This window comes from Actinomadura sp. DC4 (genome assembly GCF_030406325.1).
Classification (GTDB): domain Bacteria; phylum Actinomycetota; class Actinomycetes; order Streptosporangiales; family Streptosporangiaceae; genus Actinoallomurus.
This window is the reverse complement of sequence record NZ_JAUEQY010000036.1, coordinates 57,672-100,560: the sequence shown is the minus strand read 5'-3', so window position 1 is coordinate 100,560 and position 42,889 is coordinate 57,672. Positions and strand designations below refer to the sequence as shown.

General features: G+C 67.7%; 41 protein-coding genes, 1 tRNA gene and 1 pseudogene (1 of these 43 running past the window's edge). 10 read left to right on the top strand and 33 right to left on the bottom strand.

Features of this window, described 5'->3' with window-relative positions; genetic code table 11:
• Positions 1 to 70: 70 nt before the first annotated feature.
• The 10 genes from QWU11_RS40555 to QWU11_RS40510 all read right to left on the bottom strand — a co-directional run bounded on the left by QWU11_RS40555 (position 71) and on the right by QWU11_RS40510 (position 7,874).
• Entirely contained in the window at positions 71 to 493 is a 423-nt protein-coding gene (locus tag QWU11_RS40555) for a hypothetical protein (protein ID WP_290119882.1), read from the bottom strand.
• Positions 493 to 690 carry a helix-turn-helix domain-containing protein gene (locus tag QWU11_RS40550; RefSeq protein WP_290119881.1) on the bottom strand — a complete coding sequence of 66 codons (198 nt, stop codon included), beginning with the start codon at positions 688 to 690 and terminating at the stop codon, positions 493 to 495. Before QWU11_RS40550 ends, QWU11_RS40555 begins: the two co-directional genes overlap by 1 nt.
• A 228-nt stretch (positions 691 to 918) precedes the next feature.
• Entirely contained in the window at positions 919 to 2,901 is a 1,983-nt protein-coding gene (locus QWU11_RS40545) for a DUF3987 domain-containing protein (RefSeq protein ID WP_290119880.1), read from the bottom strand.
• A gap of 70 nt (positions 2,902 to 2,971) precedes the next feature.
• Positions 2,972 to 3,238 (bottom strand): hypothetical protein, encoded by a 267-nt coding sequence (locus QWU11_RS40540; RefSeq protein WP_290119879.1) that lies wholly within the window; start codon positions 3,236 to 3,238, stop codon positions 2,972 to 2,974.
• Between the two features lie 101 nt (positions 3,239 to 3,339).
• A complete protein-coding gene (locus QWU11_RS40535; protein ID WP_290119878.1) occupies positions 3,340 to 3,621 on the bottom strand; it encodes a hypothetical protein in 282 nt (93 codons plus the stop codon).
• Positions 3,622 to 3,749: 128 nt separating this feature from the next.
• Positions 3,750 to 5,861, bottom strand: coding sequence for a hypothetical protein (locus QWU11_RS40530; RefSeq protein ID WP_290119877.1), 2,112 nt, complete (start codon positions 5,859 to 5,861; stop codon positions 3,750 to 3,752).
• On the bottom strand, positions 5,858 to 6,892 hold the full coding sequence (locus QWU11_RS40525) for a DUF2637 domain-containing protein (protein WP_290119876.1): 1,035 nt from the start codon (positions 6,890 to 6,892) through the stop codon (positions 5,858 to 5,860). Before QWU11_RS40525 ends, QWU11_RS40530 begins: the two co-directional genes overlap by 4 nt.
• The gene (locus QWU11_RS40520; protein ID WP_290119875.1) at positions 6,885 to 7,301 is read right to left on the bottom strand and encodes a hypothetical protein; all 417 of its coding nucleotides are present in this window, start codon (positions 7,299 to 7,301) and stop codon (positions 6,885 to 6,887) included. Before QWU11_RS40520 ends, QWU11_RS40525 begins: the two co-directional genes overlap by 8 nt.
• Before the next feature lie 2 nt (positions 7,302 to 7,303).
• Entirely contained in the window at positions 7,304 to 7,624 is a 321-nt protein-coding gene (locus QWU11_RS40515; RefSeq protein ID WP_290119874.1) for a WhiB family transcriptional regulator, read from the bottom strand.
• 79 nt (positions 7,625 to 7,703) lie between these two features.
• Entirely contained in the window at positions 7,704 to 7,874 is a 171-nt protein-coding gene (locus tag QWU11_RS40510) for a hypothetical protein (protein WP_290119873.1), read from the bottom strand.
• A 260-nt stretch (positions 7,875 to 8,134) separates the two neighbouring features.
• Between QWU11_RS40510 and QWU11_RS40505 the strand changes: the two genes are divergently transcribed.
• A complete protein-coding gene (locus tag QWU11_RS40505; RefSeq protein WP_290119872.1) occupies positions 8,135 to 9,259 on the top strand; it encodes an XRE family transcriptional regulator in 1,125 nt (374 codons plus the stop codon).
• A 382-nt stretch (positions 9,260 to 9,641) separates the two neighbouring features.
• Here QWU11_RS40505 and QWU11_RS40500 read toward each other — a convergent pair whose 3' ends face one another.
• The 7 genes and pseudogenes from QWU11_RS40500 to QWU11_RS40470 form a co-directional block, all read right to left on the bottom strand.
• Positions 9,642 to 10,466, bottom strand: a complete 825-nt coding sequence (locus QWU11_RS40500) for a hypothetical protein (RefSeq protein ID WP_290119871.1) — start codon at positions 10,464 to 10,466, stop codon at positions 9,642 to 9,644.
• A gap of 227 nt (positions 10,467 to 10,693) precedes the next feature.
• Positions 10,694 to 11,932, bottom strand: a complete 1,239-nt coding sequence (locus tag QWU11_RS40495) for an AAA family ATPase (RefSeq protein WP_290119870.1) — start codon at positions 11,930 to 11,932, stop codon at positions 10,694 to 10,696.
• Positions 11,856 to 12,629, bottom strand: a pseudogene (locus tag QWU11_RS40490) (DUF6414 family protein). Before QWU11_RS40490 ends, QWU11_RS40495 begins: the two are co-directional and overlap by 77 nt.
• A gap of 575 nt (positions 12,630 to 13,204) precedes the next feature.
• Complete coding sequence (locus tag QWU11_RS40485; protein ID WP_290119869.1) at positions 13,205 to 13,396, bottom strand: hypothetical protein; 192 nt, start codon at positions 13,394 to 13,396, stop codon at positions 13,205 to 13,207.
• 592 nt (positions 13,397 to 13,988) lie between these two features.
• Positions 13,989 to 14,732 carry a GntR family transcriptional regulator gene (locus QWU11_RS40480; protein WP_290119868.1) on the bottom strand — a complete coding sequence of 248 codons (744 nt, stop codon included), beginning with the start codon at positions 14,730 to 14,732 and terminating at the stop codon, positions 13,989 to 13,991.
• A gap of 240 nt (positions 14,733 to 14,972) precedes the next feature.
• On the bottom strand, positions 14,973 to 15,236 hold the full coding sequence (locus tag QWU11_RS40475) for a hypothetical protein (protein WP_290119867.1): 264 nt from the start codon (positions 15,234 to 15,236) through the stop codon (positions 14,973 to 14,975).
• The gene (locus tag QWU11_RS40470; protein WP_290119866.1) at positions 15,233 to 15,577 is read right to left on the bottom strand and encodes a hypothetical protein; all 345 of its coding nucleotides are present in this window, start codon (positions 15,575 to 15,577) and stop codon (positions 15,233 to 15,235) included. The genes QWU11_RS40475 and QWU11_RS40470 overlap by 4 nt, the downstream gene beginning before the upstream one ends.
• Before the next feature lie 194 nt (positions 15,578 to 15,771).
• Between QWU11_RS40470 and QWU11_RS40465 the strand changes: the two genes are divergently transcribed.
• On the top strand, positions 15,772 to 16,887 hold the full coding sequence (locus QWU11_RS40465; protein ID WP_290119865.1) for an XRE family transcriptional regulator: 1,116 nt from the start codon (positions 15,772 to 15,774) through the stop codon (positions 16,885 to 16,887).
• Here QWU11_RS40465 and QWU11_RS40460 read toward each other — a convergent pair.
• Positions 16,884 to 17,453, bottom strand: coding sequence for an NUDIX hydrolase (locus QWU11_RS40460; protein ID WP_290119864.1), 570 nt, complete (start codon positions 17,451 to 17,453; stop codon positions 16,884 to 16,886). The two genes, QWU11_RS40465 and QWU11_RS40460, sit on opposite strands and share 4 nt — an antisense overlap.
• A gap of 101 nt (positions 17,454 to 17,554) precedes the next feature.
• On the opposite strand from QWU11_RS40460, the gene QWU11_RS40455 reads away from it, so the two are divergent.
• On the top strand, positions 17,555 to 17,734 hold the full coding sequence (locus QWU11_RS40455) for a hypothetical protein (protein ID WP_290119863.1): 180 nt from the start codon (positions 17,555 to 17,557) through the stop codon (positions 17,732 to 17,734).
• A 5-nt stretch (positions 17,735 to 17,739) separates the two neighbouring features.
• Here QWU11_RS40455 and QWU11_RS47545 read toward each other — a convergent pair whose 3' ends face one another.
• The 4 genes from QWU11_RS47545 to QWU11_RS40435 form a co-directional block, all read right to left on the bottom strand.
• Positions 17,740 to 18,099, bottom strand: a complete 360-nt coding sequence (locus QWU11_RS47545) for a helix-turn-helix domain-containing protein (protein WP_354670941.1) — start codon at positions 18,097 to 18,099, stop codon at positions 17,740 to 17,742.
• An 81-nt stretch (positions 18,100 to 18,180) separates the two neighbouring features.
• Positions 18,181 to 18,741, bottom strand: a complete 561-nt coding sequence (locus QWU11_RS40445) for an ATP-binding protein (protein WP_290119862.1) — start codon at positions 18,739 to 18,741, stop codon at positions 18,181 to 18,183.
• A gap of 700 nt (positions 18,742 to 19,441) precedes the next feature.
• A complete protein-coding gene (locus QWU11_RS40440) occupies positions 19,442 to 22,273 on the bottom strand; it encodes a TrlF family AAA-like ATPase (RefSeq protein ID WP_354670940.1) in 2,832 nt (943 codons plus the stop codon).
• Positions 22,274 to 22,744: 471 nt separating this feature from the next.
• A tRNA-Gln gene (locus tag QWU11_RS40435) sits at positions 22,745 to 22,816 on the bottom strand.
• A 171-nt stretch (positions 22,817 to 22,987) separates the two neighbouring features.
• Between QWU11_RS40435 and QWU11_RS40430 the strand changes: the two genes are divergently transcribed.
• Positions 22,988 to 24,088, top strand: coding sequence for an MFS transporter (locus QWU11_RS40430; protein WP_290119860.1), 1,101 nt, complete (start codon positions 22,988 to 22,990; stop codon positions 24,086 to 24,088).
• A 10-nt stretch (positions 24,089 to 24,098) separates the two neighbouring features.
• Positions 24,099 to 25,016: a hypothetical protein gene (locus tag QWU11_RS40425; protein WP_290119859.1), complete on the top strand. Its 918-nt coding sequence runs from the start codon at positions 24,099 to 24,101 to the stop codon at positions 25,014 to 25,016.
• Here the strand turns inward: QWU11_RS40425 and QWU11_RS40420 are convergent.
• From QWU11_RS40420 to QWU11_RS40390, 7 genes are all read right to left on the bottom strand, one after another.
• Positions 25,006 to 25,806, bottom strand: coding sequence for a sugar phosphate isomerase/epimerase (locus tag QWU11_RS40420; RefSeq protein ID WP_290119858.1), 801 nt, complete (start codon positions 25,804 to 25,806; stop codon positions 25,006 to 25,008). The two genes, QWU11_RS40425 and QWU11_RS40420, sit on opposite strands and share 11 nt — an antisense overlap.
• Positions 25,803 to 26,981, bottom strand: coding sequence for a DUF993 family protein (locus QWU11_RS40415; protein ID WP_290119857.1), 1,179 nt, complete (start codon positions 26,979 to 26,981; stop codon positions 25,803 to 25,805). Before QWU11_RS40415 ends, QWU11_RS40420 begins: the two co-directional genes overlap by 4 nt.
• A complete protein-coding gene (locus tag QWU11_RS40410; RefSeq protein ID WP_290119856.1) occupies positions 26,968 to 28,125 on the bottom strand; it encodes a Gfo/Idh/MocA family oxidoreductase in 1,158 nt (385 codons plus the stop codon). Before QWU11_RS40410 ends, QWU11_RS40415 begins: the two co-directional genes overlap by 14 nt.
• Before the next feature lie 97 nt (positions 28,126 to 28,222).
• Entirely contained in the window at positions 28,223 to 29,626 is a 1,404-nt protein-coding gene (gltX, locus tag QWU11_RS40405) for a glutamate--tRNA ligase (protein ID WP_290119855.1), read from the bottom strand.
• The gene (locus QWU11_RS40400; RefSeq protein WP_290119854.1) at positions 29,619 to 30,383 is read right to left on the bottom strand and encodes a fumarylacetoacetate hydrolase family protein; all 765 of its coding nucleotides are present in this window, start codon (positions 30,381 to 30,383) and stop codon (positions 29,619 to 29,621) included. The genes gltX and QWU11_RS40400 overlap by 8 nt, the downstream gene beginning before the upstream one ends.
• A 64-nt stretch (positions 30,384 to 30,447) precedes the next feature.
• Positions 30,448 to 31,605 carry a cellulose binding domain-containing protein gene (locus QWU11_RS40395; RefSeq protein ID WP_290119853.1) on the bottom strand — a complete coding sequence of 386 codons (1,158 nt, stop codon included), beginning with the start codon at positions 31,603 to 31,605 and terminating at the stop codon, positions 30,448 to 30,450.
• A gap of 1,413 nt (positions 31,606 to 33,018) precedes the next feature.
• Complete coding sequence (locus tag QWU11_RS40390) at positions 33,019 to 33,216, bottom strand: hypothetical protein (protein WP_290119852.1); 198 nt, start codon at positions 33,214 to 33,216, stop codon at positions 33,019 to 33,021.
• Between the two features lie 372 nt (positions 33,217 to 33,588).
• Between QWU11_RS40390 and QWU11_RS40385 the strand changes: the two genes are divergently transcribed.
• A complete protein-coding gene (locus QWU11_RS40385) occupies positions 33,589 to 33,930 on the top strand; it encodes an antibiotic biosynthesis monooxygenase (protein ID WP_290119851.1) in 342 nt (113 codons plus the stop codon).
• A gap of 7 nt (positions 33,931 to 33,937) precedes the next feature.
• Here QWU11_RS40385 and cimA read toward each other — a convergent pair whose 3' ends face one another.
• Positions 33,938 to 35,509: a citramalate synthase gene (cimA, locus tag QWU11_RS40380; protein WP_290119850.1), complete on the bottom strand. Its 1,572-nt coding sequence runs from the start codon at positions 35,507 to 35,509 to the stop codon at positions 33,938 to 33,940.
• A 328-nt stretch (positions 35,510 to 35,837) separates the two neighbouring features.
• Here cimA and QWU11_RS40375 point away from each other — a divergent pair, with 328 nt between their 5' ends.
• Both QWU11_RS40375 and QWU11_RS40370 read left to right on the top strand, forming a co-directional pair.
• A complete protein-coding gene (locus QWU11_RS40375; RefSeq protein ID WP_290119849.1) occupies positions 35,838 to 36,410 on the top strand; it encodes an RNA polymerase sigma factor in 573 nt (190 codons plus the stop codon).
• Complete coding sequence (locus QWU11_RS40370) at positions 36,403 to 37,284, top strand: CU044_5270 family protein (RefSeq protein ID WP_290119848.1); 882 nt, start codon at positions 36,403 to 36,405, stop codon at positions 37,282 to 37,284. Before QWU11_RS40375 ends, QWU11_RS40370 begins: the two co-directional genes overlap by 8 nt.
• A gap of 43 nt (positions 37,285 to 37,327) precedes the next feature.
• Here QWU11_RS40370 and QWU11_RS40365 read toward each other — a convergent pair whose 3' ends face one another.
• The 3 genes from QWU11_RS40365 to QWU11_RS40355 form a co-directional block, all read right to left on the bottom strand.
• A complete protein-coding gene (locus QWU11_RS40365; protein WP_290119847.1) occupies positions 37,328 to 38,425 on the bottom strand; it encodes a branched-chain amino acid aminotransferase in 1,098 nt (365 codons plus the stop codon).
• 151 nt (positions 38,426 to 38,576) lie between these two features.
• Positions 38,577 to 39,623, bottom strand: a complete 1,047-nt coding sequence (locus QWU11_RS40360) for a 3-isopropylmalate dehydrogenase (protein ID WP_290119846.1) — start codon at positions 39,621 to 39,623, stop codon at positions 38,577 to 38,579.
• A 61-nt stretch (positions 39,624 to 39,684) separates the two neighbouring features.
• A complete protein-coding gene (locus tag QWU11_RS40355; protein ID WP_290119845.1) occupies positions 39,685 to 40,827 on the bottom strand; it encodes an ROK family protein in 1,143 nt (380 codons plus the stop codon).
• A 206-nt stretch (positions 40,828 to 41,033) separates the two neighbouring features.
• Between QWU11_RS40355 and QWU11_RS40350 the strand changes: the two genes are divergently transcribed.
• A complete protein-coding gene (locus tag QWU11_RS40350; protein ID WP_290119844.1) occupies positions 41,034 to 41,939 on the top strand; it encodes an ROK family protein in 906 nt (301 codons plus the stop codon).
• Between the two features lie 121 nt (positions 41,940 to 42,060).
• Positions 42,061 to 42,889, top strand: partial view of an APC family permease gene (locus QWU11_RS40345; protein WP_290119843.1) — the 5' portion only. 569 nt of this gene lie beyond the right edge of the window; 829 of the gene's 1,398 nt are visible here — the first part of the coding sequence; it begins with the start codon at positions 42,061 to 42,063; its stop codon lies off the right edge, out of view.

Genomic DNA, 42,889 nt, shown 5'->3' with positions numbered 1-42,889 from the left:
CTCCACTCGTACTGCGGCGGAATTCCTCCCAAAGAGTTCGAGGAATCGTTCTATAAGTCACAGGAATCCACTAAGATAACTTCACGTATCCAAGCGATCTAGCCTCCAAGATCGCCGGGGCGGTCCAGCGCTTCGAGGAGAAGAGCACGGGCGTAGCCAGCATGAGTACTCGCGCGATGTCTGCACGGTGCTTCGCCGAGGCGTCTTTCCACTTCATATCTGCGTAGTTGCAGGCGAACTCGTACCAGCTCATGTGATTGATCGTCTGCTTCCATGTCACTGGCTGGCCGGTCTGTCTGCTGAATGCCTGGGCCTTGTTGACGGCGGCGACCAGCTCGGAACGGAAGCTGTCGGCCTGAGCCTTCTTCTTGTACGTCTCTCGGAAGAGGGTGCCCGCCACCCTCCAGAGCACCCGGTAGGTGATCACCTTCCCTGCCGCGTTCTTCCTTTTCTCGATTCCATAGATGCGGACGTCGTAGGTGATGTCTTGCATCAGACGGCGTCCTCTCGTTCGTCGAGCCAGCGGTCCAGTTCGGCTCGGCGGATGCGGAGGCTGCCGTTGGGCAGGGTGATGCAGCGTGGGGCGCGGCGCTTGGCGCGCCAGTCGTAGAAGGTTGAGCGAGAGATGCCGAGTTCGGTGCAGACTTCGGTGAGGGTGAGCTTGTCGTGGGTTCGTTCTGAGGTCTTCACGGAGCGGTCGCCTCCGAGCGTTGTGATCGGTCGGGTTGGCGTGGCCGGCGTGTGCTTGGTGGCTGTTCGCCGGTCACGGTGTGTGTCCTGATCTGGTGCTCGGGGGCGGGCGGGCATGGTGAAGCGGGTAAGCGGAAATCAGCAGAATTGCTTGTGCTGCTTTTCGCTTACGTGCTTCAGGTCCTGACCGCGGCCTGCAACCGTCGCGGCGCTGACGCTGTGTGGCGGTCATCGGCTGGTCTCCAGCGCGGCGGGGTGGACCTCGTACGTCGGCGCAGCCGGACGTCCGCGGCCGGTCCTGGGTGGCGGTGGCAGGCGGCGAATCCAGCCGTGGGTTTCCAGGACGCGTAGGGCGGGGTCGAGGTCAGTGACCTTCTTGAACCGGGCGCGTAGTGGCGGCTGGGCGTCCCGGGCGGCGAAGCGGACTCGTGCGGTGTTGCGCGTCCAATCGAGGAGGGCTTTGGCGTCGGCTATCGCTGGGTCAACGCCGATCGCGTCGTAGGCAGCCTTCGCGTGCGCGGTGAAGTATTCGCCGATGTCGCGGGCGTCGGCGAAGGTGTCGGCGGTGATGGGTCGGTTCCACCCGTCGCGGAGGTGCTTGGCCAGGTGGAGCAGCCCGGAGATCCGTACGGTTGCGCCGACGAGTTTGCCGCCCCAGTCGGTCATGTGGGCCAGGTCGCCGTCTGGGCGGAAGCGGGGTTCGGTGTCTGCGAGGAGCTGGGTGATGGCCTCGTGTGCCTCGTCGGTGAAGGTGAGGGTTGCCGGTTCGGTGAGGCGAGCCAGGGAGAGCACCAGGGCTTTCATCGTGGTCTGGTAGGTCGCCTCTTGGTCGGTGGGCATGGGGTCGGGTTTGTTCTTGCGGTGGCCGAGCAGGGAGTCCGGGACGGCGTAGAGGAGGCGGCCGAGGAGTCCTTGGTCTCGGAATTGGGGTGTGTCGCCGAGTTCGGTCAGGACGCCGGGTTGGGTGCAGATGCCGAGGGTGACGGTGGCGTTGTCGATGTGTTCGGAGTCGCGGCCCATGCGGTCGACGCGCATCTCTTCACCGGCGTGGCCTTTCTTTAGGACGGCGAAGTTCGGGGCGCCGGAATAGCGACCGGCGGCGATGGAGAAGATCTCGCCCTCGGGTGACAGCACGGCCATCCGCCCTCCCTGCTCGCACAGCAGGGAGGTGAGGACTTCCACCGTGGCGTCGTCGGAGAACAACCGCGGCCTCGCGGGGACCACGGCGGCGTCGAGCTCGAGTCGGGCTTCGGTGGCCTCAACGAGCGCCAGGGCGCGTTGGGTGGGGTCGAGAGCCGTGGCGTTCTCTGCGGTCTTGGCGCTCTGTTCGGCGCGGGCCTCGGCGATGCGCCGGGCGATGGCCGCTTCAGCGATCAAGGGTTCGGCTTCGGCGATGAGGGTCTGTTCGGCGGCCTTGATGGGCGCGCACATCGCCCGGTAGACCTCGGACTTGCGGTTGCCGGGTGGGAGCACGATGACGGTGAACAGGTTCGCCGGTTCGCGCCAGGCCGAGGCCTGGATCCATACCTTCCCGCCGGCCGCCACGGCGAGCACGGCCAGGGCGAGGCAACCGGCGAGGTCGGCCGGGGTTTGGGTGACCTCGGCGAGCGAGGCCGCGTACTCCCCCAGCCAGTCCGGGAACGTCCACAACGGGAAGCCCGGCAGACCGGTCGGGCTGGCGGTGAGCGGAGTCGGGTCGGCCCAGCCCCTGAGATCGCGTGAGGTGACGGTGGCGATCTCGGCGGCCACGGTGCTGCGGAGGTTCGCCGTGTCGTCTCCGGTGGCGGTCTGGCCGAGCTGGATCAATCGGGTGCCGGTGGTGATGACGGTTCGGGCGTAGGCGAGGTCGCGGATCATCGCGGCGTAGTAGCCGGCGTTGGTGGCGGCCGGGACCTGGGCGATGAGGTTGTGCAGGTAGAGAGCGCCTCCGGTGTTGGTGAGGTCGCGTCCGAGTTCGGCACCGACCGCGAGCGGATCGAACGGTGCGTCTCGGCCGGCGAGGGCGGTGATCGCTTCCCAGATTCGGGTGTGGGCGGGCCGGTAGAACTCGCCGCCATCGAGCAGCTCGCGGACCTCGCTCAGCGCTGCGGGCGAGAGCATCATCGCGCCGAGTACGACTTGTTCGGCGCCGATGTTGTGCGGTGGCGCGCTGCCGGGCTCGGCGTCCTGGTGGTCGCCGTCGATGAGGTGGAGCGCGTGTGGCTTGGTCACGGGGTGCCTGTCCCTTCCGGGGTTGGGCCGGTGTCCCGCCGCCCACAGGCGGCGGGACAGAAGCGAGTTCTTAGGCGGCTGAGTAGGTGATCTGGTCGGCAAGGGTTCGGGCGTTGGTGTGGGCCATGTGGAGGCGCTTGGCGATCAGGTTCGGGGTTCCGCCGGCGGCGAGGATGAGGCCCGCGGCGATGCGGCGTTCGGACTCGGTGAGGGCGACGGAGCGCTCGCCGGTCGCGGCCAGCTCGATGGCGATTGGGTCGATGACGCCGTCTTCGGGGAGCAGCCATACCGTGCGCTGGTGGTCGTTGTGGTGGCTGGCCTGGCTGGGGTGGGTCATGATGGAAGGGCCTCCTTCGGTTTTGTGATCGGTTGGGGCGGCGGTCCGGCGTCGTGCTTGGTGGCTGTGCGCCGGGCCGCACTGACGTTTCTGCGGGGCGGTCATCGTGGTTTGCGGGTGCCGTGGCCGCGGCCGTGGGTCCGCGTGAGGTGGTTGTAGATGCGGCGGCCGAGGCGGAGCTTGGCGCCGGTCCCGGAGCAGTGCGTGCAGAGCCGCCAGGCGCGGCCGGTCGGTGAGAGCATGCGGCCGGTGCCTTCGCAGCGGCGGCAGCCGCGGAACGGCCAGATGAGGCACGCGACGGCGTAGCCGATGGCGAGGACGAGGGCGAACACGAGCAGGGGTCCGGCGGATGAGCCGGTGTCGGTAGCGGCGAGCAGGGTCATGACGAACCTTTCTGGGCTGTTTTCGGGCATGCGAGGTGGGGACCGCTACCCGCGACCTGGGCTTATTGCCGCAGGTCGGGTGGGTAGCGGGCCGGGTAGCGTGCGCGCTACCGGTTGCGGGTGTGCCGCTACCGGTCGGTGGTCATGGCGCGGCGTTCGATGGCGGCGTTGATCGCGTCGGTACGGGCGCCTTTGAGGGTCAGGCCGTCGCGTTTCACGTCGACGGACGGGACACCGAACGCGCGCACCTGGGCGGAGATCGCATCGGGTGTGAGGTCGGCGTAGTGCTCGGGATAGGTGGCGGCGAGCCGGGTGGCGATCTGTTGCCAGTGCAGGCCGCGTTCGCCGGGGTTGTAGATCTGGCGGACGTCGGCGAGCACGTCCCGCGCCTCGCGGGTGACGTCCTCCCCCGCGGCCGTCCCGGTAAGGGTCCGGGCGCGTTGGCGGTAGGCGCGGGCAGCGGTCAGGATCTTCTCGGTGTCTTGGGCGTCGGCCAGATGGGTCCGTACGGTCGGCGTCGCATCCGAGGCACCGCGCAGGATCCCGACGCCCTTGTAGTCAGGCAACAAGGTCGAGGAGTCGAAGCCTTCGGAGTACGCACCCGAGCCCAGGACGAGTTCCGACACCTGCCAGGAACCCGTACGTAGCGAGAACCGGATCTGGTGGTTGTCGCGGAAGGCGTTGAACTGCTGCGCGACTTGTCCCGTACCGATGCCGCTCGGCTTCTGAGTCGCCCCCAGCACGATGACGCCGGCGGCCGGTGCGACCTTGACCAGGAACACCAGCAGCGCGGCGACCTCCTTGGTCGCGTCGGCGTCGGGCAGGTCGAAGTACTCCTGAAACTCATCGAGCACGACGAGGCGGACCGGCATCCGATAGCGCGGGTCACGAGCGATCTCGCGCGTCAGCTTCCCTTCGGGGCACACGTCGACCGGCAGCTCGGACAGCCGCTGGTAGCGGTCCTGCACGTCGGCCTTGATCGCGTGCAAGGAGTCGATGAACAGCTCAACGGGGTCACCGTCGCGGGTCATCGCCAGCCCGAACGCGCACCGGTCGGCGACGAGCCGGAACTTGCGCCAGTCCGGTGAGCCCTTGCCGTCGAAGACCGACAGCTTCACGTACGGGTCCAGCGCCGCGTACAGCGCCAGTGCGCGGGCCGAGAACGTCTTGCCCTGCCGTGGCTGGGCGCCGACGAGGATGGAGTTCCACATCATCTCGACCGCGACGCGGTTGCCGCGCTCGTCCAGGCCGAACGGTGCCGGTGCCCAGATGTCGGTGGGTTTGCACACGAGCAGCGGCGTACGACCGGCCGGGATGGCCAGCGGGTCACGGTCCGCGACCCACAGCGCGTGCCGGCGATGCGAGGTCGGGTCGCGGGTGATGAACACCTGGGAGAGCGAGACGTCCAGGCCGGAGGCGATGGCGGGCTTGGCTTTAACCGCGTCGTCCAGGCCCTTGCCATGGGGCAGGTCGATCAGGACGCGTGAGCCGTTGCCGTCGCGGGACATGGTCGAGCCGAATTGGACCTGTTGGCCGGGCTTGTCGGGGTCGCCGAGCTTGGCCGCGTAGTAGGCGCGCAACACGATGTCCGGGTTGAGCTTGCGGAACCTCGGCGTGACGATCGCCGCAGAGATGATGCGCCGATCGGTCGGCCGCCCGATGCGCGCCAGGGCGGGCACGACTCCGGCGAGCGTGGCGGCCAGCAGCCAGGCCGGCCCGGTGAGGATTACTCCGGCGGCCATGGCGACGCCGGCGGCCTCGCCGACGAGGACGATGCCGCGCCAGGTACGGGTGGCCTTGACCTCGCGGTGGAGCTTCATCCACATCTCGGGGTCGTTCCGCTCGGCAGCGCCCTGCCGTAGGCCGAACTGCTCGGTCACCCACCACCAGCGCAGATGCCGCCCCGTCAGCCGGAACACCCCGACGGAGGCCCAGAAGCAGCCGAGCACGGCATAACGAGGTGCGCGTACGGCGTGGTAGCTGAGCTGGTGCGCCCACCGTCCGATGGCGTGCTCGGCGGTCGCCCGGATGGTGGGCCAGCCGCGCAGCTCGGCCGGGATGATCGGGTGCCGTTCTCGTACGGGGTCGGGCGGCTCGACGAGAACCGCGTCGCGCGTGGGCGTGGTCTCCTCGTCCAGGACCACCTCGTAATGGGTGCCCTCGGACCTGCTGAGTGCCGTCGTCGGGTGGAGCGGGATCAGCTCACCCATGGGCTCGGGCGACGTGGCGTGGTCGCTCACTGCTGCGCACCTCCCGTACGGGCCGGGCTGTCGGTCTCGGTTTTGAGGCGCGTCAGCAGAGCACCGACGCGTTCGTTTCCGGCGGTGGATCCGGCCTGGCGGAGGGCTGCGGCGAGGCGATCCCGCGTGAGCGGCTCGCCGCGTTCGTCTGCTTCGACCGCGATGCGCCGTCCGGCGGCCATAAGGTCATCGACGTTGGGGACGGTCCGGCGCTTGGCCCGGGACCGTGCGCTCGTACGCCGAGCGGACCGTCCGTGCGAAGGTTCGCTCGCCGTCCGGCGAGGCGTCCTCTCCGCTGGCTCCGGCTGCGGAGCGGACAGCGCGGGAAGTTCCCCGGCAGGGGTCAGTTCGCCGAGCTTGTAGAGCGCTTTCGTCCGGCGAGGTGCCTTCCATCGCCAGCCCAGACCGTACGCATCTTGTAGATCGGTGAGCGCCAGGACGCGGTCACGCTCGCGGGTGAGCGCGGCAGGGTAGGAGCGGGTCTCCCACAGCACCATCCGGCGCCACAGCCGTACGGTCGGGACGGGCGCGAGCAGCCACCGCGACAGCCGGATCGAATCCATCCGCGTACCGGCGGCCAGCCCAGCGCGGACGCGGACGACGTGCGCGGCGACCTCCACCGCGGCGACCCACAGGGCGGGCAGCATGGCGTGCGCGACGATCCCGAACACCGACGTCTCGCCGGCGACGTTCAGGTAGACCGTCGCGCCGGTCAGCGACCACGGGATCAGCCGCAGCCACCGGACCCGCATATCGAGGCGGGCGAGCACGATGTCGAGCGCGGAGAACACCGCGATCCCGACGTCAACGCCGACCGGCACGGTGAACGCCAGCCGCCCGAACGACTCATGAGCCGCAGCGGCGACGCGAGCGAAACTGTTGACGAACCCGAGCAGCCCCAGCGCGGCGACCAGTCCCCCGACCACCGCGACGGCGGTCTGCTCGTGCTCGGTCAGCGCCCGTGTCCGTACCTCCGTAGGCGCGGGTGCGTGAACGGGCGCCAGGTACGGAGCGGTGTACGGCTCAGCCACGGCGATGCCCCTCCTTCTGCTGCGCGTCAGCAGGGGTGCCGTTGGCGCGCATGACGGCCTGGGCGACGAGGCGGATGTTGCGGGCGTCCAGGCCGCCGAGCATCGCCCGCAGATTGACCGGCACTCCGGCCAGCCCGGCGGCGATGCGGAGTACGGCTCCCTCACCGGTGGAGCACGGCAGGCCTCCGGCGTCGAGGACCCTTACCGCGGCGCTCCAGTCAATGAAGGCCGCGACGTCTTCGTCCTCGTCGAACAGGTCGGTCTCGACGGCGACGCATGTACGGACGAAGTCGTGGCGGTGCAGCCACAGGTCGTGCTCGACCAGCAGGCCAACCGCGGCTTCATCGGAGTGGCAACCTCGGGCGCCGACGCGCAGGAGCGCGGCCAGCTCTGTGGCGGTGTACCCCATGGTCAGGCCACCTCCTCGTAGTCGGCGCCGAGCTGCTCGATGCGTCGCGCGCCGAGCTGGGCGATCTCATCGGCGGTAAGCCCGGCCCGGATGCCGGTGGTGGGCTTGGTCCAGATGGCGTGTTCCAGGCAGGCGGCCTGTACGGGGCAGGTGACGCAGATGTCCTTGGCGACGTCCTCGCGAGCGGCGCGGGCGTCGGGGTGCTCGATCCGGTCGGCGGGGTCCGGGCCGTCGTGCAACTCGCCGTCGAACAGGCACTGAGCGCCATCGAGACACTCGTCCCGCAGATCCGGGGTGGTCAGCTTGCTCGGATGATCGTTCACGCGAAACCTCCAGGTGAATCGGGCGTGTGATCGGTCGGGTTCGGCGGTCCGGTGCCGTGCTTGGTGGCTGTGCACCGGATCAGCCGACGTGCAGAGCGGAGGCGAACTGAGACAGCGCGGTCGCCCCCTGCGAGATGAGCCCGCTGAGGTGGTTGACCAGCTGAGCGGCTGCCGCCGGGTTCTTGAACACGAAGACGACGACGATCGCGCCGGCCAGGTACCGCGGCCACTTCTTCGGCTGGGTGAACATCAGCGGCTCACCTCCACTCGTTTGCTAGACAGGTAGTACATGTACAAGTAATAGGTTGGCGCCATCGGGTGTCAAGTCCCTTCGCTTGTTCGGAGTGCCGGCCTCAGCGGCCCGACATCCATCAGGTTGCTCGCCCCGAACGCCCGGCAGTAGATGACACCGGATGACAGTGGGTGACTGTCATCCCTTGTCTTGTCACCGGGAACCGGCAGAATGGCAGGCCGGTAAACATGTGAGACCTGTTCGGTGGAGGAGAGCCCGTGACCCCGTTGCGCGCCCGCCGGCAGCGCCTCGGATGGACCAAGACCCAACTCGACGCCCGGCTACGCCACGCCGCCAAAGCCCGCGGCGAGACGCTCCCTCAACCGGCGAGCCTCGGCCGCCAGGTCTCACGCTGGGAGAACGGCCACGCACCCGTCGGCGAGTTCTACCAGCGCCTCTTCTGCGACGTGTACGGCTGCTCACCGACTGAGCTGGGCTTCATCGAGCCGACTGACGTACCTGAACCGGAATCCTTCGAAGACCTGGCGGTAGAGCTGGCCCGAGCCTCGTCAGTCGACGCCGAGGTCGCCAAGCTTCTACAAGCCCAGACGGACAGCATCCGCCAGCTCGACGCTCTCCAGGGCGCTCAACTCATCCGCGAACAGATGCGCGCGCACATCGCCCACATCGAGGAACTAAACCACCACGCCGTACGACCCGGCGTACGCAGCATGCTCGCTAAGGTGCTCGCCGACGCCTCTGCCTTGGCCGGCTGGCAGGCTCTCGACGTCGGCACACCACGCGAATCATGGGAACACTTCGAACGCGCCAAATCCGCAGCCCGAGAAGCCGAAGACTCCTCGCTGCTCGCCTTCGCCACCGTCGAACAGGCTTACGTCGTGCTCGACCTAGGCGACGCAGAGCAGGCCGCAGAACTCGTCCAACACGCACGCCATCAGTCGGCAGGGGCTGTGCCAGCACTCATGCAAACCTGGCTCACGGCAGCGCAGGCGGAGATGGCTACCGCGGGTGGAGACGCCGACGCCGCACACCTAGCTCTCGACCAGGCCACTGATCTCTTGCCCGCCGAGCCCGACGACTCACTGCCCTACCTCGTACTCAGCGAGACCCACCTCGCTCGCTGGCGTGGCAACTGCCTCGCACGCTTGGGTGACGAAAACGCGATCGACGAACTGGACAGAGGTCTTCCAGCGGTCACGGGTACCTACGCGCGAGCCGAGGCCGGTGTCCGCATCGACCTTGCCACCGCGCTACTCGTTCACGGCGAACACAGATCGGTCGAAGAGCACCTTCACGTCGCACGCATCCTCGTCGGCCGCACCGGATCGCTCCGACAGAAGCGGCGAATAGAGAGTCTTACCGGCAACAAGGAACAACGCTGACTGCCCCTAGCTTTCGTCACCCGATTACAAGGCGACTTGAACACGATCATTGCCGGCCGTCCGTTGGTCGTTCCTGCACGGACCTTTGTTCCTTAAGATACGGGAGCGTCCGCGAACGTGCCTCGTAGTTGTCACGCAGCTGGTCCTCACAGGGGGCGGCTCACCTCCCCACGGTGCCAGCCCTTCCCCACGTGAGGGAGGCATGATGTTCCGCACCGTGTCCCTCAGCTTTTTCCAGTTCACTGGGGGTGGGGGATACGGGGGACACTGGCCCCCACACGCTTGTTACGCAGGAATCGATCAACCGTGTCCGCTGCGTGCGGCGCCGCGAGTCCGCCAGGCGTTGACCTACGCAAGAGCGGTTGTCAGTGGTGGTTGCGGATCACCCCCGGCCGCTTGCCCGCTGCAGATCAGCTAGCGCAGCACGCAGAACGTGCTGGGCAATCCTTGCAGTCTCGATGCGCGGCTCGAACGCCTCGGCCAGTTGTTGTCGCGGGTGGATGTAATTGCGGAAATTTCGCACGTGGTCGGCAAACTTCGAGACGTCAGCGCTGAGGATACCCAATGCGCGAGAAACAGCGATCAGATCACTTAGCCGCCACTGGTTGATCGGCCTAACTTTGCCACGCTCTTTCGGAGCAGACGGAGCTGCCGTGAACCGTGCCGCGTTTGCCATTGCCAGCTCCATCAGCAGACCTTCAAGAGTGCTGCCGACGAGGAAGATCACGGCGAGTGGCGCGGCTGACTCAATACAGGCGTCGATCTCTCGTAGCCGGGCCTCAACGACATCTCGCGACGTCAACACCTGCGGGAGAGCATCGAGATCGATCGCAGTGAAGTCCTTCAAAAGAAACTCGGTGGTGGCTCGATCCGCAGAGGCAACGAGCACCGAAAACTGCGCCGTGAGCTCACCGTGCAATGCAATTTCGGCCGCCTTCGGCTCCTCGTCCACAATTAACTTACCAATCCGCCAGTGCTCCAACAGTTCGAGATTGAGTTTGGCGACGATCGGCAGAGGTTCTTGATGCCAAATGGCGCGAAGCAGGACCGCCTTCGAAGCCGGCGGGTACTTCTCGTATGGATCGACTCCAATCGCAGTCTTGACGAAGTCAGCGAAGCGCGCGTTGCTGAAGTCGAGCACGTAGCCGCCGCCCATGTCGAAGATCGACTCAAGTTTCCTCTTGGTGGCATTATCGAGGTCAGCCATGTCACTTCCCCTCGGCGCCCGACTCACGCGCGCCACTACAAGCAGTGGCTCGACTAACGCAGGGAACATCTCTGCGATCCCCCGCTCGTCAACCGACGCGGCAGGGTCGGCCAACGCTCTTGACGAGTAGCGTATGCTAACTGTCGCCCACCAAGAGCGTGTGCCGCTGGAATACCATGCGTCCGCCACAATCCCGCGAAACTCCCCGATCTCTAACTGGCGGACCCTCATGATGCTCGCGATTCCTCGCGAAGGTCTGGGTCGGCGGTCGGTGCCTGTTCGCCGAGCATCGCACGCACGAGCACCAACGAAATTACCTCGTTGACAATCTTTCCGAGTTTCCGCACGTTCTCGGCTTTGCCTGCAAGTGGGTACAGAATTGTCTTGATACCGTCGAGATCAAGCCGACTCTGTTCTTCAGCTGTGAGCCTCGAGAATCGACTGTCCAGAAGTCGATCGATCACCTGTACGACCTCGGCCGGGGAGAGTGGCTGGAAGTGGATCAAGGCGTCAAAGCGCGAATGCAGAGCATCACCGAGCGCCTCGCGGATCTCGTTCTCGGATTTGTAGTTTGAGGTGCAAATGATAAGCGAAGATCCTAGTCGAACGCTGTAGTTTTTGTCCTCGAAAACGCCGCCATCGAACAGCTGATAGAAGGCGCTGTGGAAGACAGTGTTCGCCTTGTCGAATTCGTCGATTAGGATGACGCCGGACTCGCGGTCGAGCAGGTCGCGAGCGAAGGATGCTTCAGCGTGCGCCCCACCGAACAGGTAAGATGCAAACTTATCGTTGTGGAACATCGAGAACTGCTTGCGCAGGAGCGTGCCGCCAAGCAAGTCGTTTATGAATTGGGCTGTCTCCGTCTTGCCCACACCCGACGGTCCGTAGAACATGAGGACGACCGGTTTGGTCTGGCGTTCCGTAGTAAGTGGGTACAACGCAGCCAGCAGCAACTCCTTTACTGCGACCTGACCAACTAGGTGGTTCGCAAAACCATCGCGGAATCGGATCAACGTCTCCCGAGTAACCGCTGGGTACTCATATCGCTGCACCTCGGTCGCAGAAAAACTTCGCACCAACTGCTCCTGCATCTGGGCAGGCGGATTGTGGAGGTAAAGGTACTCCGGGTTGATGCTACGGATCAGCCCTGCGAAGTTGGTGATGACGTGTTCATTCAGGCTCGCATAGTCATTTGATTCGGCCACGACTCGCTTGAGTCGTGATGGAGGGCTTTCCGGCACCGGCGCCTCTTGGCCCTGCAAGACATGTGTGTGGCGACGATTGGCTTCGTCCAGCTCATAGGTGATTTCAAGCAGGCTCACCCATTCCCGGTTCTCGAGTTTCTCATTAAACCATGCCAGCGGGCCGTAGTAGATGGTGACCTTTGTATCACTCGGCATACTCGACCCCGGCAAGTATGACATCATAAACATCGAGCAGATCTCCACGCAGCGGTGCGTGACCATCGACCAGTTCCAGCGCAGTCACCGATTCGTCGTTTGTGTCGGTGGACATCTCGGCAGCAATTCCAAGCTCGTCCTGGCCAGTCCGTCCGACGAGGATTCCGTGAAAAACGAGCCGCATCCGACCGAGATCGGTAAGACCATAGTTATTGCGGAACGCCTTAATATTGAAGCGCAGAACACGCTTGGATCCGTCTGCGCCCTCGCCGACAAGTTCGTACTAGCCCTTCGCGCCGGCAAGCGCCTCATCCAGCCGCGCTAGATCGATGCCTTGGTCTTCTGTCTTCGCGATAATCATGTACGGCGTGTACATCTTCATAAAGGCCATCGAGTCCTTGGGCGCTGTGACGCGGAGCCCTTCGAGCCGTGAGATACGCGAATCGCCCTTCACCTGGACGAGGTAGTCGGTCAGTATAGTGTTCGACAGAGTCTTTCGAAGGATGCTCTGCCCAGCGCTTGCGATATCAGCCCCGACTCCCGCTTCAACCGATCCGCCGAGGAACGGTAGCCAGCTGAACTTGGCAGCCAGCTTTGCTTCGACGTCACTGTGCAGTTTGGTCGTCCGATCCTTGACGTTCTCGCTCGTGGACGCAGTCTTCCCACCGGCTGAGATATCCAGGTAGTCAGAAGCGGTCTCTTCATCGAAGTAGACGACCTTAATCAACGGATCTTGGGGCTGGCCATTCCTAGCTGTAGACATCACAGCAGACTCTCCTGACTGGATGTGTCGTGACCTTCTCTGCTGCTACAACACCCCCGACGGCGCCCCCGTCGGCCAACGCATAGTCAGCCAGCCCTGCGGTAGTCGACCACTCCCCAAACGCAGCAGCTGATGGCGGAGCGGAGGAAAAGGAAACCGGAAGGCCCTGGCGTACCGTCCAGACCCCGCCAACTCGGGTCATCCTGCGCTTGCGAGATACAGCCTTACGTTCCATAACACCCTCCCCGTTCCACGATCGCCTCCCCATGGCAATCACGCGCTGGGCTTTGGGTGAGACGCCCAGCATGTAGAAAGTCAACTGTAGCCCTGGTGGCCGACAGGACGGGTGAAACACGACTGGTATGGGTTACTACGGACAGTAGCGGCACATACGCCGCGTCGCAGCCAGGCTATCCATCCGGTCAGACACGAGACGTAACCATCCTGCCTGAGCACTCCGCCGCGTCGTCGAGAGGTTGAGGAGCAGCCGTCTCTTCCTATCCAGACCCACACGGACGCCACACCCGATCGCTGCAGCACCCACCCATCGAATCCAGGGTTTTACAGTCCCCGAATCAAAGCTCCACGGCAGGAGTCGGCGCCGAGGCCGGTGTCTGCGAGAGCCGAGCGAGTTCGGGGTTGGCGATGAAGTCCAGAGTGTTCACGTCTTGGATGCCGCAGCCGCCATAGCGGAAGGAGATCTTCAACCCCTTGGTAAGCGCACCGACGTTGAGGTACCGCAGGTGGCCGTGTTGTCGGACGAGCACCGTGTGGGGGTAGGCGATCGTTCCCTGGCCAGGCAGCGATGCAGCACGAGCGGGTTGCCTGTTGAGCAGTCTTCGGGTTCACCGTGAAGGTCTGTCCGTTGGCTCGTGCGGTCCGGTGGATGGGCTTTGACTTACCGTCGACCGTGAACTGGAGGAGTTCGAAGGCTTCGTCCGAACCGCCATAGAGACCACCCGTCGGCTCGAAGTATCAGGAAGGGTCGAGGATCGGCGAAGCCGACGCCGAAGGCGCCCTTGATGGGTTCTGTCCGGAAAATCCCGCAGCGGGAGCTGCTTACTGTGAGCCGACGTAACCGCCAGCACCAGTCGTCTAGCTCGTCACCCGGCTCGTGCAGATGTACAGCCGACTGCGGCCCGGTAGATCTAAGGGAATCCGCGCCAGACAACCGGCTGCAGAGCTTGCCTGTCCCGGAGCGGAGCCCTAGCGAAGCGTAGGGCGGGCGCCGAGTTGGCGGAGCGTGCGGCCCGTCAGCGGGCCGCCTTGAAGGCGTACGGAAAGCGCTTCCCAGCGGTACCCCGCTGCGGGATGCCCTATCAATGACCAGCGTGTCTAGAGCCCAGATGGTCTAGTTGATCAGATCGTTCGTGCTGGCAGCACGATGCGGCCCCTACCGTGGACTACTTGGACGAGGCCACGGCCGTCGAGTTCGCCGAGTGCAGAGCGGATGGTGTTTCGCGACGCTTGGAATTGTTCGGCAAGCTGAGACTCGCCGGGAAGTTGGGAGCCTGGTGGGTATTCGCCGGCTTCGATGGCGGCGATGAGTTCGGCGGCGATCCGTCGATAGCGAGGGGTCGCATCTGCTGGCTCCGAGGTGCGGACAACGCGGCCGACGCCGGGCAGGGTGTCAACCAGGCCGTCGTCTCCCAGCTTCTTGAGGGCCTCGCGGGCGGTGCCGCGAGCGACGCCGAACTCTGTCGAGACGGCCGCTTCGGAGGGAAGCTTGTCGCCTGGCTTGAGGTCGCCGGCGTGGATGCGGTCTCGTAGGGCAGCGGCGATCTTCAGGTAGACGGCGTCGCTGCTCTTGGGCCTGGCCACGTGGTTCCTCTCGGCGGTGGTGGGGACCAGCGTAGAGGGCGGTGTTCTCGGCGCATCGTGGGGTTTCGAACTGATGCCGTCTTTTGCCAGTGGGTAGGTCGCGGCCTGGCGGGAATCGCTGGTCTCGATGCGGTCGAGGGCGGCGGCGATGGCGTGGAGTTGGTCCATGTCGTGGGTGGCGACGTAACAGGCGTCGGCCCGTCGCTGCCACACGGGCACTCCAGCTATGTACATGGGGAGGCGTACCCAACCTGACGGAAGTTTGCCTACCAGCTCGTCCATCGGTCAGCTTTCGGGGGTTCGGGGCTGGATTGGAGGGCTCCCGGCGAGAGCACGACTCGCCGGGGACCTCCTCTCACCAGAGATGGTCATGCGCACCGATGCTCGGTATCGGGGGGTAGACGCGAGACGGGCGCTCATCTGGCGGGAGGCATACCGGGCGTGGTCTGTCATCTCGGGACAAGACCAGCCCGGCAGACATAGAGGGGCAGGACCGAGTTCCAGCGCCGCCGGCGGAAGCAATCACCGGGGTCTGGCCGCTGCCTGGTCCGGCTCCCCAGTTGTCATCGTCAGATCGGTGACGATCGCTCCGGTGAGCTCATCTGGGCTGGCCCCCTCGAACAGCCGTTCCTGGTTGGCGACGGGGACCATGGCCCACCATGTCCGTGTGAAGCAGCCGAACCACACAATGGCGTCGGGGAAGCGGTGCCGCAGGATGGCTGCTGTTGCGGCGGCGTTGGGCTCGGGCGGTGGAGTGAGTCCGTCGATGAGCGTCGCCGCGGTCATATCGCTGGCTCCCAGCTCAACCCATCAGGCAGGAGTACGCAGGCGATGCGGTCGGCGGTCGCCCTGATGCAACGGGCGGGTCCGAGGTACTCCAGGTCTACAGCCCCACGGCCGGTCGAGGCACGTACCCAGAACCACGAAAGCCGGCCCGCGCGGTCGGCTAAGCAGATGACCGTCTGGCACTTCTCTTCATCGCGTGCGGCAGCAGGGTCGCCGTTCTGCCGCTCGGCGGAGCTGGGAGCCGCCGAGATCATTCGGCTTCCACGACGTTCGGCGGCCAGGCCGCGTACGGACAGCGCGACCACCAGGGCGTCCAAGAGGAGCGCGATCACTTCGGGCATGACGTCCAAGCCTGGCTCCGTGGCGCTCACGGCGCGTCTCCCCCTGTGGTCGATGTGGGTGCTGAGATCACATCGGCTCACGAGGGCGGGCGTAAGCCCGCATCGGTTAACAGCCCCCTGTTAACCGTCCAGGCGAATCGGCCCCTGTCAGCGATGCTGATCCTGTGACTTGGGAAGACGAGGACACTTCCGAGATGACGCCCCTTCGGCGAGCGCGTGCCGAATTCGGGTGGAAGGTGCCACGGCTCATCGCCGCGCTCAGGCGCAGCTCCGCTCAGGTCGGTATGACGCTCGGCAGCGACAAGAGCCTCAAGACCACGATCTCTCGCCACGAGAACGGCCACGTGATCCCCGGCGAGGATTGGCGGAGGCTCTACCGCCTCGCCTACGGCCGTACCGACGAGGAACTCGGCTTCCTCGACACCGCCCCCATCCCGGCATCAAACCCGGCCGACGAACTCCGGCAACGGATCGCGACCGCACGCCGGGTGGACATGGCGCTCATCCGGCAGATGCAGCAGCAGGTCCATCACATCCGGCTGCTCGACCGTCGCCTCGGTGCCCCGTCGCTGCTCGAACAGACCCGAACGGTGATGGCGACGCTGATCGAGCTGGTGACCTACAGCCTCCAGCCGACCGTACGAGCGGCGCTCTCGGCGGTTCTGTCCGACGCCGGCACCCTCGCGGCCTGGCAGGCACTCGACGTCGGCGCCGTTCAACAGGCGTGGGGCCACTACGAAACCGCCAAGACCGCCGCGCGGGAGGCCCGCTCTCCCGTGCTGCTCGCGCACGCCATGGGCGAGCAGGTCTACACCCTTCACGACCTCGGGCGGCTCACCGACGCCCTGAGCCTCGTACGAGAAGCCCGCTCACTCGTCAGCAGGACCGGCCCGCGGCTGCTGCTGTGCTGGCTCGATGCCGTCGAGGCCGAGACCCAAGCGGCCCTCGCCGACGAGCAGTGCTACCGGACGCTGGAGCGTTCAGCCGCACTCCTGCCGGTCGACACCGACGACCCTTCTCTGCCGTTCATCGCGTTGAGCGAGGCGCATCACGCGCGCTGGCGAGGGCACTGCCTCGCCCAGGTCGGCGACGCCGCAGCGATCGACTACCTGACCAGTGCACTGGATCAGATGGACACCTCGTTCGTACGAGCGGCTGCCGGCCTGCAATGCGACCTCGCCCAAGCACTCACCACCCGCGGAGAACTGGACGAGGCCCGCAAACACCTGACCAGCGCTCGTCTGCTGGCGAACCAAGTCGGCTCGGTACGCCAGCGGCGGCGCATCGCGAGCGTCGGCCTCGCCGCCTAGGAGCTGGCCTTCTCGCCGCGCTGGGCCAGCAGGTACAGAAGGCCCACCAGAGAGCCGGATCCCAGCACCTCGCCCTTGCTGATGAGGTCGAAGACCGTACTCACCGGCACCCACTCGATACGCGCGGCCTCTTCGAGATCGGTCGGCTCGCCGACCAGTTCGGCGCCCCGGCCCGCGTAGACCTCGTGCGGGGTGTCGACCATGCCGACCATCGGCTGGAAGCTGATCACGTGTTCCAGCGGCGCCGGCTGCCAGCCGGTCTCTTCGCGCACCTCACGCGCGGCGGTAGCGGCGCCGTCCTCGTCCTTGTCGATGATGCCGCCGGGTAGTTCCCAGCCCCAGGAGTCGTCTACGAAGCGGTGGCGCCACATCATGAGCACTTCGTCCGCATCGTTGAGCACCAGGGCAACGGCGACGCGCTGAAGCCGTACAACGTGATGCTCGAACCGGTTGCCATCCGGCGGCTCGATGTCGACCAGGGTCAACCGGACCCACTCGTTGTCGTACACGGTCCGCTCGCCGAAGACCTTGGTCCTCAGCTCCTCAGGGCGTTCATCAGTGCTCACTCTTAGGACCGTACCGAGGCTGTCCTACATGTCCAGCCCTACCGTCACACCGGCTCCACGAAGACCGTATTTGACCTGCGTAAACGGGGATACCGTGAGATATGGGATGCGGCGATTCCTATGAGTGGCTGCGGCACGCCGATGACGCGGTGCTGGACCAGTTCGCCGCCGAACTCACCGAGACACTGCCACCAGACGACCCGATGATCATCGAAGTCCGCTACTGGCTCCGGCGCATGCGCGACACCACACGCGAGCACGACGACGGACCGAACGCCTGACCAGGTCACGGCATCCTTCCGCCGCGGTGCCTTAGAGTCGTGTGCTTTCCCAGGATGCGGCGCATGACGCCGTACGAGCAGTCGAACTTGGCGGCGACCTGTCGAATGGTCCACCCCTGGTCATACAGCCGCGCAGCGTCCAACTCCCGCTCCTGCTCCTCCGCGCTCGGGCTGGCATCCCTGCCTAACACGCGACGGATGTCCTGCAGCCGGTACCGACGGTGGCCACCGGGCGTATACAACGGCATGAGCCTTCCCTCACGCGCCCATCGGGCGATCGTCGTTGGACGCACGCCGAACAGCTCGGCGACCTCCCGCGGCCTGAGCAGAGTCTCGTTCTGGGGATCCGGCGGGATAACAGGCACAGCAAGCCAATCTGATCGAGAGGACGAGCGGACGATGTGGGCGAGGGCTGGCGAAAACTTGGATATAAGGCAGGCCGACGTTCATACGATCGCCAGCCGCATCAGGGCATCGCGCTCGTCGTCGGTCAGCTTCTCGTCGGTACGCGTGATGACGGCGTGGGCGGTCTTACCGTGGTCTTCCGCGACGAACCACAAGAGACCGAGTTCACCGACGATCGGCACGCCACGACCAGACGGCGCCAGATCATCAGCAGCTAAAGCAGGCGTCGGCACGGTCGGGTCTGGGTCGGCGACGTACACATGGGTCCACCGGGGCCGGATGACGAGCTGGACGGACAACGGCCCCGAGCCGACCGCGTGACGGAGGGCGTTCGTCACCAGTTCCGAGACGGCCAAGACCACATCATCAACATGATCGACATCGACGGCGGCGACCTCAGCGAGAATGCTCGCCGCGTATCGCCGGGCGACCTTGACCGGGTTCACCGACTCCGCCGGCAATCTCTGCCACGCGGGATCGCCCAGCGACCCGATCACCAGCCGGCCACCCTGCGTCCCTGGGCCGATCAACGCTGCGTCCAGGACGCCGCGCGCCTCGGGCAGGGCGAGGGCGGCGTCCGAGCCTGGTTCCATGACGCCCATGAGGTACCTGCTCCCTGTCGCCGGTTCGGTGGACATGTAGTGCCCAGAGCAGAGATAGAACCGGCCGACACAGGGCGCACATAAGCCCGCATGGGTTAACACGCCACCGCTAACCACAGGGATCAAGCGGACAGCGCGGAGCAGCGGTGAGCGCGTGACCTGGACGCACGACGACGTAAACCGAGATGACGGGTTCGGCGGTTGAAGCGAACGAGGCCACCACGAGGGAGATCCGCGACCTTGATCAAAATGCCGCTCTTGCAGGGCTCCAGACAGCGGACTTCGGGCCGCTGTTCCCTGACGGCCCCGGGAATGACGAAAGCGGGGTCTCAGTGAGACTCCCGCTGTAGGTCAGACGCTTGCTGGGATACCAGAACTCAAGCCTAGACTAATTGAACCAGAACTGCCCCGCCCATAAAGGCACAATGAACTATATCGGTCAGCCATGGACAGCGACTCATTTTTGAGCTGGCGGGTTCGCTCACAAATCAGGCTCAGGTGTTGCCGATCTCCTCCCACGCGCGCGACGTGCCGCCGTACAGGCCGAAGCCCCCGAGCCCATGGAGGCGGCCGGACCTACGGGCTGTCATAAGCCTTGCGCTCGCCGAAGACCTTCGTCCTCAGCCTAAAGAGTTTTGATCAGCGCTCACTGACAGACTGTATAAGCTTAGATGACCCGATAGAACGCTTCCGGCGCCGGTCAGCCGCGCAGAGCCGCTCTGTATGTGTTCAGTTCGTTGTTGTATCGGCGCTCACGAGACATGAACGCCTCGGCTCCGCCCTCCAAGATGTCCTGGATATCGTGTCGCACTCGCGCCACCTCGATCGGGCCAACATGCTCAACTTCTCCAAGGCCCTCAGAGCTGACTTTGTCCATGCTGGACTTGATCCGAATGCACGTACCGTCATTCTTGAGCACGATAACCCGTTCAGCGTCTGCGTTAACGGGGATGTTCGCGTTGTGAGTGATCACAATGACCTGACGTCGCCAACGGCTCTTGCGGATCTCGGGGACGATGAGTTGAGAGATCCACGCCGTATCGAGATCGTCTTCAGGCTGGTCGAGCACGAGAGGCTCCGAACCGTGGTGCAACACGAAACTGAGCATGGCGGCGCTTCGCTGCCCGGGCGATCCAGTCGTGACTGCCTGCCAGTCTGCGGCAGTCTCTTGCTTGCCTCCGTCGCGCAGGAAGTACATAACAACCGAATCGTCCGGGAGGCTCATGGCAAGACGGATACGCTGAGTAGACTCCAGCTTAGCGAGCTTGTTCCACCAGGCAGCCCTGCAGGAGACTTCCTCGCGTACGAGTGTGAATTCGCAATTCAAAAGCCCGGTGCGCCAAAGATCCAGTCGGCGCTCCTGGTCGGATTCGGGACCCTCCCACAGCCACTGGGCCACAGCGGGGACGTCATCAACGAAGCCGTCGGAACGGATGCCAAGCTGGTCACGTATCTCTCGGGTCCAACTGCTGGAGTTGCCGTGAGGGACCACGTCGAAGCGCAGGGAGCCGCTACGTTGAGCGACCTCTTCGAAGAGCTTTTCTCGACGCCGACGACGTCTATCATAAACGCGCTCCAACTCAGCCCAGGCCGCAGTTTCACCTGCTCGCAGTCCATCGAGTGCAGTAGCGTCTTGATCGAGCGCGCGCAGTTGACCCTGCACAGCGTTAAGGGCCTCAGTCAGGGCGAGGTAGGCGGTCGGCTCGATCCCCAGCTCATTCAGGTTCTTCTGAAAGGCCAGGATCTCTGCACCTGCAGCTGCTACACGGGCACCCCAAACTCCTTGCTGCTGTTCTTCACGGGCACGTCTCAGCGTGGTACGCGTATCCTCCACACAAGATCGGATGCGCTGTTCGAGGATACTTTGGATTTGGACAAGTTCGTCATAGAAACCACGAGAGGAACCCTCGGTAACTTCCTTTGCCTGAGGAAGCGCGGATGCCAGACATGCCATGGCAGCATCGAGCATCTCGTCAACGCCCTTGCCGAACCGTGTAGTGATGGCGCCAAGTTGTTCCTGCTCACGCAGAATCCGCTCGCTATCCAGACGTGAGCCCTGGCTTGCCACGTCGCCGAATGCTTCGATCTGCTTAAGGAGCTCGGAACGTCGTACCTCGAGCATCGGTCGCGTAGCGATGCGTGCCTCGACACTCGTGCGCTCAGCGATACAAGTGAGGCAATAGGTGATGGCCGCGTTAATCTCCATCTCGAAGCCTCCCGGCGATGCCGAGTCGGCCTCAAGCGATTCGTCGACAAGGCTGAAGAGATGCCTCGATGCCGCGAAGGAGTCGAGGCGGTCATGGGCAGTGCGCTCGAACAATTCCTTCTGGTTGAAGATGCGCATCGGAAAGTGCGTGGGCAGTGAGGTGCCGCTACGCTGCGTTTGTGAACCCTTCCCCTGCGACCAGTTTACGATTTGCGCATCCCGCGAGATGGCGAGACGGTGGCTACCGGACAGGGCCGCCTCGGCGAAGACGCCGTCCACGAAGGTACTCGTCTCATGCTGGATCGATTCGGGCAGATTGTCCGTGCGACCGTAAAGTTGTCTCAATGCAGTAACGACAGTGGACTTGCCGGAACCGCGCCCTCCGATAATCACATTAAGCCGAGGATCGAAAGCGACACGTAGCGGGCTGCTGGAGTTCCCGAGCTTGCCGCCGAGTTCGACTTTTTCGACCCACCCGTGATCAACCACGTTAGGGTTGGGATTCGCAGTTAAGCGAGTGTCCCAACTGGGAACGATGCGGGCTTCGTGGTCAAGAAAAGCCTGCCGCAGAGCTTCCTTTGAAGGCGAGTCCATCCTTATCCAGGTGAACCTGCTTCCTAGTTTCTCCAAGCAGTAGGCGTCGGATGTCGCGATAAAGGGTAGGCGCGCGAGGCAGGGAAGGCTATCCAGAGCACGGTTGAGAAATCGCGCTTTGTAGGAATCGCCCTCCAGCCGTTCGACGGTCACTTCCCCCGGATCCACCGCGCCGAGCCGCTCGTGATGAAGTGCCTTCCAACGCAAGTCACCGCGGAGGGTTCCACCGGAGACTAGACCGTTCTCACTCAACACATGCGGGGCGATGGCCAGCCACTGGTCGGGGAGGTCGTCCAGAATCTGATCGACCGTCCGCGGAGCGGGAGCAGGATCACCGGTTCTCGGGTTACGGGCCGGGTGGTAATCACTGAATCCGCATGTTCGAGCCAGAAGCATGTCGATGTCCTGCTTGGTCCGGTCGAGATCGCCGATGAGCACCAGATGCGCTCCATCTGCCCCTGAGGCCGTGGTGACCTCTACCCCAGGGAAGACGATGACACCGTGCCTTTTTCCTGCAGCCTGCATGTCCGGAAGCCAGTCACCTGTGTTGTGATCTGCAAGTGCGATCACGTCGACGCCGCGCTCTCGCAACTGCTTCATGTAGGTGTCGGCGAACTGGTTCCTGTCCTCCGTTCGACTGAAATCGAAGCTACTGCCCTTCGGCCTGGTGAACTTCCAAGCAGGCGTAGCCACTTGCAGATCGCACTTATACCAGCGAGACGCTGTGACCACCGCTCTCGATCGGAGGCGCTCGTGACCCGAGCGTCTGATGGGGACAGAGTCCAGTGTGGGGCAAAAGTGTCGCGAGCGCGCCGTTTTTCTTTGCTGTGCATAGGTCTACTGCCTGCGATTGCATTGAGCGAGTCAGGGAACGGCCCAGTACTGGGCGCCTCGCGTCAGCGCCACAGGAGCGATGCTCTGCACTCAGAGAGCCCATCGGCAGACACCGCTGGCGGGGAACACGTGACCTGGGCGCACGACGACGTACCCAAGCTGCCACTGTTTCGATGAGCGCGACCGAGCGCCTCCCCGCGCCCGACCACCGCCTACGCGGAAGATCAACCTACGGCGTGATCAAAATGCCCCGTAAGTACGGCCCAGACCGCGCGATTCAAGGCCGCTGTTCCCTATCTGTTCCCTGACGGGCCCAGGAATGACGAAAGCGGGGTCTCAGAGAGACTCCCGCTGCAGGTCAGACGCTTGCTGGGGTACCAGGACTCGAACCTAGACTAACTGAACCAGAATCAGTCGTGCTGCCGATTACACCATACCCCACTGACCCACGAACCCCTGGTCCGTAGCGCCTCCGCGAGTTTAGCGGACATCCACCGCTGCTCGCGAACCCACTGCCGTGGCGCCACTGCGGCATCCCCGCTGTCGGCCCCTGCGGCTAGTCTCCCGCATGTGGATCGTCCGGGGGGTTTGTCGCGTGGTAACGCCACATGGTTGCTCTACATCGTCCTCAGCTGCCTCAGTTTCCTCCTCAACGGCCTTGGCGCGATCCTCGTCCCGCTGCAGAAGGATCTTCACGTCGACCGTGGGGACGTCGCCTTCTACCCCACCCTCTTCGCCGTCGGGCTGCTGATCGTCGGCGTTGTCGGCGGCAAGGTCGTCGGGCGGATCGGGCGGCCGGTGGCGCTGCGGGCCGCCATCGCGGCGATGATCGTTGGTGGGCTGCTCCTCGCCACCTCCACGCACGCTCTCACGCTGGCCGGGGCGTTCATGCTCGGGATCGGCGGGGCGATGCTCATCCAGCTCATCCCCGCCCTCCTGATGGCCCTGCACCCGCACGCACCTGCGGCGGCGGTCGGGGAGGCCAATGGGCTGGCCAGTGGGGCCTCTGTGCTCGCTCCCCTCGCCGTGGCGGGGGCGATCTCGGCCGGGCTCGGGTGGCGGGCCGGCTACCTCGTGGCCCCCCTCCTGATGCTCGTGCTCGTCCTCGCGCCCACCTGGCGTATCCCGCTTCCCACGGCCGAGGTGCCCGCCCACGACGCGGTGCCGGCCGAGGCCACCCGGCTGCTCGGGCCCTGGATCGACGTGCTGTTCTCCGTCAGCGTGGAGTTCTGCATGGTGTTCTGGGCGGCCTCGGCGATCACCGACTGGCATCACGCCTCCGAGGGGCTGGCTCCCGCGGTGGCCTCGCTCTTCCTCGTCGGCATGGCCACCGGGAGGTCGTTCGCGGTGCCGATCACCCGGCGGATACCGAACGCCAAGGTCCTCACGCTGATCTGCATCGGCGTCGCCGGGGCCGGGTTTGTGATCTTCTGGTCCGCGCCCGTACTCTCCCTCGCCGCGGTCGGGCTCGCCGTCGCCGGGCTGGGGGTGGCACTGCTCTATCCGACGACCGTCAGCCGTACGATCGCGGCCTGGCCGCACGCGCCCGACCGGGCCGCCGCGCGGGCCGCGCTCGCGTCCGGGGTGGCGATCGGCGGGGCGCCGTTCGTGCTCGCCCGGCTCGCCGATCTGACCGGGCTGCGGGCCGCCTACCTCATCGTCCCCGTCCTGCTCATCGCCCTCGCCGCCCACACGCTCACCGCGCGAGCCTGAGGAGAGAAAAGTGGGATACACGGTCGACCCGGCGAGCCTCAGGCGCTATGACGACGACGTGCTCACTCCTCACCTCCAAGCCCTGCGCGACCTGAAGAAGAGCGACGCCGGCCGGCCGGTGCCGCCCCTTCCTCAGGGGCTGGCGGCGGACGGCACCGCAGGACTCTTCACGAGGGTCGGCGACCAGCTCGGGTACACGCTCGATGAGGCGGTACGGCACGCGACGGCCGGCCAGGCCAAGGTGGCCGAGACGGCGCGCCGCTACGCCGACGCGGAGACCGCGAACACCGCGTACTTCACCGACGCGAGGCAGGGCATCGCCGCCACGACGGCGGGTGACGATCTTCAACCGTCGCGTCCGGTCGCCGGAGGCGACGGGCAGGACCTCACGGCGCTGCTTCGCTCCGCGATCGACCGGCTGTGTTCCGTCGTCGCGCCGCTGGGCGGCCTTCCGCTCGTACGACCGGTCACCGAACAGCTCTGGGCGAACGCCGTCGACCCCCGCCATTACGACACGGCAGCGAGCGCACACGCCGCGCACACGCGACACCTCACCGACCTGAGGTCCCGCCTCGACGCGTCGGCCCGGACGACCCTGCTCTGGGACGGTTCGGCGCGCGACGGGTTCGAGACGGACAGGAACCGCCACCTCGCCACTCTGGACGACGCGGAGGCCCACTCCCGGAGGCTGGCAACCGGCTACGGCGAGATGGCCGTGACGATGCGGGAGTTCCTCTCGCACGCGGCGCTGGCGATCGCCGCCTTCCTGGCCGCGTTCTCCGTCACCCTGTTCGTCTCTCATTTCCTCGAATCGGCACTGTTCCTCTGCCTGGCCGAAATCGCCGCGTTCATGCTCTACCTGGCGGGCTGGCTCTCGGTCCGCCTCGTCTCCATGGCCCAGACGGTCCGAAAGACGCTCAGCGCGTGATCCGGCGCTCGACGAGGGACGCGTAGCGCTCCTTCATCAACGGCAGCACCTCGTCCGGGTCGGCCGCCCACACATCCGCGTTGAAGATCTCCACCTCGACGTCACCCGTATAGCCCGCGGCGTCGACCGCCGCGCACAGAGGCGCGAAGTCGATCACGCCGTCGCCCATCATCGCCCGGCCCAGGAGTACGTCGGCGGGCAGCGGGTTCAGGAAGTCCGACAGCTGGAAGCTCGCGATCCGGTCCCCCGCGCGGGTGATCTGTGACAGCGCGTCCGGGTCCCACCAGACGTGGAAGCAGTCGACGACGACCCCGACCGAGGGGGGCGCCACCTCCAGCGCCTGGGCGAGGGTGGAGATCACCGACCGGTCCGCGCAGTACATCGGGTGCATCGGCTCCACCGCCAGCCGTACGCCGTGCTCCGACGCGTACGGCGCCAGCGTCGCCAGCGCCGCGGCCACGTGCGACCGGGCGGCGGAAAGGTCCTTCGAGCCGGCCGGCAGGCCCCCGGGCACCAGCACCAGGCACGCGGCCTCCAGCTCCGCCGCCTCCTCGATCGCCCGCCGGTTGTCCTCCAGCCAGTCAGGACGGTTGAAGAACCCGCCCCGGCACAGCGACGACACCCGCAGGCCCGACGAGCGTACGAGCGCCGCCGTCTCCGTAAGGCCATGGGCGGCCACATGGTCGCGCCACAGGCCGATCGAGGCGATGTCGTGCCGTACGCAGCCGTCCACCGCCTCGGCGAGCGACCTGGGGCGGATCGTCCACTGGTTCAGCGACAGCCGGCTCACAGCACCCCGGCGGTCGTGAGGAAGGCACGCATCCGGCGTACGGCCAGGTCGGGGTCGGGCAGCAGTCCGGCCTGGTCGGCGAGCCGGAACACCTCGGTCAGGTGGAGTACGGTCCGGGCGCTCTGGGCTCCGGCCACCATCACGAACGCGTCCTGGTGGCCGGCGAGCCAGGCCAGGAACACGATGCCGGTCTTGTAGTCACGCGTCGGCGGCTCGAAGATCTTGCGGGCCAGCGGCAGCGTACGGGCGAGGATCGCCTCGAAGGCCGGGGCATCGCCCTGGTCGAGGGCGGCGAAGGCGGCCGCGGCCGCCGGGGCGATCGCGTCGAAGACACCGAGCAGCGCGTCGCTGCCGTCCTTGATCAGCGACGGGTAGTTCAGGTCGTCGCCGGTGTAGAGGCGTACGCCCTCCGGCAGGGCATCGCGCAGCCGCGCCTCGTGCGAGGCGTCGAGGAGTGAGACCTTGACGCCGTCGATCGCGGAGGCGTGCGCGCGTACGAGCTCCAAGAACGACGACGTGGCCGTCTGCAGATCATCCGAGCCCCAGTATCCGGCCAGCGCGGGGTCGAACGTCTCCCCCAGCCAGTGCAGGATCACCGGCCGGGACGCCTGCCCGAGCAATCGCCCGTACACCTCCTGGTAGTCCGAGGCGTCGCGCGCGACCGCGGCGAGCTGCCGGCTCGCCATGAGGATCACGCGGGCGCCCGTCTCCTCGACGGCGGCGACCTGCTCCTCGTACGCGGCGGCGATCGCGTCCGTGGTGGCGGCCTCGGGCGCGTGGTCGGTGCCCGCGCCGCAGGCGAGCAGCTCGTACGGGTCGCCGATCGTCTTCGCCTCGGCGGCGCTGCGGCGGATCAGCTCGCGCGCGGTGTCCCAGGAGAGGCCCGCTCCCCGCTGGGCGGTGTCCATCGCCTCGGCGACGCTCAGCCCGTGCGACCAGAGGTGACGCCGGTACGCGAGTGTGGTGTCCCAGTCGAGCGCCGACGGGGACTCGCCGAGCGGGTCGGCGACGACGTGCGCGGCGGCGTACGCGACGCGAGACACCGGTCGTCCCTCCGTACGGGGCCAGGCGTTCGGGCCCTTGAGCTCGTACGACTCGAGGGCGCCGCCCGGTACGGGCAGGAGGAGGAAGCGGCGGCTCGGCCGGCGCAGTACCCGGTTCTCACGTGTGATCATCGAGGGGCTCCAGTTGGATACGACGGCCTTCCGCCGACGACCGCAGCCCGGCCTCGGCGACGTACACGCCGCGTGCTCCGGCGGCGAAGTCGTGTGGGAACGGCGCGTCATCGGCGACGTGGCGGACGAACATCTCCCATTGGGTCTTGAACCCGTTGTCGAACTCGGCGTTGTCCGGAACCGTCTGCCACTGGTCGCGGAAGCCGTGCTCGGCGGGCACGTCGGGGTTCCAGACCGGCTTGGGGGTCGCGCCGCGATGCTGGACGCGGCACTCGCGCAGGCCGGCGACGGCGCTGCCGTGCGTGCCGTCCACCTGGAACTCCACCAGCTCGTCGCGGTCGACCCGTACGCACCAGGAGGAGTTGATCTGCGCGATGATCCCGCCGTCGAGCTCGAAGATCCCGTACGCCGCGTCGTCCGCGGTCGCGGCGTACGGTTTGCCGTTCTCGTCCACGCGGTCGGCGATGTGCGTCACCGCGCGCGCCGTCACCGCCTCGACCCTGCCGAAGAGGGTCTCCAGGACGTAGGTCCAGTGGGGGAACATGTCCAGCACGATCCCACCGCCGTCCTCGGAGCGGTAGTTCCACGAGGGTCGCTGGGCGGTCTGCCAGTCGCCCTCGAACACCCAGTACCCGAACTCTCCCCGTACGGACAGGATCCGGCCGAAGAAGCCGCCGTCGACGAGCCTCTTCAGCTTGAGCAGGCCGGGCAGGAAGAGCTTGTCCTGGACGACGCCGTTCTTGACGCCGGCGTCGCGGGCGAGGCTGGCCAGCTCCAGCGCGCCGTCCAGGGTCTCGGCGGTCGGCTTCTCGGCGTAGACGTGCTTGCCCGCCTCGATCGCCGCCGTCACGGCGGGGACGCGCGCCTGGGTCACCTGGGCGTCGAAGTACACCTCGGCGGAGGCGTCGCCGAGGGCCTCCGGGAGCGAGGTGGTCCAGTCCGGGATGCCGTGGGTCTCGGCCAGCGCGCGGAGTTTGCCGGAGCTGCGTCCGACGAGGATGGGACGGAGCAGGACGGTGTCGCCGCCGCTCAGCGGCACGCCGCCCTGCTCGTTGATGGCCAGTACCGACCGGACGAGGTGCTGACGGTGCCCCATCCGGCCGGTGACGCCGTTCATGATGACGCCGAGCGTGCGAGTGGTCATCAGGGGCTCCTTGAGTACGCCGGCAGCCTGCGGGAAAGCGCTTGCCGCGCCACCGTAGGCACACGGCGCTCAGCGTGTCCAGATCGTCCCACCGCGATCAGGAGAGTGCGCCGAGGGCCTTCCGGAGCCGGCCGAGCGTGCGCTCCCTGCCGATGACCTGCAACGACTCGAACAGCGGCAGGCCGACCGTACGGCCGGTGACGGCGACGCGGATCGGCGCCTGGGTCTTGCCGAGCTTCAGCCCGTGCTCGACGCCGATCGCCTCCGTACGCGCCTTGAGCTCCTCGGCCGTCCACGGCACGTCGGCGTACGCCTCGATGGCGGCGGTGAGGATCGCGGGGGCCGGCTCCTTCATGGCCTTGTTCCACGACGCCTCGTCGACGTCCGGCTCGTCCAGGAACGCGAAGTCCACGATCGCGGTGATCTCCGACATGACCGCCACGCGGGTCTGCGCGAGCGGCGCGAGCGCCTGGAAGACCTCCTCGTCGTACTGCTCGGGCGTCCAGGGAGCGTACGGCGCGACCAGCCAGGGCCGGCAGCGCTCGACGAACTCCTCGACCGGCAGCGCGCGGATGTACTCGCCGTTGAAGGCGCGCAGCTTCTTGACGTCGAAGAACGCGGGAGAGGGGTGGACGTCCTCGAGGCGGAACTCCTCCTCGATCACGCTCCACGGCACGATCTCGCGGTCGCCCGACGGCGCCCAGCCCAGCAGCATCAGGTAGTTGCGCATCGCCTCGGCGAGGTAGCCCTCGGCCTGGTAGTCCTCCAGCGCCACCTTGTCGCGGCGCTTGGAGAGCTTCTGGCGCTTCTCGTTGACGACCACGGGGACGTGCGCCCAGATCGGCGGCTGCTCGCCCAGCGCCTCCCACAGCAACTGCTGCTTGGGCGTGTTGGACAGGTGCTCCTCGGCGCGGATCACGTGCGTGATGCCCTGCGTCATGTCGTCGACGACGTTCGCGAGCATGAACAGCACCGAGCCGTCGCCGCGGGCGATCACGAAGTCCTCGATCGTGGCGTTCTCGAACGCCGGCTTGCCGCGGATCAGGTCGACGACGATCGTCGTGCCCTCGTCCGGAGTCCGGAAGCGCAGCGCCCGGCCCGGCCCGGCCTCCAGGCCGCGGTCGCGGCAGTGCCCGTCATAGCCCTTGTACGAGTCGCCGGTACGGGCGATCACGTCGTCGCGCGTGCAGTCGCAGAAGTACGCGCGGCCGGCCGCGCGCAGCCGCTCGACCGCCTTCGTGTGCTCGCCGGTGTTGGCCGACTGGAAGTAGGGGCCCTCGTACTGATCCTGGTCGATGCCGAGCCACCCGAGCGCGCGGATGATGCCCTCGGTCCACTCGGGCCGGTTCCGCGAGGTGTCGGTGTCCTCGATGCGCAGGACGAGCGCGCCGCCGTGCTGGCGGGCGTAGAGCCAGTTGAAGAGCGCGGACCGCGCGCCGCCGACGTGGAACATGCCGGTCGGCGACGGCGCGAAGCGTACGCGCGGGGTTTCGTTAGTCACGTGAGATCACCCGGTTGGTGAGCGTGCCGATGTTCTCGATGGTCACGGAGACCTCGTCGTCCACCTGGAGCGGCCCCACGCCTTCGGGGGTGCCGGTGAGGATGACGTCTCCGGGCAGAAGCGTCATCACCTGGGTGATGTGCTCGATCAGCTCGGGAATGCGGTGGATCAGCTTGGCGGTGCTGGAGTTCTGGCGCGTCTCACCGTTGACCGTCGTGGTGATGGCCAGGTCGGACGGGTCGAGCTCGGTCTCGATCCACGGGCCGAGCGGGCAGAAGGTGTCAAAGCCCTTCGCGCGGGTCCACTGGCCGTCCTTCTTCTGCAGGTCGCGCGCCGTCACGTCGTTCGCGCAGGTGTAGCCGAGGATGACCTCCTGCGCGCGTGCGGCCGGGACGTCACGGCAGAGCCGGCCGATGACGACGGCGAGCTCGCCCTCGTAGTCGACGCGCTCGGACAGCCGCGGGTAGACGATCGCCTCGCGCTGCCCGACCACCGACGTGGACGGCTTCATGAAGATCAGCGGCTCGTCCGGCGCCTCTCCGCCCATCTCCTTGGCGTGGTCGGCGTAGTTCTTGCCGATCGCGATCACCTTGTTCGGCAGAATCGGCGCCGTCAGCCGTACGTCGGCCAGGGGTTGCCGCTCTCCGGTGAGCTGGATCTCGCCGAAGGGGTGGGCGGCCACGGTGGCGATGGTGGCGTCGTCCTCGACCACCCCGAAGGACAGACCGCCGTCTTTGGTGAACCTCGCGATACGCACGACACTGAGGCTATCGAGCCGGAAACCCTGCCGCCGCCATCCCCTGCTCGGTCCCTCTCGTTTTCTACCTCGTGAAGGCGCAGGGTGCGTTGTTGAAGCGGCAGGCGACCGGCGTCCCGGGGCTCCCGCCCCCGCCGAACCTCACCTCGAAGGAGTGCCCGGGCGCGATCGGCGGGGCCGTGGGGGCGTTGACGATGGTGACGTTCTGCCCCTTGCCCTGCAGGACGACCTCCCAGGCGTTGTGGATGTCCGCGCCGGGATAGGTGAAGGTGAGGGTCCAGGTCTTGATCGGGCTCTTGCCGCGGTTGACGAGGGTGACGGTGCCTTCGAAGTAACCGGTGTCGCGTTCGACGGTGCGGTAGCGGAACTTGACGGGGGCCGGTACGGCGCTCTTCGCCGTCGTGGCGCATCCTCCGGGTGCGCAGGAGGCCTTCGGGTGGGAGGTCGATCCGCCGACCTGAGTGAACACGATCGCGGTCGCCCCGGCCGCGACGATCGCCGCGCCGACGGCGATGATCGCCGCGGTGAGCCGGCGGCGGTTTCCGCCGGATGTGGGGCCGGTGTTCGGGGGCCCGTACGGGCCGCTGGGGTGCCCGGGGCCGCGCGTGAGAGTGGGGTCCGGCGGGCTCTCGGGCCGCCCGGAAGAGGGCGCGTAGGCGGGGATGGGCTCCTCGACGGTGTTCGCGGCGGGGGTGTTCGTGAGGCCGGTCCCGGCAGGGCCGGTCGAGCCGGGGTCGTACGGCGGTCCGCCGGCGGTCGTGGCGGGGTGCCGGCCGGTCTGTGACCGGCTCTCCGGAACGGGAGGTACGGCCGAGCGGGGCATCGCGGCGGTCCGCTCGATGTCGTCCGGGGTGGGTTGGGGGCCGGTCGCGCGTTCGGAGAACGCCGTCTGTTCGTGCTGGGCGGCCGCCTCGGGATACCACGGCCCCGGAAGCCGGCGGATGGCCGACGGGAGGTCACGGGTGAGTTCGGGAAGCTCGGGGGGCTGTACGGGTTCGGGCGGCGCGGCCTTGCGGGGGAGAGGTGTCTCGCGGGTCACCGCGGCCTCGGAGGGGCGCTCGGCCGGCCCGTCCATCATGGTCTCGTCGGCTCCGGTCGGTCCCGTGGCGGGCCGTACCGATGCGGCCCGGTCCGGCGCCGTCCTGTCGTCGACCGGAGGCTGCCGCTGAGACTCCGGCCAGTCGACGATGGTCTCGTCCGGGGACGCCACGGAAGCCTCCACGATCGTCTCGTCGGTGGACGCCCCCGGCGATTTCGCGGGGGGCGTGGCGGTCGGCCGTTCCAAGACCGTCTCGTCAGCCGGCGAGGCCGCGGAGGGCTCCGCGTGCTCGAGAACCGTGTCGTCAGCGGTCGTACCCGAGGAGGTCGCAGCGGAGGACGAGTCCTCGCCCGACGGGGAGGCCGGCGACGGTCCGGCGACCGTACGCGGGCCGTCTGCGGGCTCCGTGTCCTCGGCCGCAGGGGCCGGGGATGGAGCGCTGGGAGGATTCACGAGCGGTGCCTCGGCCGCGCGGACCTCCTGCTCGGCGGCCGGTGCGCTCGGCTGCGGCTCGGCGGGAGGATTCGCCGCTGCGGGCGGACGCCGGATGGCCCGCTGACCGGGACGCCTGCTCACCGGCGGCGGCGATGTTCCGACGAGCGCGTTCAGCGCGAAGCCCGCGCCGGGCTGTCGAGATGGCTCCGAATCCGGCTCCACGTCCCACGGGAACCACGAGTCCTCCTCCGCCTCCTCCACTGGAGGAGACGGCTCCGACGATCCCCCTACCGGGAAGTCCCCCGTGACCGCCGGCGGGGATACGTCTCCAGGCACCGCGATCTCAAGCGCCGCATCCCCGGGCACGGCAGCCGATGCCGTACCGGCCGCCTCCCCCGGAATCGTGCCCTTACCGGTCGACGAGGAAGACGGCGAGGGCTCTTCCGGCATCGCAGGCCCGCCATCCCCAGGCACGGCATCCGGCGCCACACTGGTCCGCTCCCCCGGAACCGCGCCCTTGGGCCCGGCTTCACCCTCAACGGGTGCGGGAGATGGCAAGGACTTCTCCGGTACCGCAGCCGCAGGCCCGACAGGCCCGCTCTCCGCAGACGCCGTCTCGGCACCCCCCGGCACAGCGCCCCGGGCCGCCTCGGTCACCAGCCCCTGGCTCGCACCCTCACCGCCGGCCCTCCCCCTGGCCGGTGCGGGAGACGGCGGGGGCTCCGCCCCTGCGGCCTCGGACGTGGCATCGGCGCGCGGCTCGGCGGTCGCGCCCTCCGGAGCGGGCCCGTCTTCCGGTGCCTCCGCCGTACGTCCGGCGGGCGGTCCCGGAGGGGGCGAGGGTTCGCCTTCAGCCGGCGACGGGTCGGCGGGTGAATGCCTCCCGGTCGTGCCCTCGGCGGGCGGGGCCTCCACCTCGGAACCGGCGGGCTCCGCATCCGCGGAAGAGGCAGCGCCGGCTGGAGGCTCGGGCTTCGTGGACCGTCGGGTCGGTCGTGGGTTGGGCTGGGTCGCCTGCTCGTCAGGGGGAATCCAGGTCTGCTCCCGGCCGCCCGCCGTGTTCTCCACGGTTCACCGTCCTCCGGATGTCCGCCGTTGTCCCTCATTCCGACGGTGCCCGGAGCCCACTGGTTCACATCCGGTCAGGCCGGATGAAAGATTTCAGGCCTCGATCGGGAGGTCCAGGGCCCGGCGGGCGGCCACGTGCTGCTGGCGTTCCAGGAGGGCCATGACCGACTTCATCGACTCCTGGTCGCCGGAGCTCGACGCGGTCAGGCGGCGGCTCACCTCGGCGATCAGCAAAAGCTCCGCGTCCCGGGCATAGCGCAACGAGATCTGGGACGACCGCAATGCGGACATACGTTCCCCCGATCTTCGTTGACCATGGACGTGCGCACCCCCGTCGGCCGCACAGGGGAAGAGTGTGCGCTAGTTTTTTGCACCTTCGCCACCTATTTAGCGTCCCTGGCATAAAATTTTCTGAATCAGGGTGAACGCCCGGCTACCCGCCGACACCAGCGGAACACCGATTGACCTGCACAAACATAGCAGCCATCCCACCAGATCTCGCTTAGTATTCGCTGCCAAAATGCACGTGCATTCACACGTGCGCAACAGCGTCCAAGCGGGGAACAGGTCGAATTACGACATTTCAACCACGTTTACTGTCCGCCCACGCCACGCCCGGCCCCTGCCGTGACTGCGCCGGCCGGGACGCGCGACAATGCCGCCATGAGCGTCGTAAAGATCAACGTCCTGACCGTTCCCGAGGCGATGCGCGACGAGCTGGAGCGGCGGTTCGCCGGCCGGGCCGGGCTCGTCGAGAGCGCCGACGGTTTCGAGGGCTTCGAGTTGCTCCGCCCGGCCGACGGCAACGACCGCTACTTCGTCTACACCCGCTGGCGCAGCGAGGAGGACTTCCAGCGCTGGAGCGAGAGCCAGTCCTTCAGCAAGGGCCACGAACAGGCCCGCGCCGACGCCGAAGGCAAGGGCCACGGGCACGGCGGCCCCGCCTCCAGCGGCGCCGAACTCTGGTCGTTCGAGGTCATCGAACAGGTCGGCCCCAAAGAGTAAGGGGACTTCAGGCCGGGGCGTGGCCCGCGCGCAGGAGGCAGTAGGTCACCGACTCCTCCAGCGCGTCCCACGAGGCGGCGATCACGTCGTCCTGGACGCCGACCGTGCCCCACTCCCCGGTCGAGTCGCTCGACTCGATGAGCACCCGCGTACGCGCCTCCGTGCCGTGCGTGCCCTCGAGGATGCGCACCTTGTAGTCGACCAGCTCCAGCGCCGACAGCTCCGGATAGATGCGCTCGAGCGCCGAGCGCAGCGCGCGGTCCAGGGCGTTCACCGGGCCGTTGCCCTCGCCGGTCGCGACGATCCGCTCGCCCTTGGCGTGCAGCTTGACCGTCGCCTCGCTCATCAGTGAGCCGTCCGTACGGCGCTCGACGATGGTCCGCCACGACTCGACCGTGAAGAACCGGGTCCGTACGCCGTCGAGCTCCGCGCGGAGCAGCAGCTCGAAGGACGCGTCCGCCGCCTCGAAGGTGTAGCCGGAGGACTCCAGCTCCTTGACCCGCCCGACGACCTGCTTGGCCTTCTCGCCGCTCAGCTCGTACCCCAGCTCACGGCCCTTGAGCTCCACGGACGCCCGCCCGGCCATGCTGGAGATCAGCATGCGCATGTCGTTGCCGACCAGCGCCGGGTCGATGTGCTGGTAGAGCATCGGGTCGACCTTGACGGCCGAGGCGTGCAGCCCGGCCTTGTGCGCGAACGCCGACATGCCGACGTACGGCTGCTGCGGTCCCGGCGCGAGGTTGGTCACCTCCGAGACGGCGTGCGCGACGCGGGTCATCTCGCTGAGCCGGATGCCGAGGTCGTGCCCGCGCTTCAGCTGCAGGTTGCCGACCACGGTGAACAGGTTGGCGTTCCCGCTGCGCTCGCCGTACCCGTTGGCACATCCCTGCACGTGCGTCACTCCCGCGCGTACGGCCGCGAGCGTGTTGGCCACCGCGCAGCCGCTGTCGTCGTGGCAGTGGATGCCGAGCCGGGCCCCGGACGCGCCGACCTCGGCGACGACGTCGGCCAGCTCGTCGGGGAGCATGCCCCCGTTGGTGTCGCAGAGCGCGATGACGGAGGCGCCCGCCTCGGCCGCGGTCCGTACGACCTCGACCGCGTACGCGGGGTTGGAGCGGTAGCCGTCGAAGAAGTGCTCGGCGTCGAGGAAGACCCGTTGGCCCTCCGCATGAAGGTGGGAGACCGTGTCGCGGATCATCGCGAGGTTCTCCTCCAGCGTCGTGCGGAGGGCCAGTTCGACGTGCCGGTCGTGACTCTTGGCGACAAGGGTCACGACCGGCGCGCCGGACTCGCGCAGCGCGGCCACGAGTGGGTCGTCCGCGGCCTTCGCGCCGGCTCGGCGGGTCGCGCCGAACGCGGCGAGCTGCGCGTGCTTCAGCCCGAGTTCGGTCCGGGCACGCCGGAAGAACTCGGTGTCCTTGGGGTTGGCACCCGGCCACCCGCCCTCGATGAACCCGACACCCAGCTCGTCCAGGTGACGCGCGATGGCGATCTTGTCCGCCACAGAGAGGTTGAGGCCCTCCTGCTGGGCCCCGTCACGAAGCGTCGTGTCGTAGACGTGGAAGCCGTCATCGTGCATGGGTTCGAGTCCTTTGAAAGGCGAGAGGCGCGTGCTCCAGAAAGCAAAATGACCCCTCACGGTCGTGAGAGGTCTGCGCGCCGGTGATGTCCTGCTATCAGCCGGCGCGCCCGCCGATAATGAGATGGCAGCAGCGCATGATGGTCACGAGTCTGCCACACGTGTACGGCCAGTGACACCCCGTGTTCCACATCGTGAGACGACGATGGAACCGGGCAGGTCCGTACGGTCCACGACGAACCCGGGAAAGCGATCCACGCGTACGGCGAACAACGGGTGACCATGCACCGCACTGCCCGGGAGGCAGCACGATGACGGACCCAGATACGTGACCGCCGAGGTGGGCGAGCAGGTGACCGACGCCGAACTCGCCGCCCGGTTCCGGCGGGATCCCGATCAGTTCACGGCGGTCTACGACCGGTACTTCGACGCCATCTACCGGTACGTGGCCGGCCGCCTGGACGTCCAGGCGGCCGACGACCTCGCCGCCGAGACGTTCCTCGTGGCGTTGAGCCGGCGGGACCGGTTCGATCCTGAGCGCGGCAACCTGCGGCCGTGGTTGTTCGGCATCGCGACGAACATCGTGGCCCGGCACCGCCGGACGGAGGCCCGGCACTACCGGGCGCTGGCGCGGGCGGGGACCGACCGGGCCGCCGACAGCCATGAGAACCGCGTCGTCGCGTCGGTCGCCGCCGAGCGGGTCCGGCCCCAGGTGGCCTGGGCTCTCACGACGCTGAACCAGGGCGAGCGCGACGTCCTGCTACTCCTGGCCCTGAGCCAGCTCAGCCACGAGGAGGTGGCCGAGGCGCTCGGCATCTCCTACGGCACCGTCGGCTCCCGGCTCAGCCGGGCCCGAAGGAAACTCCACGCGGCACTCGACCAGGAGGACTTCAATGGATGATCTGCGCATGCTCGGCACCCTGCTGGACAGGCCCGGCCCGAGCGCCGACGTGACCGCACGCGGGCGGGACCGGCTGCGCGCGGCGGCGCACGGTCCGGTCCGCCGGCGCCGGTTCACCTGGCCCGCGGTCGCGCTGGGCACCGTCGCCACGGCGACCGCCGCGATCGTGGTCGTCTCGGACCTCTCCCCCACCGCCACGCCGAACGGACCGCCGCCTCCCGTCGCGGCCTCCGGACGGCAGATCCTGCTCGCCGCCGCCACCATCGCCGCGGCGCGCCCGGCGGGTTCGGGCGCATACTGGCACGTCAAGACGGTCTACCGTAATCCGCGGTTGTCGAAGTTCATCGAGTCCTGGACCCGCAAGGACGGCCGTCAGTACGTCCGGAACGGATCGAAGCGGCCCGTCCGCGTCGGCGGCGAGAGGACGGCCTTCTCGATCTTCAGCATGGACCTGACCTTCGAGCAGATCCAGAGCCTGCCGACCGATCCCGCCGCGCTGAAGGCCAAGATCACCGAGGATGAGCGGGGCATGGCGGGCCACGTGGTCGGTCCCGGTCGTGACCCTCTGATGGTCCAGTCCCTGACGGAGCTGCTGGCGCGGGTGCCCGCCCCGCCGAAGGTCCGAGCCACGGCCTTCCGTGCGCTCGCCGGCCTTCCTGGGGTCAGCCGAGCCGGATCGACGCCAGACGGGCAGACGCTGCTCATCCGTAACGACCGGGAGGACATGACGATGGTCGTCGACCCCGCGACGTCCCTGGTGCGCGGCTGGACCATCACCGCGCCGCCACCGTCCCGGGACACTCCCGCCTGGATGGGGAAACAGTCGGTCTCGGTCCCCACGGCCGAGTGGACCGCCCGCCCGCCCGTCGAGTAGCCCGATGGCCGGTGACCCGCCTGCGGGTCACCGGCCGGAGGTGTCAGGCGGTCTTGTGGATCCAGCCGTACGGGTCGGTGCGCTCGCCGTACTGGATGCCGACGAGCTCCTCGCGCAGCCGCATGGTCACCGGGCCCGGCTCGCCGGAGCCGACCAGCCATTCGCCGCCGGTCCCCTTGACCCGGCCGACCGGCGTGATCACGGCCGCGGTGCCGCAGGCGAAGACCTCGGTCAGTTCGCCCGAGGCGTTCCCCTCGCGCCACTCGCCGGTCGAGATGCGGCCCTCGGAGGCCGGGACGCCCATGTCCGGGGCGAGCTTCAGCAGGGAGTCGCGCGTGATGCCGGGCAGCAGCGTGCCGGTGAGGGCCGGCGTCATGATGCGGGCGTTCTCTCCCGAGCCGTAGACGAAGAAGAGGTTCATGCCCCCCATCTCCTCCACCCAGCGGTGCTCCTTGGCGTCGAGCCAGACCACCTGGTCACAGCCCTCGCGGACCGCCTGGGCCTGGGCGACGAACGCGCCCGCGTAGTTGCCGCCGCACTTGGCCGCGCCGGTGCCGCCGGGGGCCGCGCGGGTGTAGTCCTCCGACAGCCAGACCGAGACCGGCTTGATGCCGCCGGTGAAGTAGGCGCCCGAGGGCGAGGCGATCACGATGAACGTGAAGGCGGACGACGGGCTGTTCACGCCGAGCCCCCGCTGCGTCGCGATCATGAAGGGCCGCAGGTAGAGGCTGTGCCCCTCCTGCGTCGGGACCCAGTCGCGGTCGGTGTCGACGAGGAGTTCGAGGGAGCGGACGAACAGTTCCTCCGGCAGCGGCGGCATCGCCATGCGGGCGCACGAGGTGTTGAAGCGGGCGGCGTTGGCGTAGGGGCGGAAGGTCACGATCGAACCGTCGGCCTGCCGGTACGCCTTGAGGCCCTCGAAGAGCTCCTGCGCGTAGTGGAAGACGGCCGTGGCCGGGTCGAGCGTCAGCGGCCCGTACGGTTCGAGTCGCGGCTCGTGCCAGCCGCCCTCCTCGGTCCACCTGATGGTGATCATGTGGTCGGTGAAGACCTGACCGAAGCCGGGATTCTCGAGGAGACGCCCGCGCTCCTCGGCTGACGTGCGGTTCTGGGAGAGCCGGATGTCAAAGGTGGTGCTCATGTGAGGTCCTCTCGCGGCGCGGCCCCGTTGCCGCCGCCCTTGCCCATCTTGTCTTATTTTGACGTCCTACTATCTCCTTCGTCACGGCAGCGCAGAACGGGCGCGCCGTGGGGCGCGCCCGGAGAGGTTCCGCTGGTACGGAAGGCGCGCCCTAGGCGGTTACTCGTTCCGCGATGTCGTCGCCGGCCTCCTGGGTCGACCGGGCGGCCCAGGCTCCTTGACGCTCGATGATGTCGTCGGCCACCGCCTGCTCGACGCGGCGGGCCTCGTCGGCCAGGCCGAGGTGGTCCAGCAGGAGCGCGACCGACAGGATCGTCGCGGTGGGGTCGGCCTTGGCCTGCCCCGCGATGTCGGGGGCGCTGCCGTGCACGGGCTCGAACATGCTCGGCGCGGCCCCGGAGGGGTTGAGGTTGCCGCTCGCGGCCAGGCCGATGCCGCCGGCCACCGCGGCGCCCAGGTCGGTGATGATGTCGCCGAAAAGGTTGTCGGTGACGACGACGTCGAAACGCTGTGGCCGGCTGACGAAGAACATGGTCGCGGCGTCGACGTGGCAGTAGTCGACGTCGATGCCGGTGTACTCCTTGGCCACGGCATCGACCGTACGCGACCACAGGTCGCCCGCATAGACCAGGACGTTGTTCTTGTGGACGAGGGTGAGCTTCTTGCGCGGGCGGCGGGACGCGAGCTCGAAGGCGTAGCGGACGGTGCGCTCGACGCCGAAGGCGGTGTTGACGCTCTCCTGGGTCGCGATCTCCTGGGAGGTGCCCTTCCGCAGGACGCCGCCGGCACCGGCGTACGGGCCCTCGGTGCCCTCGCGGACCACCATCATGTCGATGTCCTCGGGCCGGACGCCCGCCAGCGGCGTGGTGACGCCCGGGTAGAGGCGCACGGGCCGCAGGTTGACATAGTGGTCGAGCGCGAACCGCAGCTTGAGCAGGAGCCCGCGCTCCAGGACGCCGCTCGGCACGCTGGGGTCGCCCACGGCCCCCAGGAGGATCGCGTCGTGGCCGCGGATCTCCTCCAGCGTCTCGTCGGGCAGCGCCTCACCGGTCTTGTGCCAGTAGGTCGCGCCGAGTTCGTACACCGTCTGCTCGATGGTGAGCCCGAGCGCGTCGAGGACCTTCAGCCCTTCCGCCACGACCTCGGGGCCGATGCCGTCACCTGGGATCACGGCGAGCCTGATGTTGCGGGAAGCCATGCACGTACCTTAGCGGAGCGTCTCAGTGCCTGAACACTCGTCTCACACCATGAACCGGCGGCTACCCCGCGAGGGCCCGGTCGAAGACGAGGGCGCGCGCGGTGGCCAGGCCGGTGGCGAGGGCGCCCAGCACGACGGCGTCGTCGCCGAGGGGGGAGACCTCGATCCGCGGCGGGCCCAGCGGCGTCATCGTCGCCAGGCGGTCGCGGACCGCGCCGAGCAGGACGTCCGCGCCGTGCCCGCCGATGCCGCCGCCCAGCACGACCAGCTCGGGGTCGAGCAGCGCGATGACGCCGGCCAGGGCGCGCGCCACGTGGTCGGCCTCGTGGGCGACCGCGCGCTCGGCGACGGCGTCGCCGTCGCGCGCCTCGTCGAAGACCCGTTTGGCGGTGATCGGGCCGCTCATGCCGAGCCGCTGCGCGGTCGCGACCACACCCGGCCCGGAGGCGACCGCCTCGAACATCCCGTGCCTGCGGGTGCCGGGGGTGTTGGCGAGCGGGTCGGTCTCCCCCATCGGCAGGAAGGCGATCTCCCCGGCCGCGCCCCGCGCGCCGCGGTAGAGCTCACCGTCCACGATGATCCCCATCCCGATGCCGGTGCCGATCGAGACGTACACGAAGTGCCGCAGCCCCGCGCCGAGGCCGTACCCCTGCTCCCCCAGCGCGGCCAGCGCGATGTCGTTCTCGATCGCGAACGGGACCGGCAGCCGCTCGGCGAGCCGCCCGATGACGCCGGGCCGGTCCCAGCCGGGCAGGTTGGGCGCGAGCCGCAGCCGCCGGTCGCCGGCGTCGTGCACGCCCGGGGTACCGAGGACGATGTTGGTGACCTCGCCCCGGGCCGTCGCGGCGAGGTCGTCCACGATGCCGCCGAGCCGGCCGATCAGGGCGTTCGCGCTGCCGGCCTGCGCCGGGACGTCCTCGCGGACCGCGATCTCGCCGCTCAGGTCGACCAGCGCGGCGCGGATCCACTCGGCCCCGACGTCGAGCCCGATCACCCAGCCGGCCTCGGGGCGGATCTCGTACAGGGCCGCGGCGCGCCCGGCATTGCCCGTACGGTGTCCCACCGCCAGCACCAGCCCGGCGCGCTCGAGGTCGGCCAGGGCCAGCGAGATCGTCGGTTTCGAGAGCCCGGTCGCCGCGGCGAGCTGCGGCCGCGAGACCGGGCCGAGCACCCGGATCCGGTCGTAGACCGCCCGTTCATTCATGATCCGCAACACACTCGTGGTGTTCGCGGTCGGATTCACATTCCCCGTCTCACCGAACTCGGTCGACACGCGTCCCCTCCCCAGCGCCGATCTCACAAGCTGGCATATCACGGAACCGGGCGGATCGCCGGTATTGATTCGTTAGGGACCCTCCCTTACATTTCCCCAAGGTAGCTCTGCGGACGAGCCCCAGGAAGGCGGACCCCATGCCCGGTGGACGGCTCCCGGCGGGCATCGTCCTCGGCGTCGACTTCGGCGGCACCAAGATCGCGCTCGCCACCGCCACCGCGTCCGGCGAGCGCCTGCGCGACGCCCGCATCGAGACCCGCGCCTCGGACGGGGCCGCCGAGGTCCTCCGCCGGGCCGTCGAGGCGGCGAACGACCTGGTCGCGGCCACTCCCGGCCGTCTCGTGGCCGCCGGGATCTCGACGTTCGGGGTCGTACGGGACGGCCGGGTGCGGCTCGCGCCGAACGTCCCGGGCTGGGAGGACCTGTCGCTGCCCGCGCTCCTGCGCGACGGCCTCGGCGTGCCCGCCCTGGAGATCGACAACGACGTCAACGCCGCGGCGACCGCCGAACTGCACTGGGGCGGCCTGGCGGGCGCCGACGTCGGCCTGTACGTCAACCTCGGCACCGGCACCGGGGCCGCGCTCGTCGTCGGCGGCCGGGTGGTCCCCGGGACGCACGGGGCCGCCGGGGAGATCGGCTACTTCCTCCGCGAGGCGGACGAGCCGGGGTACGCCGCGGGGCGGGCGCCCCTGGAGGAGTACACCTCCGGCGGCGGCCTCGCGGCGCGCGGCTCGAAGCTCCTCGGCCGGCCCGTGACCGCCGCGGACCTGTTCGCACGCCGGGACGAGCCCGCCGTCGCCGCTCTGCTGGACGACGCCGCCGCCACGGTCGGCACGGCCGTCGCCAACCTGGCCACCTTCCTCGACCCCGAGCGCGTGGTCGTCGGCGGCGGAATGGCCACCGCCTTCCTGCCCGCCCTGCGAGCCGCCGTCGCCGGCGCGGTGCCCTTCCCTCCCGACGTACGGGCCGCGCGCTTCATCGGCGACGCCCCGCTGATCGGCGCGGTCGCCCTCGCCGTACGGACCGCGAACGGGGATCCATGACGTCACCGGCAGGCATTCGGGCAGACCTGTTCCATTCGTTAGGGAGTCTCCCTTACATTTGATGTGAAGACATTTCCCCTGGGTATGGCCTTCTTGTTTCCCCCGCGAACGGAGAGCTTCCATGGCGAGTTCCACCGCGCCGGCGTTCGAGCGTCGTCTCGGCCTGTTCCAGGCCACCACCGTGAACATGACCCAGATGTGCGGCATCGGGCCGTTCGTCACCATCCCGGTGATGATCGCCACGATGCAGGGGCCGCAGGCGATGTTCGGCTGGGTCGTCGGCGCGATCATCGCGATCGCCGACGGCCTCGTCTGGGCCGAGCTGGGCGCCGCCATGCCCGGCGCCGGCGGCAGCTACCTCTACCTCCGTGAGGCGTTCCAGTACCGCACCGGGCGGCTCATGCCGTTCCTGTTCGTCTGGTCGGCCGTGCTGTTCATCCCGCTGATCATGTCGACGGGGGTGATCGGGCTGGTCCAGTACGCGGGGTATCTCTGGCCGGTCCTCGTCAGCGGCGGCGGCCTGTCCTGGTGGGGGCACCTGGCGGCGGTCGGCGTCGTCGTGCTCGTGATCCTCGCGCTCTACCGGCGGATCGGCGACATCGGCCGGATGACCTCGGTCTTCTTCGTCGTGATGCTGATCTCGGTACTCGGCGTGATCTTCGCGGCCTTCACGCACTTCAACGCGCACCAGGCGTTCACGTTCCCGGCGGACGGGACCTCGAAGTTCTTCACGGGCCTCGGCGCCGGCCTGGTCATCGCCATCTACGACTACCTCGGCTACAACACGAGCGCCTACCTCGGCGCGGAGGTCAAGGACCCGGGACGGGTGATCCCGCGCTCGATCGTCTACGCCATCGTCGGGATCATGGGGCTGTACTTCCTGCTCCAGGTCGGCGTGCTGGGCGTCGTGCCCTGGGAGCAGGCCAAGGACTCCAGCTCGGTCGCCTCGC

What these genes read in the sequence shown, in the direction of transcription:
- QWU11_RS40445 (WP_290119862.1), bottom strand. Translation starts at nt 18,741, where the DNA reads ATGGGCGTCATGGAACCAGGCTCGGACGCCGCCCTCGCCCTGCCCGAG.
- QWU11_RS40390 (WP_290119852.1), bottom strand. Translation starts at nt 33,216, where the DNA reads ATGTCCGCATTGCGGTCGTCCCAGATCTCGTTGCGCTATGCCCGGGAC.
- cimA (WP_290119850.1), bottom strand. Translation starts at nt 35,509, where the DNA reads ATGCACGATGACGGCTTCCACGTCTACGACACGACGCTTCGTGACGGG.
- QWU11_RS40410 (WP_290119856.1), bottom strand. Translation starts at nt 28,125, where the DNA reads ATGACCACTCGCACGCTCGGCGTCATCATGAACGGCGTCACCGGCCGG.
- QWU11_RS40495 (WP_290119870.1), bottom strand. Translation starts at nt 11,932, where the DNA reads ATGGTCACGCACCGCTGCGTGGAGATCTGCTCGATGTTTATGATGTCA.
- QWU11_RS40555 (WP_290119882.1), bottom strand. Translation starts at nt 493, where the DNA reads ATGCAAGACATCACCTACGACGTCCGCATCTATGGAATCGAGAAAAGG.
- QWU11_RS40465 (WP_290119865.1), top strand. Translation starts at nt 15,772, where the DNA reads ATGACGCCCCTTCGGCGAGCGCGTGCCGAATTCGGGTGGAAGGTGCCA.
- QWU11_RS40520 (WP_290119875.1), bottom strand. Translation starts at nt 7,301, where the DNA reads ATGGGGTACACCGCCACAGAGCTGGCCGCGCTCCTGCGCGTCGGCGCC.
- QWU11_RS40415 (WP_290119857.1), bottom strand. Translation starts at nt 26,981, where the DNA reads ATGATCACACGTGAGAACCGGGTACTGCGCCGGCCGAGCCGCCGCTTC.
- QWU11_RS40475 (WP_290119867.1), bottom strand. Translation starts at nt 15,236, where the DNA reads ATGACCGCGGCGACGCTCATCGACGGACTCACTCCACCGCCCGAGCCC.
- QWU11_RS40480 (WP_290119868.1), bottom strand. Translation starts at nt 14,732, where the DNA reads ATGGACGAGCTGGTAGGCAAACTTCCGTCAGGTTGGGTACGCCTCCCC.
- QWU11_RS40365 (WP_290119847.1), bottom strand. Translation starts at nt 38,425, where the DNA reads ATGAGCACCACCTTTGACATCCGGCTCTCCCAGAACCGCACGTCAGCC.
- QWU11_RS40360 (WP_290119846.1), bottom strand. Translation starts at nt 39,623, where the DNA reads ATGGCTTCCCGCAACATCAGGCTCGCCGTGATCCCAGGTGACGGCATC.
- QWU11_RS40500 (WP_290119871.1), bottom strand. Translation starts at nt 10,466, where the DNA reads ATGGCTGACCTCGATAATGCCACCAAGAGGAAACTTGAGTCGATCTTC.
- QWU11_RS40350 (WP_290119844.1), top strand. Translation starts at nt 41,034, where the DNA reads ATGCCCGGTGGACGGCTCCCGGCGGGCATCGTCCTCGGCGTCGACTTC.
- QWU11_RS40535 (WP_290119878.1), bottom strand. Translation starts at nt 3,621, where the DNA reads ATGACCCTGCTCGCCGCTACCGACACCGGCTCATCCGCCGGACCCCTG.
- QWU11_RS40470 (WP_290119866.1), bottom strand. Translation starts at nt 15,577, where the DNA reads ATGCCCGAAGTGATCGCGCTCCTCTTGGACGCCCTGGTGGTCGCGCTG.
- QWU11_RS40355 (WP_290119845.1), bottom strand. Translation starts at nt 40,827, where the DNA reads ATGAATGAACGGGCGGTCTACGACCGGATCCGGGTGCTCGGCCCGGTC.
- QWU11_RS40540 (WP_290119879.1), bottom strand. Translation starts at nt 3,238, where the DNA reads ATGACCCACCCCAGCCAGGCCAGCCACCACAACGACCACCAGCGCACG.
- QWU11_RS40370 (WP_290119848.1), top strand. Translation starts at nt 36,403, where the DNA reads ATGGATGATCTGCGCATGCTCGGCACCCTGCTGGACAGGCCCGGCCCG.
- QWU11_RS40510 (WP_290119873.1), bottom strand. Translation starts at nt 7,874, where the DNA reads ATGTTCACCCAGCCGAAGAAGTGGCCGCGGTACCTGGCCGGCGCGATC.
- QWU11_RS40455 (WP_290119863.1), top strand. Translation starts at nt 17,555, where the DNA reads ATGGGATGCGGCGATTCCTATGAGTGGCTGCGGCACGCCGATGACGCG.
- QWU11_RS40385 (WP_290119851.1), top strand. Translation starts at nt 33,589, where the DNA reads ATGAGCGTCGTAAAGATCAACGTCCTGACCGTTCCCGAGGCGATGCGC.